This window comes from Streptomyces sp. NPDC033177, assembly GCF_055577715.1.
Genome location: NZ_JBVIPS010000008.1, coordinates 399,128 through 454,582, shown reverse-complemented (window position 1 = coordinate 454,582; position 55,455 = coordinate 399,128). Strand labels below are relative to the sequence as shown.

The following is a 55,455-nucleotide window of genomic DNA, read 5'->3' as shown; positions in this document are numbered from 1 at the left end:
TGCTCGGCAGCGACCAGAAGGTGACTGCCACCAAGTCCGGCGACGGCTTCGACCTGAGGCCGTCGGGCGCGGCGACCAATGACACCGCCACGGTGATCGAGCTGAAGGTGGACCCGGGCCCGACCGCCCGCCCCGGCAAGGGCAAGGGCCTGAAGCAGGAGATCTTCGACAACGCCGAGCTGAGCGGCGCCCCGAAGATCACCCGCACCGACCGCTCGATCAACCACGCCTGGAAGTACGAGGGCTCACCCGCGGCAAGCATCCCCTCGGACAGGTTCGGCGTCCGCTGGACCGGCACGCTGGAGCCGCGCCGCTCGGAGACGTACACACTGACGACCGTCTCGGACGACATGGCGCGGGTATGGGTCGACGGCAAGCTCGTCATCGACTCGTGGACACCGCACGAGCCGAGGATCGACAAGGCGCAGGTCGCCCTCACTGCGGGCAAGCGGCACTCGGTCAAGGTCGAGTACGCGGAGCAGACCGGCGAGGCCCACATGAAGCTGCTCTGGTCCAGCCCCGGACAGGAACAGCAGATCGTGCCGGCGTCGCAGTTGTACGCGCGCTGAGCGAGTCGGGCCCCAAGTCCCTCGGAGTCAGGACTTGGGGCCCGGACGCAGAGGACCAACGGCAGGCACCTTCCGCTCCTCGAAATGGGCAGTGTGGATCGACGCCCGACTGGGCAGACGTCCGTTCGTCGATCCCTGACCTCCCAGGTCAGGCGGTCGATGACAGCTATTGCCGAACGAGAGTGACTGCACCGTGAGCGCGCCCGAAGCCCCCGAAATACCGGCACCGCCCGCTCCGGAGGCCCTTGCCCGGCACCGCGCGCTCTTCCGCGCGATCCACCGCCGCAAGAACCCGCGGCTGCGTCAGTCGGACATCACGGTCACCGAAGAGGCTCAGGTCAGGCGGGCGGTGAAGGCCACCGCGCTCGGCAACGCCATGGAGTGGTACGACTTCGGCGTCTACGCCTACCTCGCGGTGATCATCGGCAAGGAGTTCTTCCCCTCCGGCAACGACACCGCGCAGACCCTCTCCTCCCTGGCCACGTTCGCCGCCGCCTTCCTGGTGCGCCCCATCGGCGGCATGGTGTTCGGGCCGCTGGGCGACAAGGTCGGCCGCAAGAAGATCCTCGCGCTGACCATGATCATGATGTCCACGGCGACCCTGGCGATCGGCCTGATCCCGTCCTACGCCACCATCGGCGTCTGGGCCCCGGTCCTGCTCGTCCTCTGCCGCATGGTGCAGGGCTTCTCCACGGGCGGTGAGTACGGCGGCGCCGCGACCTTCATCGCGGAGTACGCGCCGGACAAGCGCCGCGGATTCTGGGGCTCCTTCCTGGAGTTCGGCACCCTGATCGGCTACACGGTCGCGGCGGTCCTGGTGACCGCCCTGACCATGGGGCTCAGCGACGACACCATGCAGTCCTGGGGCTGGCGCATCCCGTTCCTGGTGGCGGCGCCCCTCGGGCTCATAGGCCTCTACCTGCGGCTGAAGCTCGACGAGTCGCCCGCCTTCCAGAAGATGGCGGAGGCGGAGAGCGGACCGGCCGCCGAGCGCCAGAAGAAGTCCCTCAAGGACTCCTTCTTCGGCCAGTGGAGGGCCATGCTGCTCTGCATCGCGCTGGTGGCCGCGTTCAACATCACCGACTACATGCTGCTGTCGTACATGCCGACGTACCTGACGCAGCTCGGCTTCGGCGAGACCGGCGGCCTGATGTCCATCGTGGTCGTCATGCTGATCCTGATGGCGCTCATCAACTCCGTCGGCCGCCTCTCCGACCGCATCGGTCGCAAGCCGGTCCTGATGGCGGGCTCGGTCGGCTTCTTCGTCCTCGCCTTGCCGGCCTTCCTCCTCATCAAGCAGGGCGGCACCGTCGCGGTCTTCACGGGTCTGCTCATCCTCGGACTCGCCCTGGTCTGCTACCTGGGCGCCATGTCCTCCTCGCTCCCGGCCCTGTTCCCGACGGACGTGCGCTACGGCTCCCTCTCCATCGGCTTCAACATCTCGGTCTCGCTCTTCGGCGGTACGACCCCGCTGGTGGTCGCGGCGCTGATCGGCGCTACCGGCAACGACCTGATGCCCGCCTTCTACACGATGCTCGCCGGCCTGGTCGGCATCATCGCCGTGGCCGCGATGAAGGAGACGGCCCGCAAGCCCCTGGAGGGTTCGCCGCCGTCGGTCGCGACGCCCGAGGAAGCCCGGGAACTGGTGGCGTCCCAACGCCTCTGACCGTCACGCACCGTCAGCGGCGCCCGCCCTCCAGGGCGCCGATGGCCTCGGCCAGCCACTTCTTCTCCTCCGTGCCGGTGGCGCGCGCGATCCGGAGCATGCCCTGCCGGAAGAGGTCGGGTGTCTCCTCCGCCGCCACCGGCTTTCCGTCGCGGTAGAAGAAGCTCGCCGGTGTCTCCAGGAAGGCCTGGCGACGGCGGAGCACGGCGGCCTGCTCGGCCCGGTCGGGGAGGTGGCGCAGGAACGCGAGCAGAGTGAAGAAGCGCTGCCCGTCGGTGATTTCGGCGTCCTTGGGGGCCCGGAGCCTGGCGAGGAGTTCGTCTCGTCCCGCCTCGGTGAGGGAGAGGATGCGGCGCGGCGCCGCGCTCTTGCCCGGTTCGGTGCGCTGCTCGACGAGGCCCGCCTTGACCAGGCGGGTGATCGCCGGATAGAGCGCGCCGTCGCTCACCGGGCGGATGTGGCCGCTGAGGCCCTGGATGCGGGACTTGAGGTCGTAGCCGTGCAGGGCCTCCTCGTGGAGAAACCCCAGGATCGACAGCTCCAGCATTGAGTTGAGCCCTTTCCGCGTACGAGCCCGTCGTCGGGCGCGCTCTTGTCCGGCCGTGCGGTTGATGCTATCTCTTTCCGTTGTACCTCGAATCGCGGTACAACGGAAAGAGGGGGATGGGTCATGGCGGGCACGGCGTCACCACCGACGGACCACCGGCGCAGGCTGGTCGCCCTCGCGTACCCGGTCTACTTCGAGCTGCTCGCCGGGGTCACGGCCGGGATCATCAACATGGTCTGGGTGGCCCGGCTCGGCGGAGCCGCGGTCGCCGCGGTGGCCGTCGCCACGAACGTCGAGAACCTGCTGCTCGGCGTCATCCTCATGGCCGGGTCCGGTACGACGGTCCTGGTCGCGCGGGCCAGGGGAGCGCGGGACCCGGCCGCGGTACGGTCCGCGGTGCGCGGCGGCTGGGCGCTGTGGGCACTGATCACACCGGTCGTGGCCGTCGGCGGTTACCTGTGCCGGGAGCCGCTGGCCCGGCTGGTGCTCGGCGGAGGCGGCGGGGAGGCGCTCGCCCAGACGACCGGCTACTTCGCCATCGCGCTGCCGGGCATGGCGGTCTACTTCGCCATGAATGTCGTCGACGGAATCCTCAAGGGCGCGGGCGACACCCGCACCCCGATGCGCCTCGCCCTGCTGGCCAACGGCCTCATCCTCGTCCTGGACCCGCTGTTCATCCTCGGGTTCGGGCTCGGGGTGCGCGGGGCGGCGATCGCCACGGTCATCGGCCGGGCGGCAGCTCTGATCTGCGGTTTCGTGGCCCTGCGCCGGCGGATGCGCGGGGAACCGCGCGATCAGTCACAGTCTGCCCGCGGTCGCCCGACCGTTCTGAGCCGCGCGAGGCGCCTGGCCGCCGACGCGCGCGACACGGCGGCGACGGGGCTTCCGATGTCCGCCGACTTCGTGCTCCGTATGACGGGCGCCCTCGCCCTGATCGCGGTCGTGGCCAGGATCGGCGTCGGCGAAGTGGCCGCGTACGGCATCGCGACCAAGGCGATGTATCTGGCGACGATGGCCTTCTACTCCGTGCGCCAGGCCGCGGCCATCCACACCGCCCATCTGCTGGGCACCGGCAGTGACGAACGCCGGGCCGTCGGACGCCAAGCGCTGCTCGTTGCTGGGGTGTTGGGTGTCGTCGCCGCGCTGCTGCTGCTCACCGCCGGGCCATGGATCATGCGGGCCTTCGGAGCCGAGGGTGCGGTGGCCGACGCGGGGGCGCTCTATCTGCGCTGTCTGGGGCCGTACTTGGTGCTGCTTGCCTGCTTCATCGCGCTGGGCGGGGTGTTCGAGGGCAGCGGCGGGAGTCCGGCCCTCGCCCGCATCACGGGATGCGGGGTGGTGGCACAACTGGGCCTCGCTTACGCCCTGTCGGGTCTGGGGCTGCCGGGCGTCTGCCTGGCCATGGCGGTGTCCATGGCCTTGCAGTGCGCGGCGGTCGGGCGGCTCTACCGGCGTGCGGGGCGTACGGCTCCGGAACGCCCCGTACGGTGCGAGCCGCGGGCGGGTGGTGCCGGAGTCAGTCGCAGAGGTGGCGCGTGGTGAGGGAGCCGCCCGCGTTCTCGTCGTCCGTGCCGAGGGCCGCGAGGTCGGAGCCGGGGACGCACTGCAGCGCCTCGATCTTGTAGCCCTCGAAGGTGTCCAGGAGCTCTGGCGACTCGGAGACCGACAGCCTCACCCCGCCGTCGCGGGTGACGGTCAGCTTGCCCGCGTCGCTCACGGCGGAGTCGAACGGGCCGTCGTCACCGGCGTCGGACGCCGAACTGACCAGGAGACGGCCCGACTTGGTCACCTCGATGTCCGACGCGTGGCGCACCCCCTCCCCCTTCGGGTACGGCGCACGGAGCGTCGCCTTCTGCACCTCGCCGAACTCGGAGTCACCGTAGGAGCTGATCGAGAACGGGGCCGCGTACAGCGTCGCGGGGCGGTCGTCGCCCTCGCCCCGGTCCGCCCAGACCGCCGCCATCTTCCCGTGCCGTGCGGTCAGGGTGAAGCTCTCGAAATTGTCGCCGGCGCCGATCGCGGGCAGCGGGGTGATGTCGAGGACCTTCGCGGCCTCCCCGGCGTCGGTCAGCTTTACGTGGTAAGCGATCCCGCGGCTGGCGACGGCCACGAACTCGTCGGTCGTGCCCGGCACCGCGTCGACCGCCTCAAGGTCCACGGGCTCGATGCCGTCCTGCCAAGTGATCGCCGCGACGTCGGCGGGGCGGCCGACGCGATGGGTCACCTCCGCGATGCGGTTCTCGCCGGGCTGCTTGTTGTCACGTACGACGAGGGCGCGAAGATCATCACCCGAACGGTAGGTCACGGAGAGGCCGCTGATGCCGGACTTCACGTCGTCCCCGACCTGGTGCCATCTGCCCGCCTCCGGCTGCGCCGCGGACAGGCCGGAGCCGAAGACCACGGCAACTCCCGCGCCCAGTGCGGTCATTGCGGTCAGAAGGGTCTTACGCATGGTCAGGGACCTCTCGCTCGATGTGCGACGCGCGTAGATTTTTCACGGCTGGCCGGACCGTAATCGCCCGGCCGACCGTGAGGCAAGGGGAGTACCTGGATCGGTCTAACCCGCGGATGGGCTCACGCCGTCGTGGGTTCGCGGTGTTCCTGCCCCCGCTCGCGTCCGACGGCGTCGACGGCGGCCGTCGTCCCGTGTCCGGGGCGCAGCAGCGTCGCCGCCAGGGCGAGGCCCGCGGCCGCGATGCCCGTTGCCACCCAGAAGGCGAGACGGTAGCCGCCGGCCGTGGCCGCCACGGCCTGCCCGCCGTCCGCGAGCAGGCTCTCCGTGCGTCCGGCCGCCAGCGTGGTCAGTACGGCAAGGCCCAGTGAACCGCCCACCACCTGCGTGGTGTTGAAGAGCCCGGAGGCCAGCCCCGCGTCCTCCTCGCGCGCCCCGGACATCGCGAGCCCCGTCACGGCGGGCATCGCCGCCGCGAACCCGGCGCCGAGCAGCAGCATCGCGGGGAGCACGTCGACGACGTACGAACCAGCGGCGGGCAGGCGGCCGAGAAGGGCGAGGCCGGCCGTGATGAGGACGAGCCCGGCGAGCAGCGAGCGGTACGGTCCGAAGCGGCCGATCAGCCGGGCGGACAGGCCCACCATCAGGACACCGATGACGACGGGCGCGGGCAGGAAAGCGAAGCCGGTCTGCAACTCCCCGTAGCCCAGCACGCGTTGGAAGTAGAGCGCACCGATGTACTGGAAGCCGTACATGCCCGCGATCATCAGGATCTGCACGGCGTTGGCGCCGGTCAGGGTGCGCGAGCGGAAGACACGCAGGCGCAGCAGAGGGCGGGCCGCGTGCTGCTGCCGCACGGCGAACGCGGCGTACAGGGCGAGGGACAGGGCGGCGAACGCGAGCGTGGCGGGTGTCCCGTGCTCCGCGGAGCCGACGATGGTGTAGACGGTGAGCATCAGGGCGCCGGTGACGAGCGCCGCGCCCGGATAGTCGGCGCCCCCGGAGAGTCCTGTGCCGCGGTCGGCCGGCAGGACGCGTACCGCGGCGACGAGTGCGATGACCCCGACCGGCAGGTTGATGAGGAAGATCCAGTGCCAGTTGAGGGTCTCGGTGAGCGCGCCGCCCAGAAACGTGCCGAGCGCGCCGCCCGCGGCGCCGACCGCGCTGAACACCGCGATGGCCCTGGCTTGTTCGCGCGGCTCGGGGAAGAGCGCCACCAGCATGCCGAGCACGACCGCCGAGGTCATCGCCCCGCCGACCCCCTGCACGGCGCGCGCCGCGATGAGCAGACCCTGGTCGGTGGCGACCCCGCACAGCACGGACGCCGCGGTGAACACGGCGAGACCCGAGACGAACATCCGCTTGCGGCCGATGAGATCGCCGAGCCGTCCGGCGAGCAGGAGCAGACCGCCGAAGGCGATGAGGTAGGCGTTCACGACCCAGGCGAGGCCCGGTGCCGAGAAGCCGAGATCGCTCTGGATGGCCGGCATCGCGACGGTGACGATGTTGCCGTCGATGATCGTCATCAAGAGCCCCGAGGACAGCACGGCGAGCGACGCCCGGCGGGAGCGTGATGGGATGGATGGGCCCTGAGCCCTGGCCTCGGACACGATGAAAACCTCCATGAGCTGCATAGGTGCACGACTTGTAACGGGGCTCATCGTGCGTGACCATGGAGGCCGGGAGAAGGAGGAACTTCAATGTCCCAAGGGAACACCGGTGTTACGGCGCAGGTCGTGAACGCGCAGGCGTGCCCGCTGCGCGAAGTTCTTGACAGGGTGGTGGGGAAATGGAGCATCCCGATTCTGGTCGCGGCGGCCCACGGCCCCATTCGCTTCACGGAACTGGAGCGCAGCATCGAGGGCATCAGCCGCCGCATGCTGACGCTGACCCTGCGGAATCTGGAGCGCGACGGCCTGCTCACGCGCACGGTGCATCCGACGGTCCCGCCGAAGGTCGAGTATGAACTGACGCCGGTTGCCGAGGAGTTGCACGGCACGCTGCTGACCCTGACGGGCTGGGCCGAGCGGCACCGGGTGACGATCGCGCGGTCGCGGGCGGACTACGACGAGAAGCGGGGGTTGGTGGAGGCCTGACCCCGAGGTGCGCCCCCGAGGCCTGACCCCCGCCTCTGAAGGCCGCGGGGGAGGCTAAGGCTTGCGGCCCACCGCGCCGTACGCGTCGACCGGGGTCGTGTCCTCGGATTCGGGGCGCCAACGGGTGACCTGCACCACTCCGGGTTCCACCAGCTCCAGGCCGTCGAAGAAGCCGGCGATCTCCTCGACGCCGCGCACGTGGTAGGGGATCGCGCCGCTCCTGTTGTACGCGTTCGACGCCGCGATCATGCCGTCGCTGGTGGCGGTGCTGTCACTGATGACGAGACAGCTGCCGGACGGCAGACCCGCCATGAGCCGGGACACCAGCTCGCGCGCCTGTGCGTGATCACCCACATGGCCAAGGGTGTTGAGGATCATCAGGGCGACCGGCCGGGAGAGGTCGAGCGTCGCGCGCGCACTCTCCAGGATGGCCTCGGGGGCATACAGGTCGGCGTCGATGTACGCGGTCTCGCCCTCGGGCGTGCTGGTGAGCAGCGCGCGGGCGTGGGCCAGGACGAGCGGGTCGTTGTCCACGTACACGATCCGGGAGTCGGGGGCCACGCGCTGGGCGACCTCGTGCGTGTTGTCGGCGGTCGGCAGGCCCGTGCCGATGTCGAGGAACTGGCGGATGCCCCGCTCCGTCGCCAGATGCCGGACCACGCGGCCGAGGAAGAGCCTGCTCAGGCGCGCCACGTCGACGAGACCGGGGTGGATCTGCTTGATGTGGTCGCCCAGTTCGCGGTCCTTCTCGTAGTTGTCCTTGCCGCCCACGAAGTAGTTCCAGAAGCGCGCGGAGTGCGGGGTGCTGGTGTCGATGCGCGCGCGTATGTCCGCGGCGGCGTCGGCTTGGGGGTCGCTGTCCGGCACGGGGGCCTCCGGTGAGTGATCGGGGTCGGTTGCTACTTGAATGAACGATCACCGGCCCGTCCAGTTCCCGCCACCCGTACGGAGGCCCCAACTCCCTTGCTGCAGAGGGCCGGTCAGAGGCCGATCACGCCCGGTTCGTCAGCCAGCGCCCTGAAGTACTCGCGCGGATCGGACACCATCCGCCGTTCGTTCAGGTCCAGGAGGCCACCGACGGCCCGCACCTCGGCGGCCTCGGTGCCGTCCGCCTTGCGGACGTGCTGCTCGATGCGGAACGTCTTGCGCTCGCCCCAGATGAACTCGCAGGTCACCGCCACCTCGTCGCCCGCGCGCAGCTCGCTGAAGTAACGGATGGTGTTCTCCAGGGCGACGGGGCCCACCCCCTTGGCGAGCAGATCGGCCTGCTCGATCCCGGCCGCGCGCAGCACGGACCAGCGGGCGTGCTCGGCGTACTGCAGGAAGACGGCTTGGTTCAGGTGGCCCTGCGCGTCCGTCTCGTACCCACGGACGCTGATGCTCACGGAAAACGGCTCCGACACGACATTCCCTTCGATGGTTCATCACGGTCACTTCGATGCCCGGCCTCTTCGGGGCGAGGCGAGGAGATAGCGCGCGCCACCGGCCCGCTCGGCGTGTTCACTGACCTGCCAGCCTGCCGCCTCCAGCGCGCTCGCGCAGGCCCGCAAACCCTCCGGCGACGCCTCGCGCACGGCGACGGCCTCGGGCTGCGGCGTCGCGCCCACCCGATAGCCGTCGGGCCCCGGCCGACGGCCCGCCGCCTCCAGGGCAAGGGCGGCGGCCTGCACCAGATGCGTCCGCTCCCAGGCGCAGGGGCGGTCCCGCGCGCCGTCCGGGTTGGTCATGCGGCGCATCTCCAGGAGCCCTTCCCAGGCGCTGCGTACGTCGCGTGCGCGGGCCGCCGGTCTTTCGGCGTCCGGTGGCGGCGGGGGCTCGGCGCCGGTGCGGGCGGCGAAGAGGCCGGACGGAGCGGGAGCGGCCGGGGGAGGGGCGGTGGCCTCGGCGACGGCAGGGGCCCCCGCGCCTTCGCGCAGGCGATGGCCCGTGGGCGTCAGGAAATAGGCGTGCGGCGGACGGGGGTGCCGGAATGCGAGGCGGTGGCGCACGAGTCCCGCCAGCTGTGCCTCGCTCCCCGTCAGCCGTCCCGTCGCCGGGTCGGCGGCCTCGATGATGCGCCGCTGAGCGGCTGTCGGAGGCTTCGTCATGCGCCCACCTCTTCCCCAGGTCCTGCTGCCTGGTTCCGATAGTGCCTCGCGCCACTGACAACGGCCGCCGAACACCGGCTGTCCGCGGCCTGCCGACTCAGCGAAGGGTGCCCGTCGCGGGGTCGACCACCTTCTCCACGACCAGTTCGAGCGTGCGCCGGTCGTCGTCGGCGGTGCCGCGCTCGTCGGGCGTGCCCGGGTACGTGTCGAGCAGCACGTCCGTGGCGCCGAGCTCGGCCAGCGTCTCCAGGTCGGCGCGGAGCTGGTCGAGGCTGCCGTGCCCGAGGGGGCGGTCGGCCGTGTCCGGCTGCGCGGTGAGCTTGAGCTGGAGGCGGGGCACGAGGTCGGGCGTGGGGCGCCCGGCGGCCTCGGCCTCCGCCGCGATGCGGGGCAGCGCCGTCCGCAGGACGTCGAGGCTCGGCATGAACGGGTGCCAGCCCTCGCCGAGGCGGGCGGCGCGCCGCTGTGCGGCGGGGGAGTTGCCGCCGACCCAGACGGGCAGGTGTGTCGCCGGGGCGGGGGCGTTGCGGATCTCCTCGTAGGCGACGTACCGGCCCCGGAAGGAGGTCGTCTCCTCGGCCCACGCGGCGCGTATCGCGGTGAGGTACTCGTCGGTGATGGCGCCGCGCTCATCGAAGGGGACGCCGAGTGCCTCGTACTCGGCGCGGGACCAGCCGACACCAGCGCCGAGGATGAAGCCCGCTTCGTTGAGCTGGTCGATGTTGGCGGCGAGACGGGCGGTCTGGAGCGGGTGGCGGTAGGGGATGACGGTGATCGTCGTGCCAAGTCGCAGCCCGGGTACGCGGCCCGCGAGATGCGCGGCGAGCACGAACTGGTCGTAGAAGGGGGCCGGGTAGACCGAGTGCACGTCGGGGGTGACCGTGATGTGGTCGGAGATCATCGCGAGGCCGAACCCGAGGTCACGGGCGTCGGTCGCCTGGCGGACCAGGGAGTCGGGGGTGGTGCCGGAGCCGAAGTTGAGGAGATTCACGCCGTATCGCATGGCCGCAAGTCTTGATGATCTTCGGGGGGTGTGTCGAACCGAGGCGTGGCCCCGACCGGCTGCGGCACGGCCCCGTCCGGGCCGGCCGCGGAAACCGGCCGGCCCGGACCTCTGTCGCTCCCGCTACTTGCTCATGGCGAAGCGCATCAGGGCCTGCTCGTCGCCCTGCTTGATCTTGCCGGTCTCGTTGATGACCTGGAGCTTCCAGGCACCACCCTCCCGGATCGCCTTGGCCACGGCGCAGCCGTTGTCGTTCGTGAGCAGGCTCGGCCAGATGTCGGCGACCTGCTGGGTGCTGCCGCCCGTGGCGTCGTACACCTTGAAGCTGATGTTGCGCGCGTTCTGGAAGGCGCTGCGCTTCTTGTACGCGGCGGCGACGAACACGATGGCCGTGATGTTGTCCGGCACGCGCTCGAACTCGACGGTCACCGTCTCGTCGTCGCCGTCACCCTTGCCGGTCTGGTTGTCGCCGCTGTGCACCAGCGAGCCGTTGCCCAGCGGGTCGAGCGAGTCGAGGCCCGCGAGCCGCACCGGGTCCGCGCCCGCCATCGCGATGGCGATCAGGTCGAGGTCGGTGCCGGCCTTCTGCCGGAGCTTGCCCAGCACTCCACCGCTGCTGCCGACGGTGGGGTCCCACGACACACCTATGGACAGACGGGTCACGCCGCCCAGATCCGCCGGTCCGTCTTCCTTCTTGAGCGTGATCATTCGCGATCCTTCTTGGTGGTGAGAGAGCTATATGGGACAGAGTGTGCCTGGTTTTACGGACGAATGTTCCAGCTCGCCACCACTGGGCGGCCGTGCTCCGTGCTGAGGCGGCAGACCGTCCCCGTCGCCAACTGGAACAACGCCCCGCCCGACACCGGCAGTCCGAGGCGCCGCGCCGTCAGCACGCGCAGGAAGTGGGAGTGCGCGAAGAGGACCACGCTGCTCTCGTAGTTGGCCAGCGCCGCGTCGACCTTGGCCAGCATCCGGTCGGCCCGCTCACCGACCTCCTCCGGCGTCTCACCGGGGTGCTCGGCGGGGCCCGGGGCAACTCCGTCCGTGAACAGATACCAGTCGGGGCGGCTGCGGTGGATCTCCACCGTGGTGACCCCCTCGTACGCCCCGTAGTCCCACTCGCCCAGGTCGGGGTCCACCCGGGCGTCCGGGAACCCCGCAAGCTCCGCCGTGTCCCTGGCTCGCTTACGGGGGCTCGTGAACGCCGCCCCGATCCGGAACCGCCCCACCAGCGGCGCGATCCCCCGCGCCTGGTCCCTGCCGTTCTCGGTGAGCGGGATGTCCGTCCAGCTGGTGTGCCGGCCGTTCATCGACCACTCGGTCTCGCCGTGCCGGACGAGGAGCAGGTCACCCATGGTGCGGAACTTCCTGTCTGTCGGGGGTCTGTCGGGGGTCTGTCGGTGGTGGCCGGCCCGGGACTTACGCCGGTCAGGCCACCACCGAGACTAGATCCCCGCAGGTACGCGCGCCGGGCGGCCCGACCCGCGCGTCAGGCAGTAGCCCCCGATGCCCGCCAGGGCACCGAGCACGCCGCCGCCCGCGGTCCACAGCCAGCGCGACGACCACCAGGCCGACGCCCAGCCGTCCTCCGGTTCACTGGACTCCGCCGCCATGTCGGTGCCGATCCCCGGCACCAACGGCTTCGCCAGCGAGCCGTCCACGGCCTGCGCACCGCCCGCGTCGCTCGACGTCACCAACGCCCCGGCCCGCATCGGAAGACCCAGGTCATTTGCCTTGAGGCCGGTGACCGTCAGTCGCGCGTAGTACGTGCCGGGCAGCGGGTCGTTGGCCCACGGCTCGGCCGACGCGCGCACGGTGCGCAGCGTGCAGGACAGCTCGACCGTGGCGGCGTCCTGCGCGGCCGCCTTCGTCTGCGCGCCGAACCGGCACGCCTGGCGTCGCCGCAGCCCGTCGTACACGTCGACCTGCCAGGTGGAATCGCCGTGCCTCGCGGCGTCATCGGGCAGCTTCACCGTGGCGTGCACGGTGGGGCGCTGTCCGATGTCAGCGGGGAACGACCAGTACAGGTAGTCGCCGGTGGAAGCCTCCGCCGTCGCCTCCTGGTCCAGCTGGATCGCCGTCGCCGTACGGAAGGACGTACCGGCCTCGGTGGGCGCGGCGGCCTTGTCGTCACCGTCGTCGGCGCCATCGGCGAACGCCGCTCCGGCCGTCCCGGCCAGGGCGATCAGCGCGGCACCGGACAGCACGCCAGCTCGGCTCAACACACTTGTCGTACGCATCAGTTGGTCCTCCAGACCGCGAAGCGCCAGCGCGAGAGCCAGCCCCAGACCAGACCGGCGACGAAGCCGGTGAGGATCAGCACGCCGAGCAGCCACCAGCCGTTGCCCAGGCCGAAGGACGCCACGTCCGAGGCCTCGTCGGGCGCATCCACCAGATCGACGGCCAGCTCTACGGGGAGTCCCGGGGTCGTCTTCACGGAGGAGGGCGCCGAGTAGGAGTTGCTGACCTGGAGACACACGGTCTCGGCGGCGGCCTCGCTCCCGTCCGCCGCCTCGTCGTCGGCGTCGTCGTCCTCCGGCTTCGGATAGCGCAGGCCGGTCGAGATCACGTCCGTACGTCCGTCGCCCGCCTCGGAACCCCGCACGATCTCGCGGCCGTGCACGGTCGAGGCCCGCAGCAGCACCCCGTAGTCCTTGTTCACCGCGCGGTCGGCGCCGACGCTGACGGAGGCGCGAAGCTCCTGGCCGGGCCTGACGTCGACGCGGTACCAGCGGTGCTCGCCGAACTTCTCGCGGTCGGTGTAGACGCCCGCCTTCAGCTGGGGGGCGTCGGAGCACTGGGCGGCGCCCTCGGTCGCCACCGGAGTGGCGACGGGGTCCGCGGCGCGGTCCACCAACTGCTTGACCCGACCCGAGAGTTCGTCGGTGTGCCGAACCGACGTGTACGTGCCGCCGGTGGCTTCCGCGATGCAGCTCAGCTGGTCGCGGGTCTTGGCGTCGGGCACCAGGCCGAGCGTGTCGACCGTGAGGTGGATGCCCTCGGCGGCGATCTTGCGGGCCACCTCGCAGGGGTCGAGCGGCTGACAGGTGTCCTCGCCGTCGGAGATGAGGACGATCCGGCGGCTGCGCTCGGTGTTGTCGTCCTTGAGGTCGTCGGCTGCCTTCAGGAGCGTGGGGCCGATCGGCGTCCAGCCGGTGGGCGCGAGCGTGGCCACCGCGGTCTTCGCGTCGGTGCGCCCCGCACGGTCGAGCTCCGCGACCGGGTAGAGGAGCTCGGTGTCCTTGCACCCCGTCTTGCGGTCGTCACCGTGGTAGTTGGCGCCCAACGTCCGTATGCCGAGCTGTACTTCGTCCGGCGTGGCGTCGAGCACCTCGTTGAACGCCTGCTTCGCCGCTGCCATCCGGGACTTGCCGTCGATGTCGCGGGCCCGCATCGAACCGCTGACGTCGAGGACGAGCTCGACCTTGGGTGAGGGCTGCGCGGGTTCGTCGTCACCGGCGGGGGAGGCGGCGGCCGGGCCCGCCGTGCCGAGCCCGGCGGTCAAGGCGGCGAGCAGGGCGAAGGCCCCGGCCGCCGACCGATGTCTTGTGATCATCGCCGGATCTTATTGATCTTGGCGTGCATACCCAAACCGGCGGATGGGTATGACCCTTCACCGCCTCGGTCCGGACCGCGGCTCGCTGCCCGCGACTCCCCGGGCTCACCGCCTCAGCCCGCGGCCTCCGAACGCCCCGCCGCCGTCGGCCTGCTTCCACCACGTCTCCAGGGCCGTCTGGTCCATCGTGTGCCACGCCGGTGTCTCCTCGACGAGCGCGCGGCCGAGGCGCCGTCCCAGATCGACCATCGCGGCACCGGCGACACCGCGGTCGGTGTCGTAGGTGTCGAGTGCGTCCGCCCAGGTCGTGGCCGTGGCGAAGGCGGACTCCAGGACCGTCGCGTCTTGCAGGGCCTTGACCGCGCCCGCCCCGGTGTGCGGCCGGGCGACGGTGGCCGCGTCGCCCGTCAGGAGCACGCGGCCCCTGGTGTAGCGGGGCGCCGTGTAGTCGTACATCGGCTGAAGGAAGAGCTCGTCGGGGGTGGTCGTGCGGACGAGGTCGCCCCAGTAGGGCGGCAGCAACTCGTCGCACACGTCCGTGAGATGCGAGGTGAGGGCCTGCGTGAGCCCGCCGGGCGGCAGGCTGGTGGGAGCCGTGAGCCGCAGGTCGAGGCCGAGCCCGAGGTCGAGGGATGGCGGCGGTGTCGTGTAGAGGACCCAGTTGACGCGGTGGCCGCCGACTCCGTCGGGGATGCGGTAGACGATGACATGGCCGCCGGGGAAGACGACGTACGCGCAGTCCTCCTTAGCCCACAGCCCCGGGTCCGGCAGCCGGTCGGCCGGGAAGGCGCCGCGCCAGGCGAGATAACCGGCGTACGCGGGACGCACCCCGGCGAACACCCCCGCACGGACCACGGAGCGGTAGCCGTCGGCGCCGATCACGAGATCGAAGCGCTCGGTGCCGTCGGCGGTGACCACCTCGGCACCCGCTGAGCCCTCGGCCGCTCCCGGTCGCACCTCGTCCACCACCACGCCCGCGCGGAAGTCCACGGAATCGGGCACGCGGCCCCGCAACTCACGCCACAGAGGGCCCCAGTTGTACGTGCGGAACGTGAACGGCATCGCCCCGATCTCGTGCCCGAGCGGCCCGGCCGCCGACCCGCCCCGCACATACCAGCGGCGCCTCTCCAGCTGCACCCATGGCATGTCCGCGTCCAGATACCCTGCGGAATCCAGCTCCGCGTAACGGGAGTTGTGCACCGCGAGCCCGACCCCGCGGTCCGCGAGGCGCCCTGCCGCCCGTTCGTACACGGTGATCTCCGCGGCGCCACCGCGGTACGCGGCGAGTGCGGCGGCGCATCCGGCGATGCTCCCGCCCACGACGGCGACCCTGCCTCCACGCATCATCGCGCCATCCTGGCAGCAAGGGTGACCCTGTGTCAGTGCAGCGACACCCCGCGTCCGGCGAAGAACGGCTCGAAGTCCGAAAGCGAGATGTCCGCCGTCCGCGTCCCGGCGTCGATCCCGGACGGGTTGTGCAGATGCAGACCGCCGTCCGCGGAACGCCCCGTGACCAGCACCAGGTGACCGCCCCGGCCGGGCGAGGGCCGGTGCGGGCGGCGGATCTCGAAGTGCACCGAGACCATGACCGAGCGCCCCTCGTCGAGCAGGCTGGTGATCTCGTCCACCGTGAGGTGCCGGTGGACCGTGGCGTTGACGCCGTGCACGTCGCGTACGTACTCCGCGAACGGCGCATAGATCAGCCCGCGGATCGCGCCTGCCGCGCCCTCTGCGGACTCCGTGTACGCGCCGTACTTCAGCGCGCCGTCCCGCAGCTCGAAGAGCGGGGGCGCCGACGGGCCGAGCGCCATCCGCAGGCAGGTCAGGCCGCACAGATGGCCGCACCAGCGCGCGTAGTCGTCGAGGGTGGTGGCGCCCGACTCCGCCCAGGCGGGGTCGGCCGCGCGGTCGAACCCGTCGTACACGATGGGTCCGACGAGGTCGGGCGACGCGAACTGGGTCAGGGAAGGGACCCGGCAGGCTGAACAGAGAGACACACGACCCCCGTCGTCCGGTGGCATCACCGGTCACATCACTGGCGGTAGCCGCTGAGGAAGCGGCCGATGCGGCTGATCGCCGCGTCGAGGTCGTCAGCGTAAGGGAGCGTCAGGATGCGGAAGTGGTCGGGGCGCGGCCAGTTGAAGCCTGTGCCCTGGACGACCTGGATCTTCTCCTGGAGCAGCAGGTCGAGGACGAACTTCTCGTCGTCGTGGATGGGGTGGACCTTGGGGTCGAGACGCGCGAAGGCATAAAGGGCGCCCTTGGGCTTCACGCACGAGACGCCGGGGATCTCGTTCAGCTTCCGCCACGCCATGTCGCGCTGCTCGTACAGCCTGCCGCCCGGCACGGTGAGCTCGCGGATGGACTGCCGGCCGCCGAGCGCGGCCTGGATGGCGTACTGGGCGGGGGCGTTCGGGCACAGGCGCATGGAGGCGAGCATCGTCAGGCCCTCCAGGTAGCTCTTCGCGTGCTGCTGCGGGCCGGTGACGACCAGCCAGCCCGAGCGGAAGCCCGCCACGCGGTAGGTCTTGGAGAGCCCGCAGAAGGTCAGCACGACGAGGTCGGGGGCGAGCGCGGCGACGCTGTGGTGCACGGCGTCGTCGTACAGGATCTGGTCGTAGATCTCGTCGGCGAACACCATCAGGCCGTGGCGGCGCGCGAGGTCGAGGATGCCCTCCAGGATCTCCTTGGGATACACGGCGCCCGTGGGGTTGTTCGGATTGATGATCACGACGGCCTTGGTCCGGTCGGTGATCTTCGACGCCATGTCGTCCAGGTCGGGGTACCAGTCCGCGGACTCGTCGCACGTGTAGTGGACGGCCTTGCCCCCGGAGAGGGTCGTCACGGCGGTCCACAGCGGGAAGTCCGGGGCGGGGATGAGGACTTCGTCGCCGTCCTCCAGGAGGGCCTGCACGGCCATCGTGACCAGCTCGGATACGCCGTTGCCGAGGAAGACGTCGTCCACGGAGACCTCGTCGAGGCCGAGCGCCTGGTAGCGCTGGGCGACGGCGCGGCGGGCCGAGAGGATGCCGCGCGAGTCCGTGTAGCCGTGCGCCTGGGGCAGCATCCGGATCATGTCCTGGACGATCTCCTCGGGCGCCTCGAAGCCGAAGAGCGCGGGGTTGCCGGTGTTCAGGCGCAGGACGCTGTGGCCCGCCTCCTCCAGGGCGTTGGCGTGCTCGATGACCGGACCCCGGATCTCGTAACAGACCTCGCTGAGCTTGCTGGACTGCCGGAACTCCATGCGCTGTGCCTCCCGTGACGTGAGTTACTTGGTTTTACCAAGCTGGAGCTTGGAAAGTCCAACAACTTGCATAGACTGTGCCGCATGGGTCACACGCCACCTGCCGCCAGGTCCCGCCGAAGCTACGACCAGTTCTGCGCCGCCGCCCGTGCCCTCGACGCCGTGGGTGACCGCTGGACCCTGCTGATCGTCCGGGAGCTCCTGGCCGGACCGCGCCGCTACACCGATCTGCACGCCGACCTGCCGGGCGTGAGCACGGACGTCCTGGCGTCCCGGCTCAAGGACATGGAGCGCGAGGGCCTGACGACGCGCCGCCGCCTTCCCCCGCCATCGGCCGCGTACGTCTATGAACTGACCGAGCGGGGACGCGCGTTGCTGCCGGTCCTCCAGGCGCTCGCCACCTGGGGTACGCCCGCCCTCCAGGAGCGCGCGCCGACGGACGCGGTCCGCGCCCACTGGTTCGCGCTGCCGCTGCTCCGGGTCCTGGCGGGGCTCGGGGCGGAGGGAGTGGTCCAGGTCCGCCTGGACGAGGGGGAGTTCCACGTACGGGTTGGGGGTGGGGGAGACGCGTACGGCGACGGCCCGGCGCCCGCGGAACCGGACGCCCGGATCGTCATGGACGCCGGGACGTGCGTGTCGGTGAGCGGGGGCACCCTGACGGTGGGGGAGGGCGTGCGTGCGGGCCGCATCGAACTCACGGGCGAGGGAGTGCTCGCGAAGGCGCTGCGGGCGTCCTGAGCGTGTCACCCGGGGTACATCGGGAGCTGTACGGACTCTCCGTGCAGCCGGAGCAGCCGGTGCAGCCGTGGCGGCCATGCGGCGGCATTCCGGCTCTCGCGCCGCTCGCGTGCCGTGCCCGCCGCGTACGGCCGGTAAATAATGCTGTCCATGAGCGACCCCACGCACCCCGGCAGCACCGACAGAGGCAAGCCGGCGCACCGCCGGTTGCCCATGACGGGCCGTGACCCGCACGAGCACGGACGTACCTCCACCCCGCTGGAACTCCTCTTCGACCTCACCTTCGTGGTCGCCGTCGGCACCGCGGCCTCCCACTTCGCCGAGATGGTGGCCGAGGGGCATCCGGGGCAGGCCGTCACCGCGTTCGTGCTGGCGATGTTCGCGATCAGCGTCGCCTGGATCAGCTTCAGCTGGTTCGCCTCCGCCTTCGGTACCGACGACTGGCTCTACCGGGTCCTGACGATGGTGCAGATGATCGGCGTCGTCGTCTTCTCGCTCGGCCTGCCGGCCATGTTCCACTCCGTCGAGGAGGGCGGGCACCTCGAACTGCGGGTCATGGTGATCGGCTACGTCGTGATGCGCGTCGCGATGCTTCTGCAGTGGTGGCGCGCGGCCCGGGAATCGCCCGCGTTCCATGGCGTCGGCATGGCTAACATCCGCTGGACCGCGATCGCCCAGATCGGCTGGATCGTGGTCGCCTTCACACATCCGCCGCTCGCCGTCGCCTTCGTCGCCTTCGTCGTGCTCGGAGCCCTGGAACTGGCACTTCCGGTGCTCACCCAAGGCTCCGCGGGCGGGACGCCGTGGCATCCCCACCACGTCGCGGAGCGCTACGGCCTGTTCGCGATCATCGTTCTCGGCGAAGGCGTCGTCGGTACCGTCGCCTCCTCGGGCGAGCTGCTCGGCGGCGCGGACGGAACGCACTGGAGCGGGAACGCCGTCGCGGTGGTCATCGCCGGCGTCGGACTGACCTTCGGCATGTGGTGGGTCTACTTCGCCACCCCCTTCGGCGACGTCCTCGTGCACCGCCGCAGCCGCGGATACCTCTTCGGGTACGGGCACATCCCCCTGTTCATCGCGATCGCGGGCGCCGGCGCCGGACTGCACGTGGCCGGCCTGTACCTGGAACACCACTCCGAGCTCAGCGCCGTCGCCGTCGTCCTGTCCCTCGCCATCCCCGTGGGCCTCTACCTGCTGATGGTCTATCTGCTGCACACGTTGCTGCTGTCCGCCGCGGACCGCTTCCACCTGATCCTGATCTCCTGCACCCTCGCCGTCCTGCTCGCGGCCGCTCTGCTGGCCGCCGCCGGGGTCGCCGTCGCGGTGTGCCTGCTCGTCGTCATGCTGGCCCCCGTCGTCACCGTGATCGGCTACGAGACAGTCGGCCACCGCCATCAGCAACAGATGCTGGAGAACCTCGGGGCGCGGGACGGCTGACCGTGGCGCCCGGTCGATGTGCCCACCCCATACGCTCGCTTCATGACAGAGGAACGAAAGCGGGGAGTGGGGCCCTTGAAGGTGTTGAGGCAGGTCGTCGCGACCCGCTACGTCGAGCCGCTGCGGACCGGGGGCTCCGTGCCCGGCGTCGTCGAGACCGACGACCTGGGGACGTACGTCGTCAAGTTCACCGGTTCGGCGCAGGGCCGCAAGGCGCTGGTCGCCGAGATCATCGTCGGGGAGCTGGCCCGCCGCCTCGGCCTGCGCTTCCCCGAGCTGGTCCTGGTCCACTTCGACCCGGCGGTCGCGTCGGAGGAGCCGCACCAGGAGGTGCAGGACCTGCTGCACGCCAGCGCGGGCCTCAACCTCGGCATGGACCTCCTGCCGGGCGCCGTGGACTTCACCCCCGAGGCGCTGGACGTGGACCCGCTGGAGGCGGGCAAGGTGGTGTGGCTCGACGCGCTCACCGCGAACGTCGACCGCACGGTGCACAGCTCGAACCTGATGATCTGGCCCACGTCCGGTCTTCAGCGGCCGAGGCTCTGGCTCATCGACCACGGCGCGGCCCTGGTCTTCCACCACCGCTGGGGCGCGTCGGCGCCGGACAAGGTGTACGACTTCCGCCATCACGCGCTGGGCGGGTACGGGCCGGACACGCGGGCCGCCGACGTGGAGCTCGCGCCGCTGGTCACGGAGTCCGCGCTCCGCGAGATCGTCTCCCTGGTCCCCGACGCCTGGCTCGCCGAGGAGCCGGGGTTCTCGTCCCCGGACGAGGTGCGGGATGCGTATGTCGACTTCCTGCTGGCCCGCGCGCGGGCCTCGGCGGAGTGGCTGCCGGTGGACTTTCCCAGTCGGGGTGAGCTCGACGCCGCCGATGCTCGGCGCGCTGCCGCTACCGAGAAGGGGCGGCCTGCCTGGCTGAAGCGGGTCCCTGATCTGCATGGGAAGCCCCCGGCGGAGCAGGACTGGTCGCGGCACATCGGTTAGCCGCGGGCCGGTTGCGGCTGGTCGCGCCCACGCGGCGGAGCCGCACATGTCGCAGCCCCGCGCCCCTAAAAGCAAGGCCCCCGGCGCTGTGCGGTGCCGGGGGCCTTGCGATGTCTGCGGTCGGGTCAGCGCAGCTGCTCGTACGCCGGGAGGGTCAGGAAGTCCGCGTAGTCCGCGTCCAGGGAGACCTGGAGGAGGAGGTCGTGGGCCTGCTGCCACTTGCCGGCCGCGAAGGCCTCCTCGCCGATCTCGGCGCGGATGGCGGCCAGTTCGGCGGCGGCGACCTCGCGGGCGAGATCGGCGGTGGCGGTCTTGCCGTTCTCGAAGACGACGCCCGCGTTGATCCACTGCCAGATCTGCGAGCGCGAGATCTCGGCGGTGGCCGCGTCCTCCATGAGGTTGAAGATGGCGACGGCGCCGAGGCCGCGCAGCCACGCCTCGATGTAGCGGATGCCGACCTGGACGGCGTTGACGAGGCCGTCGTACGTGGGCTTCGCGTCGAGGGAGTCGATGGCGATGAGGTCACCGGGGGCGACGCTCACGTCCTCGCGCAGACGGTCCTTCTGGTTGGGCTTCTCGCCGAGCACCGCGTCGAACGACTTCATCGCGATCGGGACCAGGTCCGGGTGCGCGACCCAGGAGCCGTCGAAGCCGTCGCCCGCCTCGCGGTCCTTGTCGTTCTTGACCTTCTCGAACGCGACCTTGTTGACCTCTGCGTCCTTGCGGGACGGGATGAACGCGGCCATGCCGCCGATCGCGTGCGCGCCGCGCTTGTGGCAGGTGCGGACGAGGAGTTCGGTGTACGCCCGCATGAAGGGGGCGGTCATCGTCACGAGGTTGCGGTCCGGCAGGACGAACTTCGAGCCGCCGTCGCGGAAGTTCTTGACGATGGAGAAGAGGTAGTCCCAGCGGCCCGCGTTCAGGCCAGAGGCGTGGTCGCGGAGCTCGTAGAGGATCTCCTCCATCTCGTACGCGGCCGTGATCGTCTCGATGAGGACCGTGGCGCGGACGGTGCCCTGCGGGACGCCGACGTAGTCCTGCGCGAAGACGAAGATGTCGTTCCAGAGGCGGGCCTCCAGGTACGACTCCGTCTTCGGGAGGTAGAAGTACGGGCCCTTGCCGAGCTCGATGAGGCGCTTGGCGTTGTGGAAGAAGTACAGGCCGAAGTCGACGAGCGCGCCGGGGATCGGGGTGCCCTCGAACTGCAGGTGGCGCTCGTCCAGATGCCAGCCGCGCGGGCGCATGACGACGGTGGCGAGCTCGTCGGCGTCCTTGAGGGCGTACGACTTGCCGGTGCGGTCGTCCGTGAAGTCGACGCGGCGCTCGTAGGCGTCGGTGAGATTGAGCTGGCCCAGGATCACGTTCTCCCAGGTGGGCGCCGACGCGTCCTCGAAGTCCGCGAGCCAGACCTTGGCGCCCGAGTTCAGGGCGTTGATGGTCATCTTGCGGTCGGTCGGCCCGGTGATCTCGACGCGGCGGTCGTTCAGGGCGGCCGGGGCCGGCGCCACCTTCCAGGAGTCGTCCGCGCGGATCGCGGCGGTCTCGGGAAGGAAGTCGAGCGTGGAGGTGCGGGCGATCTCGGCGCGGCGCTCGGAGCGGCGGGTGAGGAGCTCGTCACGGCGGGGCGTGAAGAGCCGGTGCAGCTCGGCCACAAAGGCGAGGGCCGCGTCGGTGAGGACCTCCTCCTGCCGCGGCAGAGGCTCCGCGTCGACGATGGCCAGCGGGGACTGCGCTGGTGCGGACATGAGCTGTCACTTCCTTCAGCGAGCTTCACAGGTGGTGCCGCGGCGACCGCCGGGCATTCGCAGTGACACTCAGTGCCACCGGAGCCGAGATACGGCCGTGGACCCCACATGAGGGAACGGGTGCTTCTGAACAGTGGATACTAGTTTCCTCATAGTGGAAGTTCAATCGTCTGTTGATGTCGAGATTCTCTTCATCGACAGAACGTGTCGCTGAGTGCCATGCCGGTCACTCAAGGTGGATCAGGTCGGCGGGCGTGTCGATGTCGTACGCCTGGGCCACGTCCCCGCACTCGACGCGTGTGATTTCCCCCGCGTGTTCCTTCAGATAGGCGCGTGCCCCGCGGTCGCCTGTCGCGCTCGCCGCGATGCCCGCCCAGTGGTCGGCGCCGAAGAGCACCGGGTGCCCGCGCTCGCCGTCGTACGCGGCTGCCGCGAGGGTGGCGTGGGAGCGGTAGGCGGCGTGCACGCGGGCCACGGCGGTGGGGCCGATGCCGGGCTGGTCCACGAGGGAGATGAGGGCGGCGTCGGTGCCGTCCCCGGCGTCGCGGAGGGAGGCGATCCCCGCCCGCAGCGACGAACCCATCCCCTCCTCCCAGGCCGGGTTGTCGATCAGTACGCAGCCGGGGAGCGAGGCCTTTGCGCGTACGACATCGGCGTCCGCGCCGAGCACCACGTGCACGCGCGTGCACCCGCCCTCGCGCAAGACGCGGACCGCGTGCTCCACGAGGGGCCGCCCCTGGTGCTCCAGAAGCGCTTTCGGCCGGCCGCCGAGGCGTCGCCCGCCGCCCGCGGCGAGGAGAAGCCCGGCGATCATCGGATTCGTCATGGCTCCTGCATACCGCACCCTGTCCGCACGGTCCCGGCGCCCGGGGGACTCCTGGAGATGGAGCCGGTGTGTTCCGGCCATAAAGTGGCGCGTCCTGCTTCTCGTGGCGTTTACTGGCCCGCGGCCCTCAGGCGTCTGACCAACGCCGTCCGGGGTCGGCAAGATCTGAACGAGTACGTGCGCACGACACCGTGCGAGGGGGAGAGCTGTGTTGCGGAGCGTGGGGCAGAGGCAAGTGACCGGCAGCGATGAGGATCCGCGAGTCGCGGAGTTGGGCACCGCGGTGTCGCGACTGCGCCGTGAGCTCGCCGCGCATCCGGCCGAGTTTCCCGACCGGGGCATCGCCGAGGACGAGCTCGCGGCGCTGGCCGCGATGGCCCGGAGCGGTGCGCCGGAGGCGCCTAGGCTGCGCCGCTCGCTGCTCCTGGTCGCGGGCGCGATCGGCTCGGTCAGCGCGCTGGCCTCGGGCCTCGCCGCGGTCAGGGGAGCGGTGGAGCTTTTCGGCGACGCAAGGTAGGCCGCCTGGCCTTGACCGGCGTGTGTCACCGGCTCCGCCGGGTTCGTCCTCAAGCGCCGGACGGGCTGAAGGTCTCCGCGCTGCCTCTGCTTGTGCCCGCGCCCGCCGGGGCGCAGACCTTCACCGGCTCCGCCGAGTTCGTCCTCGAACGCCGGACGGGCTGGAACCCTCATATCCCGGACGCGCTGGAAACCCCCACTCTCCCGTCCATCAGCTCCACCACCCGGTCCGCGACTGCCAGTCGTGCCCGGTCGTGTGTGACCAGGACCGTCGCCGTCTCCCACTCTCGTGTGAGCCGGCCCAGGAGGTCGAGCACCGCGGCACCCCGCTCGTGGTCCAGTGCGCTCGTCGGCTCGTCGACCAGGAGCACCGCGGGCTCGTTCATCAATGCTCGTGCGATGCCCACCCGTTGGCGCTGACCGCCCGACAGTTGGTGCGGGCGCCGGTGTGCGAGATCCGTGAGGCCCACGGTGTCCAGGAGCCCCCGTGCCCGCCGCCGGGCCTCTCCGGCGCCGGAACGCCCGCGTCCGTCCAGGCGTGCCATCAGTTCCACCTGCTCCAACGCCGTCAGCGACGCCAGGAGATTCGGCTGCTGGAAGACGATGCCCATCCTCCGGCGCCGCAGCTCCGCCCGTTCGGCCGCCGAGAGGGACGCCGTCTCCGTGCCGCCGACCACCACCCGGCCCCGGTCGGGGGTCACCAGCGTCGCCGCCACCGCGAGCAGGCTGGACTTTCCGGAGCCTGACGGGCCGACGACCGCCGTCAGGGTCCCGGCGGGGACGTCGAGGCTGACGCCGTCGAGTGCCGTGAGGCGTCCATCGCCGTCGGCGTACGTCAGCGTGATGTCTTCGAGGGACAGACTCATCGGGCACTCCCCAGCGCGGTCAGCGGGTCTACGGCGGTGATCCGCCGGACGGACAGGCCCGCGCCCAGCGCCCCGAGGGCGATCATCACGGCGGCGGGCCACAGCACGGTAGGTGGATCGAGCACGAAGGGGACGTCCCCGCCACTGATCGCGGAACCGACCACCGCCGCGATGCCCGTCCCCAGGGCCGTCCCGGCGGCCAGCATCAGCACGGCCTGTCCGAGCGCGTCCCTGAGCAGATACGGAGTCGACGCGCCCAGCGCCTTCAACACCGCGATGTCGCCCGCGCGTTGAATCGTCCACACCGTGAAGAACGCTCCTATGACGAGCGCGGAGATGACGAAGAGGAAGCCGCGCATGAGCTGCAGCGAACCGTTCTCCGCCTGGTAGGAGCCGATCGCGGTGAGCGCGCCGTCGAGCGTCTTCGTCTCCGTGCCCGCCGCCTTGTCGCCGGACGCCAGATCGAACCCACCGCCCGTCCGCAGCGCGATGACCGTGGCCTGCTCGTCCAGCGACGTACCCCGGTGGCCGAGTCCCTGCCAGTCGTCGAGCGCGGTCCATACGACGGGGGTGTGGCTGTACGAGGCGTCCGACGCGACTCGTGCGACCCGCTCCTCGACCCGGCTCCCGCCGAGACGCACCGTGTCCCCGGCGCCGACGCCGAGCTCCGCCGCTGCCTTCTCCGAGAGCACGGCCTCGCCCGGCGCGACACCGGCCGGTGCGATCCCGGAGTCCGGCTCGACGCCGAACGCGGACACGGCGGCCGAGCGGTCGCCCGCGGTGGCGTTGAGGGTGCTGATGCCGATCGGCTTGGCGGACCGTACGCCTGGCTGCGCCGCCCACTTCTCCCAGGCGCGCTGATCCAGCTGGGAGCTGGTGAAGGAGGCGGACTGACCGGGTGGTGGCGCGGCGAAAGCGAGGTGGTCGGCCGGGAGGCCGGTGATCGCGGAGGTGTTCTCCCTGGCGAGCCCGGCGGTGAGCCCGGAAAGGAGCCCCACGAGCAGAGTGATGAGGACGACGACGGCTCCCATCAGGGCGAACCGCCCCTTGGCGAACCGAAGGTCTCTCCATGCGACGAACATGCCCCCACCCTCCGTCCGCGCGCACGCCCAGGGCATCGCGCCACAGCACGCTTCACCCGAATCGAAGGGGGGAGCCCACGATCAACCTTTCGGTTGACGGAAGCGGGGATGGCTGCGCCTACGCTGGACGGTCCGATGAACAACACCTCCGCCGAGCCTCCGCCCCCGCGCCGGCTCGACCCGTCGCCTCCACGGCGGGCCACGCTCCGGCCCCTGCCGAGGGCCCAGTCCCGGCCGACGCCGGGGTCTGAGACCCTCCGGCCGGGGCTCGACCTCCGGTCGGAGGCGCCGCACTGGGACCGGTCCGTAGGGCGCGTCGCGTCCTCGGATCCGTCTTCAGCCCTGACCCGACCGAGGCCCCGATGTTCTCCGCCGACTCCCTGACCGCTTCTCGGACCACCCCCGTGGCCCTGATCCTGCGCCTCTGCCTGCACGCGCTCCTCGCCGGGCTGCTCGCGCTCGCCGCGGTGCGGGCCGTGGCCGACGGGGTGCCGCAGGCCGGGGCCGTCGCGGGAGTCGCGCTGGGGACGGGGATCGTCTACGCGGCGGGGGCCCTCAGCCCGGCCGTCGCACGCTCGCAGCGCGCCGCGGCGGTGTGGCTCGCGGCGCTCGGCCTGTGCTGGGCGGCGCTGCTCGTCCTGTCGCCGGACGGGCTGTGGACGGCCTTCCCCCTGTACTTCCTGCAGCTGCACCTGCTGCCCGTGCGCTGGGCCCTGCCCGCCGTCGCGCTGACCGCCGCTGCCGCCATCGCCAGTTTCGTGGCGCACGGCTCGCCCCTGTCGCCCGGCAGCTTCATCGGACCGCTGCTCGGCGCCGCCGTGGCGGTCGCCACCGTCCTCGGGTACGAGGCGCTGTACCGGGAGAGCGAGCATCGCCGGAAGCTGATCGACGAGCTCGTGGCCACGCGGGCCGAGCTCGCCGCCGCCGAGCGGACCGCGGGCACCCTCGCCGAGCGCGAGCGCCTCGCCCGCGAGATCCACGACACGCTCGCGCAGGGCCTCTCCTCCATCCAGCTCCTGCTGCGCGCCGCGCAACGCGCGCTGCCCGCGGGGTCGCCCGCCGCGCCGCACATCGAGCAGGCCCGTGCCGCCGCGCAGGACAACCTCGCGGAGGCGCGGCGCTTCGTACGCGCCCTCAGCCCGCCCGACCTGGAGCACGGCTCGCTGGCCGGAGCCCTTGAACGGCTCTCCGCCACGCCCGGCTCGGACGTCCACGTCAAATTCACGGTGAGCGGCAAACCGGCCGAGCTGCCGACGCCGTACGAGGTCGCGCTGCTCCGTACCGCCCAGTCGGCCCTCGCCAACACGTTCCAGCACGCGGGCGCGGGGCGGGCCGAGATCACCCTGAGTTTCATGGACACGTCCGTGTCCCTGGACGTCGTGGACGACGGCCGCGGCTTCGACCCGGCATCGGCGCCCCGCGGGGACGGCGGCTTCGGGCTGCCCGCGATGCGGGCGCGGGCCCGGTCGCTCGGCGGGACGCTGAGCGTGGAGTCGGCCCCAGGGCAGGGGACGGCCGTCGCGGTCACCCTGCCGCTCCCAACGAGGGCCGAGCTGCCGCTTCCGACGGGGGCCGCGCTGTGAGCGCCGGGGTGCCGGAGCCCATTCGGCTGCTCCTCGCGGACGATCACCCCGTCGTACGGGCCGGGCTGCGTGCGGTGCTGGACACCGAGCCCGATTTCACCGTCGCGGGGGAGACGGCGACGGCCGAGGAAGCGGTGACGCTCGCCGCGACCGGCGGCTTCGACGTCGTCCTGATGGACCTTCAGTTCGGGGCGGGCATGCACGGGGCGCAGGCCACGGCCGCGATCGCCGCCGAGCCGGGTGCGCCGCGGGTGCTCGTCCTGACGACGTACGACACGGACGCCGACATCCTCGCCGCGGTGGAGGCGGGGGCCGCCGGATACCTCCTGAAGGACGCGCCGCCGGAGGAACTGGCCGCCGCGGTGCGGACCGCGGCCGCGGGACAGTCCGCGCTCGCTCCCGCGATCGCGCATCGGCTGATGGACCGGATGCGGTCGCCCGGGGAGGCGCTGACCGGGCGGGAGTTGGAGGTGCTTAGGCTGGTGCGGGAGGGATTGTCCAACCTGCAGATCAGCAAGCGGCTCTTCCTCAGCCAGGCCACCGTCAAGTCCCATCTGGTGCACATCTACGCGAAGTTGGGCGTCGACTCGCGTACGGCAGCCGTGGCGGTGGCGACGGGGCGCGGGCTGATCCGGGGCGGCGCCGGTCAGTAGCCGGACATCACCCCCCACGCCCCCGGGGATTACGCCGCAGGGCCCGAACTGGCCAGCGCGGCGGACAGTTCCACCGCCACCTCCTGCAGCACCGGCACGATCTTCTCCACCGCGGCCTCGGTCACGCGGCCCGCCGGGCCGGAGATCGAGATGGCGGCCGCCGTGGGGGAGTTGGGGACCGACACCGCGAGGCAGCGCACCCCGATCTCCTGTTCGTTGTCGTCGACCGCGTAGCCGGCGCCGCGGACCACTTCGAGCGCGTCGAGGAAGCCCTCGGGCGTGGTGATCGTCTTCTCCGTGGCGGCGGGCATCCCGGTGCGGGCCAGGAGCGCGCGCACCTCGTCCGGCGGGGTGTGGGCGAGGAGGGCCTTGCCGACGCCCGTGGAGTGGGGGAGGACCCGGCGGCCCACCTCGGTGAACATGCGCATCGAGTGCTTGGACGGCACCTGGGCGACGTACACGATCTCGTCGCCGTCGAGCAGCGCCATGTTCGCGGTCTCGCCGGTCTCCTCGACCAGGCGCGCGAGGTAGGGGCGCGCCCAGGTGCCGAGGAGGCGCGACGCCGACTCGCCGAGGCGGATCAGACGCGGGCCGAGGGAGTAGCGGCGGTTGGGCTGCTGGCGTACGTAACCGCAGGCGACCAGGGTGCGCATCAGGCGGTGGATCGTGGGCAGCGGGAGGCCGCTGCTCGCGGAGAGCTCGCTCAGCCCGACCTCGCCGCCGGCGTCCGCCATCCGTTCGAGGAGGTCGAAGGCGCGCTCGAGGGACTGGACACCACCGCTGGCAGCGGGCGGCTTGGAGGCGGCGACTTCGGTGGAGGCGTCGCTTGCGCTTGACGTCGGCACGGCGCAGTCCTTTCGGGGCTGACGGGCAAGGCAGCAGCCTACCGGGCGGTTCTTCGCGGAGTCCCTCTGCGGCCTTGGCGTCATCGCCGGTCAGGGCCGTTCAGGGACCGGTCGGGGCGCCTTTGTCCGCTTCTCCGCCGTCACGCCCGGTGATCGTCCGGCGGCCGGGTTGTGCGTAGCTACGTTCTGTCCTGTGGAGTTCTAATTCCACTTTGTGGAAACGTCCAGTGTGCTCGGGATGGCCTCTTGACGGTTCGGGGTCGGCCGTGAAGACTCATTCAACAGAACGTTGAATTCCGTTTAGCGGAAACGAATGGTCTGTGTAGCGGAAAAGAACGAACAGAAGAACGCACAGCCAAGCAACAGCGAAGAAGCGAAGAGAGGGCGTTGAGGACGTGGACGTAGAACTGGTGCTGCGCTCGACCCGCGTGATCACCCCGCAGGGAACCCGCGCCGCGTCGGTCACGGTCTCCGGGGGGAAGATCGCGGCCGTACTGGCACACGACGCCGACGTACCGGCGGGGGCCAGGGTCGAGGACTTCGGGGACGACGTCCTGCTGCCCGGCCTCGTCGACACGCACGTCCATGTGAACGACCCGGGCCGCACGGAGTGGGAGGGCTTCTGGACCGCCACCCGTGCCGCGGCCGCCGGTGGCATCACCACCCTCGTCGACATGCCGCTCAACTCCCTGCCGCCGACCACCACCGTCGACAACCTGCGCACGAAGCAGGACGTGGCCCGCACCAAGGCGCACATCGACGTCGGCTTCTGGGGCGGCGCCCTGCCCGACAACGTCGGCGACCTCAAGCCCCTGCACGACGCCGGTGTCTACGGCTTCAAGTGCTTCCTCTCGCCGTCCGGCGTGGACGAGTTCCCGCACCTGGACCAGGACCGCCTCGCCACCTCCATGGCGGAGATCGCCGGGTTCGGCGGGCTGCTCATCGTGCACGCCGAGGACCCGCACGAGCTGGACGCCGCCCCGCACAAGAGCGGCCCCAAGTACACGGACTACCTGGAGACCCGGCCGCGCGTCTCCGAGGACGTCGCGATCGAGGGCCTCATCGGCCTCGCCAAGCGGCTCGGCGCCCGCGTCCACGTACTGCACCTGTCGTCGTCGGACGCGCTGCCCCTGATCGCCGCCGCCAGGCGCGAGGGCGTCAAGCTCACCGTCGAGACCTGCCCGCACTACCTCACGCTCACCGCGGAGGAAGTCCCGGACGGCGCCAGCGAGTTCAAGTGCTGCCCGCCCATCCGCGAGGCCGCCAACCAGGACCTGCTCTGGGACGCGCTCGCCGAGGGCACCATCGACTGCATCGTGACGGACCACTCGCCGTCCACCGCCGACCTCAAGACCGACGACTTCGCGACCGCGTGGGGCGGCATCTCCGGCCTCCAGCTGAGCCTTCCCGCGGTCTGGACCGAGGCCCGCAAGCGCGGCCACAGCCTCGAGGACGTGGTGCGCTGGATGTCGACGCGCACCTCCGAACTGGTCGGACTCGACCAGAAGGGCGCCATCGAAGCCGGCCGTGACGCCGACTTCGCGGTCCTCGCGCCCGACGAGACCTTCACCGTGGACCCCGCGGCGCTGCAGCACCGGAACCGAGTTACGGCGTACGCGGGCAAGACCCTCAGCGGCGTCGTGAAGTCCACCTGGCTGCGCGGCGAACGCATCCTGCACGGCGGCGAGTTCAGCGAACCCGCAGGCCGACTTCTGGAAAGGAAGAACTGATCACCGTGACGGCGATACCCACCTTCACCGGCGACGCCAGCCCCTACGGCGGCGGCGACCCCTACGCGGACTACCGCACCGCGGACTTCCCCTTCACGCAGTACGCCAACCTTGCCGACCGGCAGCTCGGCGCCGGTGTGATCGCCGCCAACGACGAGTTCTTCGCGATGCGCGAGAACCTCCTCCTCGCGCACCCGGCCGTGTTCGACCCCGAGCACTTCGGCCACAAGGGCAAGGTCATGGACGGCTGGGAGACCCGCCGCCGCCGTGGTGTCTCCGGCGAGCACCCGTGGCCCACCGCCGACGACCACGACTGGGCGCTCGTACGCCTCGGCGCCCCCGGTGTCGTACGCGGCATCGTCATCGACACCGCCCACTTCCGCGGCAACTACCCGCAGGCCGTGTCCGTCGAGGGCACGAGCGTCGACGGTTCGCCGACCCCCGAGGAACTCCTCTCGGACGACGTGAAGTGGACGACTCTCGTACCCCGCACGGCAGTCGGCGGCCACGCGGCCAACGGCTTCGCCGTCGATGTCGAGCAGCGCTTCACGCACCTGCGCGTCAACCAGCACCCGGACGGCGGCGTCGCGCGCCTCCGTGTCTACGGCGAGGTCGTCGCCGACCCCAAGTGGCTCGCGGCGCTCGGCACGTTCGACGTCGTGGCCCTGGAGAACGGCGGCCAGGTCGAGGACGCGTCCGACCGCTTCTACTCCCCGGCCACCAACACCATCCAGCCGGGCCGCTCCCGCAAGATGGACGACGGCTGGGAGACCCGGCGCCGCCGCGACAACGGCAACGACTGGATCCGCTACCAGCTGGTCGCCCAGTCCGAGATCCGCTCCGTCGAGATCGACACGGCCTACCTCAAGGGCAACTCCGCCGGCTGGGCGGCCCTTTCGGTCCGCGACGGTGAGGACGGCGAGTGGGTCGAGGCGCTGCCCCGCACCCGACTGCAGCCCGACACCAACCACCGCTTCGTCCTGGACGCCCCGGTCGTCGGAACGCATGTGCGCATCGACATCTTCCCGGACGGCGGCATCTCGCGCCTGCACCTCTTCGGTTCGCTGACCGAGGCGGGACAGAGCCGCCTGACGGCACGTCACCAGGAGCTGGGCGGCTGAACCGGAGCCGCTGAGGCCCGCTGAAGAACGTGGGGCGCACCGGGTGGAAAGCCCCGGTGCGCCCCATCACCATGCCCGCGTGCGGTTACGCGGAGTGCCCGCCGTCGACCACGAGCTCCGTGCCCGTGATGAACGAGGCGTCCTCACCGGCGAGATAGGCCACGAGCGAGGCCACCTCGTCGGCGGAGCCGAACCGGCCAAGGGCGGCCGCCGCCTTCTGCGGCTCGGCGAACGGCCCGTCGGCCGGGTTCATGTCCGTGTCGATCGCTCCCGGGTGGATCACGTTCACGGTGATCCCCCGCCCGGCGAGCTCCCGCGCAAGGGGCTTGGTCATGCCGGTGAGCGCCGCCTTGCTCATCGCGTAGAGCGTGCCGCCGCCCCCGCCGGAGTACTGGGTGAGCGCCGAACCGGTGGAGATGATCCGGCCCCCGTCGGCCAGCCTGCCGGCCGCCGCCTGCGAGGCCAGGAAGACCGCGCGTACGTTGATGTCGAGCACCCGGTCGACGTCGGAGAGCGACAGGTCCCCGATGGGGCCGAGCACTCCGATGCCCGCGTTGTTCACCAGGATGTCCAGGCGGCCCAGGTCGTCGGCCGCGCGCTCCACCGCTCCCGCGGCGTCCCCGGGGTCCGCGGCATCGGCCTTGACGGCGAACCCGCGCCGTCCCGTCGACTCGATCTTGGCCACGACGTCGAGAGCGGCGGCCTCTTCCTTGACGTACGTGATCGCGACGTCGGCTCCCTCCTGGGCGAGCCGCAGCGCGATCGCCGCGCCCATGCCGCGGCTGCCACCGGTGACGAGAGCGGTCTTGCCGTGCAGAGAAGACATGTCCGTGAACCTCATTCGCGTGGTTTTGTTGCGTAATGCCTGAGAAGTGCTTGTGGGTTCAATGAAAGCGGGCGGCGTACGCCACCGCTGGCGGGAAATGGACACCGTTTTTCCGGCAGAGGGAATGCAGAGGGGATACGGTGATCGACCGCGTGAGAGCCGCTGAAGTCTCCACACCGCCGCATCCGTTGGAGACCGCGCCCGTGTCGACGCTCACCGTTCCCGCCGCGCCGCCCGCCGCGCGCCGCGCCTGGCTCACCGATCTGCCCGTCCTGCTCGTGGCCGTGGTCTGGGGTGCCAGCTATCTCGCGGCGAAGGGCATCACGACGACGCACACGGTCGTCGCCGTCCTGGTGCTGCGGTTCGCCGTCGTGCTGCCCGCGCTCGTGGTCGCCGGATGGCGCGGCCTGCGCACGCTGACGGCGCCGCAGTGGCGCGGGGCCGGAGCGCTCGGCCTCGTCCTGAGCGGGATCTTCCTCCTGGAGACGTACGGCGTCGTCCACACCTCGGCGACCAACGCGGGCCTCATCATCAGCCTCACCATGATCTTCACCCCGCTCGCCGAGGCCGCGGTGACGCGGAGGAGGCCGCCGCGCGCCTTCCTCGCCGCGGCCGGGCTCTCCGTGCTCGGCGTGGTCCTGCTGACCCAGGGCGGCGGCTTCACGCGGCCCTCGGTGGGCGACGGTCTGATCTTCCTGGCGGCACTCGCGCGTACGGTGCACGTCCTGGCGATGTCCCGGATCAAGGCGCTCCGGGACGTCGGTGACTCGGCTTCGCTCTCGCTCACCACCGTTCAACTGGGCACTGCTGTCGGCGTGTTCGCGGTGCTCGCCGCCGCGGGCACCGGCGCGACGCCCTGGTCGGTGGCCGCGGACTTCGGTGCGCGCGAGTGGGCCGGGCTGCTCTTCCTCTCCGTGTTCTGCACGTTCTTCGCCTTCTTCGTGCAGATGTGGGCGGTGCGACGGACGTCTCCCTCGCGGGTGAGCCTGCTGCTCGGCACGGAGCCGCTGTGGGCGGCCGCGGTCGGGATCGCGCTGGGCGGGGAGCGGCTGGGTGTGGTGGGTCTGGTGGGGGGTGTGCTGGTTCTGGTGGGGACCAGTTGGGGCCGTGGGGTGCGGTGGTAGCTTCCGGGGTCGATCAAACACAGGGAGCGATCGATCACTCAGGGGGAGCTCATGAACGAGTACTTCGAGCAGGATTTCACCGCGGCCGCGGAGAAGCGCCGCATCGGGGGCGCGGTGCTGTTCCTCGCCGCGGGTGTCATCTGGGCCGTGCTCGCCTGGCAGTTGATGGTGCCGTTCAGCGACGGGGACGACGACTCATCGAGCAGCCGCGAGTGCCAGTCGGTGCTCTTCTACGAGGGGGACGCCCCGACATGGCACGACTCCACGTGGGAGGACTGCCGCGCGCAGCGCCGGTGGCCCGAGATGCTGGGCTGGCTGGGGCTCTCGGTGCCGCTTTCGGTCGCCGGCGCGGTGCTCTACACCGGCGGGACCACCAGTCTGCGGATGCGGGAGTACATGGCGCAGCACCGCATCGCCGCCGCGAAGAGCGCCGCCAAGAGCGCAGCCGCCGCCGCGAAGAAGGACTGAGGAAGAGCCGGCGGCGCTCGGTTAACTCCCGGAAAATTCACCGCACTTGGCGTTGACACCACGACCTCTACGCGCGTCACACTGGTCGCATGCGAATCCCCCCACGAATCGTGAGCATCACCGCCCTCGCCGCCGCCCTGCTCGTCGGCGGCCCCGTCGCCGCCTCCGCGAGCGCGGTCCCGGACCACCACGCCCCCACCTCGACGGCGTACTCCATCACCGCCGTCGGCGACATCTGCTACTCCGCGCTGCCCGCCCAGGCGCACGACACCCTGGACCTGATCGAGGCGGGCGGCCCCTACCCGTACCCGCAGGACGGCACCGTCTTCCAGAACAGGGAAGGCATCCTGCCCTCCCAGGGCTCCGGCTACTACCACGAGTACACCGTGAAGACGCCGGGCTCACCGGACCGCGGCGCCCGCCGCGTCGTCACCGGTGTGGAGAACCAGGAGGACTACTACACCGCCGATCACTACGAATCCTTCGATCTGGTCGACTACGCCTGCTGAGCCCGCCCCGATCCGGCACGGTACTCACCGACCGGCCTTCCGGCTCTCCGCGACCGCGAACAGCGCGAGCGCCAGCACGATCAGCGTGACGCCCGCGTAGATCTCGTACCCGTCGAGGAACCCGATCCGCCGCACGATTCCCCAGCCGCGCAGTCGGCCGGTCAGCCCGTGCGCCAGGGCGACCACGCCCTGGACCAGGAGAAGGACGCCAAAGGCCTCAAGTACTCGCTTCATGCCGAAGAGCCTCGCCCCATGGACCCCCCACGCACATCGGCCACGGGGCGAGGCATCTTCCCCCGCCACCCTCCCAAAGTCTCCGCGTACGCGACTTTGGTAGACGATCACGCCCGGAGTGCAGCCCTTGCCCCCGGCAGTGCGTAGATTTGTCGACCATGAGCGGCAACCAGCCTCCGTCGGACCCCTCGGCCCCCTTGGCGAGGCGCCCATGGGCGCTGCCCTCGGCCGTGGCCGCCGAGTTCGACCCGGACCACACGGCACGCGAGGGCAAGCGCGGGCACCGGCGGACCGCGCGCGACTGGCTGGTCGACTTCGCCTGCTTCTTCGTGGCCGTCGTCATCGGCATGGTGGGCGCGGACGCGGTCAGCAGCAACCCGAACGTCTCGCACGGCGTGGCCGAGGCCGACCAGCTGATCGGCGCTCTGGCCTGCGCCGCCGTCTGGCTGCGCAGACGCTGGCCGGTCGGCCTCGCCGCCGCCCTGGTCCTGGTCAGCCTCGCCTCGGACACCGCGGGCGGCGCGGGCGCCGTGTCACTGTTCAGCCTCGCGGTGCACCGGCCCTTCCGGTACGTCGGCTGGATCGGCGGGGTCTCGATCTGCCTGATGCCGTTCATCTACTGGATGCGGCCCGACGCCGACCTGCCCTGGCTGGCCGCCGTCGTCATCGGCATGCTGATCAACGCCTCCGTCATCGGCTGGGGCATGTTCGTGCGCTCGCGCCGCCAGCTCCTGCTGAGCCTGCGCGACCGCGCGATCCGCGCCGAGAACGAGGCCGCGCTCCGGGCCGAACAGGCCCAGCGCCTGGCCCGCGAGTCCATCGCCCGCGAGATGCACGACGTGTTGGCCCACCGGCTCACCCTGCTCAGCGTGCACGCGGGCGCCCTGGAGTTCCGCCCGGACGCGCCACGCGAGGAGATCGTCCGCGCCGCCGGTGTCATCCGGGAGAGCTCGCACGAGGCGCTGCAGGATCTGCGCGAGGTGATCGGCGTCCTGCGCGGCGGCGGCGACGGCGAGGCGTCGGGCCGGCCGCAGCCCACCCTCACCGCCCTGGAGACCCTGGTCGCCGAGTCACGCGACGCGGGCATGAAGGTCGCACTCGACCAGGGCGTCACCGACCCGGCCGCCGTGCCCGCCGCCGTGGGCCGCACCGCCTACCGCATCGCCCAGGAGGGCCTGACCAACGCCCGCAAGCACGCCCCCGGCGCCGAGGTGACCGTCTCGGTGTCCGGCGCCCCCGGCGAAGGCCTCACCCTCTCGGTGCGCAACCCGCCGCCACCCGGCGATGTGCCGAACGTCCCCGGTTCCGGCCAGGGACTGATCGGCCTCACGGAACGGGCCACGCTGGCGGGCGGCCGCATCGAGCACGGGCCCGCGGGGGACGGCGGCTTCCGCGTCGACGCCTGGCTGCCGTGGGACTCGCCCTCCGCTCGCGCCGGCGAGCTGTGAGACGCAGCGGGGCAGTGACGTCCGGGGATCTCGTTACTGTGGGCCCATGAACCCGATCCGCGTGCTTCTCGTCGACGACGACCCGCTGGTCCGTGCCGGTCTGTCCTTCATGATGGGCGGCGCGGAGGACATCGAGATCGTCGGCGAGGCCGCGGACGGCTCACAGGTGGCCCCGCTGGTCGGCGAACTCCGCCCCGACGTCGTCCTGATGGACATCCGGATGCCCACGATGGACGGTCTGGCGGCGACGGAGGCCCTGCGCAAGCGCCCCGACGCACCCGAGGTCATCGTCCTCACCACCTTCCACGCCGACGAACAGGTGCTGCGGGCCCTGCGGGCGGGAGCGGCCGGGTTCGTCCTCAAGGACACTCCGCCCGCCGAGATCGTCGCGGCGGTACGTGCGGTCGCGGCGGGGGAGCCGGTGCTCTCCCCCACGGTGACGCAGCAGCTGATCACCCGGGTGACGGGCGTGGACCCGCAACAGGGCCGCCGCGAGCGGGCGTTGAACCGCCTCGAACTGCTGGGGGAGCGGGAGAGGGAGGTCGCGGTCGCCGTGGGCCGGGGCGCGTCGAACGCGGACATCGCGGCGGAACTCTTCCTGAGCGTGGCCACGGTCAAGGCCCACGTCTCCCGCATCCTGACGAAGCTGGACCTCAACAACCGCGTACAGATCGCGTTGCTGGCGCATGACGCGGGGCTGTTGGACGAGGTGGAGTAGCACCCGCGCCGTCCCAGGGGCCGGCGGGCGGTCAGAACCCTTCGATCTCCGCCATCAGCACCAACCGCCCCTCCCTGCGCGACAGTTCGCACGCCTCGGCGACCCGCAGTGCCTCCAGGGCCTCCCGTCCGTCGCAGGGGTTGGCCCGCTCGCCCCGTACGACATCCACGAACGCCGCGAGCTCCGCCTCGTACGCGGGGGTGAAGCGTTCGAGGAAACCGGGCCACGGCTTCTCGGGGGGCGGCGGGCCCGAGGGTTCCACGGACGACAGGGGAGTGCGGTCGTCGAAGCCGACCGCGATCTGGCCCTCCTCCCCGGCCAGTTCCATCCGTACGTCATAGCCCGCGCCGTTGCACCGCGTGGCCGTAGCCGTCGCGAGTGTGCCGTCGTTCAGGGTGAGGACCGCCGCCGCCGTGTCGACGTCGCCCGCGTCGCGGAACATCGAGGGACCGGCGTCCGACCCGGTCGCGTACACCTCCGTCACCTCGCGGCCCGTGACCCACCGCAGCATGTCGAAGTCATGGACCAGGCAGTCGCGGTAGAGCCCGCCGGAGAGCGGGAGATACGCGGCCGGCGGCGGCGCCGGATCGGAGGTCATCGCCCGGACCGTGTGCAGCCGCCCGAGCCGCCCCGACCGCACGGCCTCACGCGCCGCCGCGTACCCCGCGTCGAACCGCCGCTGGAAGCCCAGTTGCAGCACCGTGCCCGCGGCCTCGACCTCCCGGAGCGCGGCGAGCGTGCCGGGCAGATCGAGGGCGATGGGCTTCTCGCAGAAGACCGGAAGGCCCGCACGCGCCGCCTTGCCGATCAGCTCGGCGTGCGCGGAGGTCGCCGCGGTGATCACCACGGCGTCCACGGCGCCCGTCCGGCTGCTGCCCGTGAAGACGTCGTCCACCGAAGGCACGGAGGCCGCGCCGATCCGTGCGGCGAGCCCGGCAGCGCGCCCGACGTCGGCATCGGCGACGACCAGTGCGTCCACCTCCGGATGCCGCTGCAGAGCGGCAGAGTGAAATGTCCCGATACGGCCCGTTCCGATCAATCCGATGCGCATGGACCAACCCTCGCGACGCCCCGCGATCCTGTCAATCCTTTGTCCGGACAACAGAACTTCAGAACTTCCCGTCATCATTCCCTGCGACTACGCTCGCCACGTGCCCAAATCTGCCGACAAACCAGCCGTGGACCCGACCGTCTCGCTTCAGCTCGGCGTCGACCGCAGCAGCCCGGTCCCGCTGTACTTCCAGCTCTCCCAGCAGCTGGAGGGGGCGATCGAGCGCGGCGCCCTGACCCCGGGCACCCTGCTCGGCAACGAGATAGAACTGGCCGGGCGCCTCGGGCTCTCCCGCCCGACCGTCCGTCAGGCCATCCAGTCCCTCGTCGACAAAGGGCTGCTCGTGCGCCGCAGGGGCGTGGGAACCCAGGTGGTGCACAGCCAGGTCAAGCGCCCGCTGGAGCTCAGCAGCCTCTACGACGACCTGGAGGCGGCGGGCCAGCGCCCCGAGACCCGCGTCCTGCGCAACACCGTCGAGCCCGCGTCCGCCGAGGTTGCGGCCAGGCTCGGCATCGCGGAAGGAGACGACGTCCACCTCGTCGAGCGGCTCCGCCTGGCCCACGGCGAGCCCATGGCGTGCCTGCGCAACCACATCCCGTACGGGCTGTTCGCCCTGGACACCGCACACCTGGAGGCGACCGGTCTCTACCGCCTGATGCGGGCCGCGGGCATCACCCTGCACAGCGCGCGCCAGTCCGTGGGGGCCCGCGCCGCCACCGCCGACGAGGGCGAGCGGCTCGGCGAACCCGTGGGGGCCCCGCTGCTCACGATGCAGCGCACGACCTTCGACGACACCGGCCGCGCGGTCGAGTTCGGCTCGCACATCTACCGGGCCTCGCGCTACTCCTTCGAGTTCCAGCTCCTCGTACGCCCATAAGGGCAGACCGGCCGGGCATACGTCGGCGGGGGGGGGGGGGGGAGGGGGGGGGGGGAGGGGGGGGGGGGGGGGGGGAGGGGGGGGGGGGGGGTGGGGGGGTGGGGGGGGGGGGGGGGGGTGGGGGTGGGGGGGGGGGGGGGGGTGGGTGTGGTGGGGGGGTGGTGTGGGGGTGGTTGTTTCCCCCCCCCCCCCCCCCCCCCCCACCCCACCTTCGTATGTGGGCCTCCGCACACTCTCCCGTCGCAGGTCAACGGCGAGTTGACGGGCCTTCGCGGGGCGTGGTGGACTGCCGGAGCCAATACGGCAGCAGGAGAGGAAGCCGGTGCGAATCCGGCGCGGTCCCGCCACTGTCACCGAGGAGCTGACTCCTCGGAAGCCAGGAACTCTCGCCGCCGATCACGTCGAACCAGGGCGCGGACACCCTGAGTGAGGACATATCGCCATGCGCGGCCGCCCGTTGCCGGACCAGTTCCCGAGCGTGAGCTCTCTTCTCGGCACGACGACCGGCTGAAGCCATGCGTGCCGATCGCGACTTCGCGTACGGCGCCGCCGCCGGCCTTCTCGGTGATCTGTTCCTCGGCGATCCCCGCCGCGGGCATCCGGTCGCCGCGTTCGGGCGGGCCGCCGGTGCCGTCGAGCGTGTCCTGTGGCGTGACCACCGCGGGTGGGGCGCCCTGCACGCCGTGGTGTGTGCCGGAGGCGCTGCCGGTGCCGCCGTCCTGGCCTCTTCTCTTGTACGTGACTCACGCGCCGCGTCCGTCGCGCTGACCGCCGCCACCACCTGGGCCGTGCTCGGCGGGACCTCGCTGGGGCGTGAGGCGCGGGCCGTGGGCGGGGCGCTCGCCGCCGGGGACATCGAGGTGGCGCGGGAGCGGCTGCCGCATCTGTGCGGCCGGGATCCGCAGGCCCTCGACGCCGACGGCATCGCGCGTGCCGTGGTCGAGTCCGTCGCCGAGAACACGTCCGACGCCGTGGTGGGGGCCCTCGTGTGGGGTGCCGTCGGCGGGGTGCCCGGCCTGGTCGCCTTCCGCGCCGTCAACACACTCGACGCCATGGTCGGGCACAAGTCCGTGAAGTACCGGCGCTACGGCTGGGCTTCCGCCCGTCTCGACGACGTACTGGGGTGGCCGGGCGCCCGGCTCACCGCCGTGCTCGCGGCTGCCGCCGGGGACTCTCCGCAGGGTGCCGTGCGCGCCTGGCGCCAGGACGCCGCCAAGCATCCGAGCCCCAACGCCGGGCCCGTAGAGGCCGCCTTCGCGGGGGCGTTGGGCGTACGCCTCGGGGGGACGCTCTCGTACGCGGGGCGTGTGGAGCACCGGCCGGTCCTGAACGGCGGCGGGCGGGGCGTGGAAGTCGCGGACATCGAGCGGGCCGTGAAGCTGTCGCGCCGGGTCGGGCTGCTTGCCCTGGGCGTCGCGGCCGCCGTCAGCACGCTACGGAAAGGCAGGGCCTCATGAGTGGTGGACTCCTCGTCGCGGGAACCACGTCCGACGCGGGCAAGAGCGTCGTCACCGCCGGGATCTGCCGGTGGCTGGCCCGCAAGGGGGTCTCCGTCGCGCCCTTCAAGGCGCAGAACATGTCCCTCAACTCCTTCGTCACCCGCGAGGGTGCCGAGATCGGACGCGCCCAGGCCATGCAGGCGCAGGCCGCCCGGGTCGAGCCGACCGCGCTGATGAATCCGGTCCTTCTCAAGCCGGGCAGCGACCGCAGCAGCCAGGTCGTCCTCATGGGCAAGCCGGTGGGCGAGATGAGCGCGCGCGGGTTCTTCGGGGGGTCTGGGGGGTCGTCCCCCGGGAAGGGGCTGCACGGTGGGCGGCAGGAAGCGTTGTTGTCGACCGTCGTGGGATGCCTGGAGGAACTTCGGGGCAGCTATGACGCCGTGATCTGCGAAGGGGCGGGCAGTCCCGCCGAGATCAATCTGCGGCGTACGGACATCGTGAACATGGGGATCGCGCGGGCCGCCCGCTTCCCTGTGGTCGTGGTGGGAGACATCGACCGCGGGGGTGTCTTCGCCTCCTTCTTCGGGACGACGGCGCTGCTGAGCGCGGAGGACCAGGAGCTGGTCGCCGGGTATCTCGTGAACAAGTTCCGGGGCGATGTCTCGCTGCTCGAACCCGGGCTCGACATGCTGCAACAGCTCACCGGGCGGCGCACGTTCGGTGTGCTGCCGTTCCAGCACGGTCTCGGCATCGACGAGGAGGACGGGCTTCGTGTCTCCCTGCGGGGCGCCGTGCGGGAGTCCGTGGTCGCTCCCCCGGTCGGTGAGGACGTGCTGCGGGTCGCCGTCTGCGCCGTACCGCTGATGTCGAACTTCACGGATGTGGACGCGCTGGCCGCCGAACCCGGCGTCGTCGTGCGGTTCGTGGACCGGGCCGAGGAACTCGTCGACGCCGATCTCGTGATCGTGCCGGGGACGCGCGGCACCGTCCGCGCCCTGGAGTGGCTGCGCGAGCGCGGTCTCGCCGAGGCGTTGGCGCGGCGCGCCGCCGAGGGGCGTCCCGTCCTCGGGATCTGCGGTGGCTTCCAGGTGCTCGGCGAGCACATCGAGGACGACGTCGAGTCGCGGGCGGGGGCCGTGGACGGGCTCGGCCTGCTGCCGGTGCGCGTGCGGTTCGAGCGGGAGAAGACCCTCGCGCGGCCGGTCGGCGAGGCGCTCGGCGAACCCGTCGAGGGGTACGAGATCCATCATGGCGTCGCTCAAGTCCTGGGCGGAGAGGCCTTCTTGGACGGCTGCCGCGTCGGCGAGGTGTGGGGCACCCACTGGCACGGATCGCTGGAGTCCGACGCGTTCCGGCGCCGCTTCCTCACCGAGGTGGCCCGCGCCTCCGGGCGCCGCTTCGTGCCCGCGCCCGACACCAGTTTCGGGGTCCTGCGCGAGGAGCAGCTCGACCTGCTCGGCGACCTGATCGAGGAACACGCGGACACGGACGCGCTGCTCAGCCTGATCGAGACCGGCGCACCCGCCGGTCTCCCCTTCATCGCACCGGGGGCACCCTCATGACCGTCCTGCTTCTGTCCACCGCCGACACGGATCTCCTTGCCGCCCGTGCCTCCGGCGCCCCCTACCGCATCGGTAACCCGACCCGGGTCGACGCGCAGGCCGAGCTGCCCGCCCTGATCGAGGGCGCGGACATCGCCGTCGTACGCCTGCTCGGCGGGAAGCGGGCGTGGGAGGACGGGCTCGCGGCGCTGAAGGCCGCCGGGATCCCGACGGTTCTGCTCGGCGGCGAGGCCGTGCCGGACGCGGAACTGATGGCCGAGTCCACCGTGCACGCGGGGTCCGTGGCGGAGGCGCTGCGGTACCTCGTCGAGGGCGGCACGGAGAACCTGCGTGAGCTGGCGCGGTTCCTCAAGGAGGACGTCCTCGCGGCGGGGCACGCCCGCTCCGGCGAGGCCCACGAGCGGCAGAGCGCCGAGCCGCGGAAGATGCCCGAGTACGGGGTGCACGGCTCGCGCGCGTACGTCGAGGGACGGCCGACGGTCGGCGTGCTCTTCTACCGCGCCCACCAGCTCTCCGGGAACACCGGCTTCGTCGACACGCTGTGCGACGCGATCGAGGCGCGAGGCGCCAACGCCCTTGCCGTGTACTGCGGTTCGCTGCGCGGCGCGGACGCCGGCCTGTACGAGATCCTCGGGAAGGCGGACGCCCTGGTCGCCACCGTCCTCGCGGCGGGTGGCGCCCACGCCTCGGGCGCGAGTGCGGGCGGCGACGAGGAGGCGTGGGACATCGGCGCCCTCGCCGACCTCAACATCCCTGTGCTGCAGGGACTTTGCCTGACCTCCTCACGCGCCACGTGGGACGCGTCGGACGCCGCGCTCTCTCCCATGGACGCCGCCATGCAGGTCGCGATCCCCGAGTTCGACGGCCGCCTCATCACCGTCCCGTTCTCCTTCAAGGAGCAGGGCCCCGACGACGTACCGGTGTACGTGGCCGACCCCGAACGCGCTGCCCGCGTGGCCGGAATCGCCCTGCGGCACGCCCAGTTGAAGCACAAGCCGAACGCCGAGAAGAAGCTGGCCCTGGTCTTCACCGCGTACCCGACGAAGCATTCGCGCGTCGGCAACGCGGTCGGCCTCGACACTCCCGTCTCGGCGGTGCGTGTGCTCGACTCCCTGCGGGACGCGGGGTACATCGTCGAGGGCCACCCCGACAACGGCGACGAGCTGATCCACCGGCTCATCAACGCCGGTGGCCACGACGTCGAGTGGCTCACCGAGGAGCAGCTGGCCGCCGCCCCCGCGCGCGTGCCGCTCGCCGACTACCGGGCGTGGTTCGACACGCTGGACCCGGAGCTGCGTGACGGCATGCTGGAGGCGTGGGGCGAGCCGCCCGGCAATCTGTACGTGGACGGCGACGACATCGTGCTCGCCTCCCTGCAGTTCGGGAACGTCGTCGTGATGATCCAGCCGCCGCGCGGCTTCGGCGAGAACCCCATCGCGATCTACCACGACCCCGACATGCCGCCCTCGCACCACTACATGGCGGCCTACCGCTGGCTTGAGATGTCCTTCGGCGCCGACGCGGTCGTCCACATGGGCAAGCACGGCACGATGGAGTGGCTGCCGGGCAAGGGCCTTGGCCTGAGCGGTGGTTGCGCGCCGGACGCGGTGCTCGGCGAGCTGCCGCTGATCTATCCGTTCATCGTGAACGACCCCGGTGAGGGCACCCAGGCCAAGCGGCGCGGGCACGCCACGGTGGTGGACCACCTGGTGCCGCCGATGGCGCGCGCGGACACGTACGGCGACCTGGCGAAGCTGGAGCAGCTCCTCGACGAGTACGCACTGGTCAGCGACCTGGACCCGACGAAGGCCCCCGCCGTCCGCGCGCAGATCTGGACGCTGGTGAAGGCCGCGGAGCTGCACCACGACCTGCACGTGGACGAGCAGCCCGACGACACCGCCTTCGACGAGTTCGTCATGCACATCGACGGCTATCTGTGCGAGATCAAGGACGTGCAGATCCGCGACGGCCTGCACATCCTCGGCGGCGGCCCGGAGGGTGAGGCGCGCGTCAATCTGGTCCTCGCCGTCCTGCGGGCCTCGCAGGTGTGGGGCGGTCAGGCCAACGCCCTGCCCGGACTGCGGGCCTGCCTCGCCGAGCACTTCGGGCTCAGCGAGAAGGAGCTGCTCGCCGAGCCGGGCGCCGCGGTGAAGGTCGCGGACGGCCTGACGGCGCTGGTCGACGGGCCAGCGCGGTCCGGCGCCGACGCCCTGGACCTCCTTGAGCAGCTGTGCCGCCGGCTCGCCGAGGGCATGGAGGAGCGCGGCTGGGAGCTCGGCGCCGTGCGAGGGCTCGTACGGGATGTGGTCGGCGTCGAACTGCCGTCCGCCGTTGCCGTGTTGGGGTTCGCGTGCGAAGAGGTCGTGCCCCGGCTCGCCAAGACCACGGACGAGATCGGGCACATCCTGCGGGCGCTCGACGGCGGTTATGTCCCGGCCGGTCCTTCCGGGTCGCCGACGCGCGGGCTCGTGAACGTGCTGCCGACCGGCCGCAACTTCTACTCCGTCGACCCCAAGGCGATTCCCTCGCGGCTGTCCTGGGAGGTCGGCCAGTCGCTCGCCGACTCGCTGATCGCCCGCTATCTGGCGGACACCGGCGACTACCCGAAGTCGGTCGGCCTGACCGTCTGGGGCACGTCGGCCATGCGCACGCAGGGCGACGACATAGCGGAGATCCTGGCGCTGCTCGGCTGCCGTCCCGTGTGGGACGACGCGTCGCGGCGCGTGACCGGGTTCGAGATCGTGCCGGTGGAGGAGCTCGGACGGCCCCGCATCGACGTGACGGTGCGGATCTCCGGCTTCTTCCGTGACGCGTTCCCCCATGTCATCGCCCTGATCGACGACGCGGTGCGGGCGGTGGCGGAACTGGACGAGGCCCCGGAGTCCAACTACGTACGGGCGCACTCCGACGAGGACACCGCCGAGCACGGCGACCGGCGCCGGGCCACCTCCCGGATCTTCGGCTCGAAGCCCGGGGCCTACGGCGCGGGCCTCCTTCCGCTGATCGACGCACGCAACTGGCGCAGCGACGCCGACCTCGCCGAGGTGTACGCGGTGTGGGGCGGTTACGCCTACGGGCGCGGGCTCGACGGGAAGGCCGCGCGCGGGGACATGGAGACCGCGTTCCGGCGGATCAACGTCGCGGCCAAGAACGTGGACACGCGGGAACACGACCTGGTCGACGCCGACGACTACTTCCAGTACCACGGCGGCATGGTCGCCATGGTGCGCCATCTGACGGGCGAGTCCCCCGAGGCGTACGTCGGCGACTCGGCAACGCCCGACCAGGTGAAGACGCGCACCCTGGGCGAGGAGACCCACCGCGTCTTCCGGGCCCGCGTGGTCAACCCCCGCTGGATGGCGGCCATGCGGCGCCACGGCTACAAGGGCGCCTTCGAGATGGCCGCCACCGTGGACTACCTCTTCGGGTACGACGCGACCGCGGGCGTGGTCGACGACTGGATGTACGAGAAGCTCTCCGCCGAGTACGTCTTCGACCCGGAGAACCGGGAGTTCATGCAGAAGTCCAACCCCTGGGCGCTGCGCGGGATTTCGGAGCGGCTGCTCGAAGCGGCCGAGCGTGGCCTGTGGGCCGAACCGGACGCGGGGACGCTGGAGCGGCTGCGGGCCACCTACCTGGAGCTTGAGGGCGAGCTGGAGGGCGACGGGTGAGGCCCGCCGTTCCCGTCCCCTGCCCCGCCCTGGAACACGCAATGGAGGCCTTGTGAGTACCCCCTATCCGTTCACCGCCCTGGTCGGCCAGGACGACCTGCGGCTCGCCCTGCTGCTCAACGCCGTGTCGCCCGCCGTCGGCGGTGTCCTCGTACGCGGCGAGAAGGGCACCGCCAAGTCCACCGCGGTGCGCGCCCTTTCGGCGCTCCTTCCGCAGGTGCCCGTCGTCGCCGGCTGCCGGTTCTCCTGCGACCCGGCCGCCCCCGACCCCGCGTGCCCCGACGGTCCGCACGAGGCGGGCGGGGCCGCCGTGCGGGACGCGCGCATGGTCGAGCTGCCCGTCGGCGCCTCCGAGGACCGCCTCGTCGGGGCGCTCGACATCGAGCGGGCGCTCGCCGAGGGCGTCAAGGCCTTCGAGCCCGGCCTGCTCGCCGATGCCCACCGCGGCATCCTCTACGTCGACGAAGTGAACCTGCTGCACGACCACTTGGTGGACCTGCTGCTCGACGCCGCCGCCATGGGCGCCTCGTACGTCGAGCGCGAGGGCGTCTCCGTACGCCATGCGGCGCGCTTCCTGCTCGTGGGCACCATGAACCCCGAAGAGGGCGAACTGCGCCCGCAGTTGCTCGACCGGTTCGGGCTCACCGTCGAGGTCGCCGCCTCGCGCGAGACCGACCAGCGGGTGGAGGTCGTCCGGCGGCGGCTCGCGTACGACGACGACGCGGAGGGGTTCGCCGCACGCTGGCACGACGAGGAGGCCGCGCTGCGCGACCGGATCGTCGCGGCCCGCGCACTGCTTCCCCAAGTGCGGCTCGGCGACGCCGCGTTGCGGCAGATCGCCGCCACCTGCGCGGCCTTCGAGGTCGACGGGATGCGGGCCGACATCGTGATGGCGCGTACGGCGACCGCGCTCGCCGCCTGGGCGGGGCGCGAGGACGTGCTCGCCGAGGACGTGCGCCAGGCCGCGCTCCTCGCGCTGCCGCACCGGCGCCGGCGCAATCCGTTCGACGCGCCGGGGCTCGACGAGGACAAGCTCGACGACACGCTGGAGCAGGCCTCCGACGGTACCCAGGGCGACGACGACCCAGACCCCGACGGCCCCGACGGCGGTGGCAAGCCCCCGGAGAGCGGGCCCGACACCCCCGACACCCCCGGCTCGCCCGAGTCGCAGAGCGATGCGGGGCAAGAGGACGAGGCGGGCCAGGAGGACGAGGCGTCACCCGCGCAGGCGCCCGCCGCCGGTGGCGGGGAGCAGCAGCCCGTGCGGGCCGCGGAGCCGTTCCGCACCAAGATGCTGAGCGTGCCCGGCCTGGGCGAGGGTGCCGCGGGGCGGCGTTCCCGGGCGCGGACCGAGCACGGGCGGACCACCGGGGCCCGGCGGCCCCAGGGGGCGCTCACCAAGCTGCACCTGGCGGCCACCGTGCAGGCGGCGGCCCCGCATCAGCGGGCGCGCGGGCGCTCGGGGCGGGGGCTCGTCGTACGGCGTGACGATCTGCGGCAGGCGACGCGGGAGGGGCGTGAGGGCAACCTCGTGCTCTTCGTCGTGGACGCTTCCGGGTCCATGGCCGCGCGGCAGCGGATGAGCGCCGTGAAGGGTGCGGTCCTCTCGCTGCTGCTCGACGCCTATCAGCGCCGGGACAAGGTCGGGCTCGTCACCTTCCGGGGCGCCGACGCCGAGGTGGCTCTGCCGCCCACGTCGTCCGTCGACGCGGCTGCCGCCCGCCTGGAGATGCTGCCCACGGGTGGGCGTACGCCGGTCGCGGCCGGGCTGCTCAAGGCGCACGAGGTGCTGCGGGTGGAGCGGCTGCGTGATCCTGCGCGGCGTCCGCTGGTGGTGGTCGTGACGGACGGCCGGGCCACGGGTGGCGTGGAGCCGGTGGCCCAGGCGGGGCGTGCGGCGCGGCTCTTCGGGGCCGCGGGGATCGCCTCTGTGGTCGTGGACTGCGAGTCGGGGCCCGTGCGGCTCGGGCTCGCCGGGCAGCTCGCGGGTGAGCTCGGCGGGACCGCCGTGACGCTCGACGAGCTGCGGGCGGAGTCCATCGCGGGGCTCGTCAAGGATGTACAGGGAACTCGTATGAGGAGCGTGGCCTGATGCCGCAGGGGCAGCCGAGTGTGGTGCCGGACGACGGGCTCACCACGCGTCAGCGGCGCAACCGTCCGCTGGTGGTCGTGCACACCGGGATCGGCAAGGGGAAGTCCACCGCCGCCTTCGGGCTCGCGCTGCGGGCCTGGAATCAGGGGTGGCCCATCGGGGTCTTCCAGTTCGTGAAGTCGGCGAAGTGGAAGGTCGGCGAGGAGAACGCCCTCAAGGTCCTCGGGGCCTCCGGTGAGGGCGGGTCCGTCGACTGGCACAAGATGGGCGAGGGCTGGTCGTGGATCCAGCGCGCGCCCGCCGAGGGCGAGCAGAGCAACGAGGAGAAGGCCCGCGAGGGCTGGGAGCAGGTCAAGCGCGACCTCGCCGCCGAGACGTACCAGCTGTACGTCCTCGACGAGTTCGCCTACCCCATGCACTGGGGGTGGATCGACGTGGACGACGTCATCGAGACGCTCCGGGCACGGCCGGGGCACCAGCATGTCGTCATCACGGGGCGCAACGCACCTGCCGAGCTGGTCGAGTTCGCCGATCTCGTCACCGACATGTCCAAGGTCAAGCATCCGATGGACGCCGGTCAGAAGGGCCAGAGGGGCATCGAGTGGTAGCTCGGCTTGTGGTGGCCGCGCCGTCTTCCGGAAGCGGGAAGACGACCGTCGCCACGGGGTTGATGGCCGCGTTCGCCGCGGCCGGGCTCGCCGTGTCCCCGCACAAGGTGGGGCCCGACTACATCGACCCCGGCTATCACGCGCTGGCCACGGGCCGTCCCGGGCGGAACCTCGACGCGTACATGTGCGGGCCGGAGTTGGTCGCGCCCTTGTTCGCCCACGGGGCGCGGGGGTGCGATCTCGCCGTGGTCGAGGGCGTCATGGGTCTCTACGACGGGGCCTCCGGGCAGGGTGAACTCGCCTCCACCGCGCAGGTGTCGAAGCTGCTGCGGGCGCCGGTGGTGCTTGTCGTGGATGCGTCGTCGCAGTCCCGGTCCGTGGCCGCCCTTGTGCATGGGTTCGCCTCATGGGATCCGGAGGTGCGGATCGGGGGCGTGATTCTGAACAAGGTGGGGTCTGCTCGGCATGAGGGGTTGCTGCGGGAGGCGCTTGATGAATCGGGGGTGCCTGTTCTGGGGGCGCTGGCCCGGGTGGGGGAGGTTCGTGCTCCCTCCCGGCATCTGGGGCTCGTTCCTGTTGCCGAGCGGCGGGCTGAGGCACTTGAGTCTGTTGCGGCTCTGGCTTCGCAAGTGCGGGAGGGCTGCGATCTGGACGCGCTGCTTGCCTTGGCCCGGAGCGCTCCCCCGGTGGGGGGTGACGCTTGGGATGCGGGTGCGGCTCTTGCCTGCGGCGCTTCTCTCCCCAATCCCGCCCCTTCCCGAAACTGGGGCTCCGCCCCAGACCCCGCTCCTCAAACGCCGGAGGGGCTGGATGTGCCACCGGGAGGGATGACGAACCCCGTCATCGCCATCGCCGGTGGCCCCGCCTTCTCGTTCTCCTACGCGGAGCATGCCGAGCTGCTCGCCGCCGCGGGAGCCGACGTCGTCACCTTTGATCCGTTGCGCGATGAAGAACTGCCGCCCGGCACCGCCGGGCTCGTCATCGGCGGGGGGTTCCCCGAGGTGTACGCGCCCGAGCTCTCCGCCAACGAGCCGCTTCGGAAAGCCGTTGCCGAGTTGGCGTTGAGCGGGGCGCCCGTCGCCGCCGAGTGTGCCGGACTGCTGTACCTGACCCGGGAGTTGGACGGGAAGCCGATGTGCGGGGTGCTTGACGCGCACGCGCGGATGTCCGAGCGGCTCACGCTCGGGTACCGCGACGCCGTGGCCGTGTCCGACAGTTCCCTCGCCGTCGCCGGGACCCGGATGCGCGGGCACGAGTTCCACCGCACCGTCGTCGAACCGGGCGCGGGGGCGGTCGCCGCCTGGGGGATGCACGTTCCCGAGCGACGCCTCGAAGGCTTCGTACAGCAAGGTGTGCACGCGAGTTACCTGCACACGCATTGGGCCGCCGAACCCGGTATCGCCCGTCGGTTCGTAGAGAGGTGCAGAGGATGGGCAGCAGCATGAGCAGCAAGCTGGTCGGTGTCGGCGTCGGGCCCGGCGACCCCGAACTCGTCACCGTCAAGGGCGTCAACGCGCTGCGTGCCGCCGCTGTCGTCGTCGTGCCCGTCATGGCCGCGCCCGACGGCACGGACGGCGGGGAGCGCGGGCGCGCGGAGTCGACCGTGCTGCACTACGTCCCCGAGGACAAGGTCGTACGCGTCGTGTTCGCGCTCAACGAGCGCAGTGACCGGCAGCGCCGCGAGGCCGCCTGGGACGCCGCCGGTGAGCGGGTCGCCCAACTCCTGCGCGAGCAGGGGTCCGTGGCCTTCGCGACGATCGGCGACCCCAATGTGTACTCCACGTTCACCTATCTCGCGCAGACCATCGCGGAGCTCGTGCCCGGCGTCGAGGTGGAGACCGTGCCCGGCATCACCGCCATGCAGGACCTCGCCGCGCGCAGCGGCGCCGTTCTCACCGAGGGCACCGAGCCGCTGACGCTGGTGCCGGTGACCGCGGGCGCCGCCGTGCTGAAGGACGCCCTTGCCGGGCCCGGCACGGTCGTCGCGTACAAGTTCGGGCGGCTCGCCCATGAGGTGGCCGCCGCGCTGCGGGAGACCGGGCGGACCGAGGACGCGGTGTGGGGCTCCGCCCTGGGGCTACCCGAGGAGTCCATCCAGGGAGCCGGCGAACTCGGCGACGCGCCGCTGCCGTACCTGTCCACCCTCATCGCTCCCGCACGGCGCGAGAGCGGCCGGGGCGGGAAACTGTGACACCCTCCGCGGGCGCCTCACTCCGCGATGCCCACCACCAGCCAGATGAACGCCGCCCCTGCCACCGTGCACAGCAGCGTCGGGCGGGCCGGGTGCTCGTGATGGGCCTCCGGCAGGATCTCCGCGGCGGCCAGGTAGAGCAGCGCTCCGCCGAAGAAGCCCAGATATCCGCCGAGCAGTTGCTCCGGGATGGTGAACAGGAGCGTCGAGGCGGCCCCCGCCACGGGGGCCACCGCGTCCGCGAAGAGCATCGCCAGGGCCTTGCGGCGGGCGTTCCCGTACAGGCTGGTGAGCGTGTACGTGTTGAAGCCGTCCGCGAAGTCATGGGCGATGACCGCGACGGCCACCGCGAGGCCCATGCCGCCGCCCACCTGGAAGGCCGCGCCGATCGCGATGCCGTCCATCGCGCTGTGGCCGACCATCGCGGCGGCCGCCGTCAGACCCACCTGAGGGACCCGGCCGTTGGTGTGCTCCTCCGCCCCGTGCGCGGCGTGCCGGCCCGCCAGGAGCCGCTCCACCAGGTGCGCGGCGAGGAAGCCCCCGACGAACAGGAGCAGCGCCGCCGGTACACCGAAGACCGGGGCGCCCGCGGCCTCCAGAGCCTCCGGCAGCAGATCCAGGCCGACCACGCCGAGCATCAGCCCGCCTGCCAGCCCCAGGACGAGGTGGCGCCGGTCAGTGACCCGCTGGGCCGTCCAGCCGCCCACCAGGGTCATCACAAAAGCGCCGAGCGCCACGAACACCGCCATGCGCCCTTGCTAGCCGATCGACCCCCCGCCCCGCACATCCGGCGCGGGGCGACACCCATTGTTTTTCTGTTTCGTACGAGAGGAACCCACCCATGGCCGACGCCGAAGCCACCACCGGCAAGGTGACCTTTGTCGGGGCAGGGCCCGGCGCCGCCGACCTGCTCACCTTCCGCGCCGCCCGTGCGATCGCGGACGCCGATGTCGTCATCTGGGCCGCCAGCCTCGTACAGGCCGAAGTCCTCGAACACGCGCGTGAAGGCGCAGAGATCCTCGACTCGGCGACGATGTCCCTCGAAGAGGTGGTCTCCGTCTACGAGCGGGCGGCCACCGAGGGCCTGAAGGTGGCCCGCATCCACTCCGGTGACCCGGCCCTGTGGGGCGGCACGCAGGAGCAGGTCGACCGGTGCGCCGACATCGGCGTGGAGACCGAGATCGTGCCCGGCGTCTCGTCGTTCTCGGCGGTGGCGGCCATCGCGCAGCGCGAGCTGACCATCCCCGAGGTCGCGCAGTCCGTGATCCTCACCCGGCTCGGCGGCGGCAAGACGCCGATGCCGCCCGGCGAGGAGGTGCGGGAGTTCGCCCGGCACGGCACGACGATGGCGCTGTTCCTCTCGACGGCACGCAGCGGCCAATTGGTGCGGGAACTCCTGGAGGGCGGCTACCCGACGACCACGCCCGTCGTCATCGCGTACCAGGTGACGTGGCCCGAGGAGCTCGTGCTGCACTGCACCATCGAGACCCTCGAGGAGACGGTCAAGGAGCACAAGCTCTGGAAGCACACCCTCTTCCTGGTCGGCCCCGCCCTCGCCGCGCACGGCACCCGCTCGCACCTGTACCACCCGGGCCACTTCCACGGCTTCCGCAAGGCCGACCCGCAGGCGCGGGCCGCGCTACGCGCCGAGAAAGCCACTTCATGATCACCGTCGTCGGTACGGGCACGGGGGCGCCGCTCGACGCGGCGGCCCTGGACGCCGTGCGCGCCGCGGGGCTCGTGGTGGGCGCCCGGCGGCACATCGACGCCGCCCAGGTGCCGCCGGGGACGGCCCGGGTGGTGATGGGGCCGCTCGCCCCCGCGCTCGACGCCATCGAGGAGCAGCTGGTCAAGGCGGAGAAAGCGGCGGGCGGCGGTGTCGTCGTGCTCGCCTCCGGGGACCCTGGGTTCTTCGGGATCGTGCGGGCGCTCGCGGAGCGGTTCGGGTCCGCCGCCCTTGACGTCAGGCCCGGCGTCTCGTCCGTCGCCACCGCCTTCGCGCGGGTCGGGCTCCCGTGGGACGACGCGGTGGTGGTGAGCGCGCACGGACGCGATCCGCGCACCGCGGTGAACGCCTGCCGCGCGCACCCCAAGGTGGCCGTCCTGACCGGCCCCGGCAGTGGCCCCGCCGAGCTCGGCGCCGAGCTGATGCGCCGCGCCGACACCCGCACCCTCGTCGTCGCGTCCTGCCTGGGCGACCCGGAGCGCGAGCGCATCGAGCGGGTCACCCCGGCCGAGGCCGCGGGCCGCGACTGGGGGGCCGCGGTGAGCGTCGTGCTGTGCCTGGACGAGGAGCGGGCCCTGGCACCCGTACGCACCGTCGCGGGCCCCCGCCTCTCCCCCACCCGATGGGCGCTGGAGGAGGACGAGTTCACGCACCGCGACTCGATGATCACCAAGTTCGAGGTGCGGGCGCTCGCCCTGGCCCGGCTCGGGCCGCGCACCGGTGACCTCGTGTGGGACATCGGCGCGGGTTCGGGTTCGGTCGCCGTCGAGTGTGCGCGGTTCGGCGCGGCCGTCGTCGCCGTGGAGAAGACCGCCGACGGGGTCGAGCGGGTGCGGGCCAACGCCGCCGCGCACGGTGTCGACGTACGCGCGGTGCACGGGTCGGCGCCCACCGTCCTCTCGGATCTCTCGGATCCGGACGCCGTGTTCATCGGGGGCGGCGGCCGTGAGCTGCCCGCCATAGTGACCGCGTGCGCGCGGCGGGCGCGGCGGACCGTCGTGGTCGCCATGGCGGCGATCGACCGGGTGCCCGCGGTCCGGGCCGCGCTGAGCGGTGCCGGGTACGACTGCGACGGCGTGCTGCTGCAGTCGTCGCGGCTCGCACCGCTGCCCGGTGAGGTGTCGCGTCTCGCCGCGGCCAACCCGGTCTTCCTGGTGTGGGGCACCCGCCCCTCATCTTCCATGTCTGATTCCTTGCCTGAAGGAGAAGTTCAGTGATCGGCCTGATCTCCGCCACGTCGGCGGGCGGCGCGGCACGCGACCGCGTCGCCGCGGCGTGGCCCGCGCGGACGCGGGTGTACGAGGGTCCCGTGCGGGAGGCCGTGGAGCTGGCCTTCTCGGAATGTGACCAGGTGGTGTGCTTCCTCGCCACCGGCGCGGTGGTGCGCCTTGCCGCGCCGCTCCTGCGGGGCAAGGACGTCGACCCGGGTGTCGTCTGCGTCGACGAGGCGGGGCGTTTCGCCGTCGCCCTGCTCGGCGGGCATGAGGGGGGCGCGAACTCCCTCGCCCACGAGGTGGCGGACGTCCTGGGGGCCACGCCTGTCGTGACGACGGCGACCGATGCCGTGGACGTGCCGGGGCTCGACACGCTCGGCCTGCCGGTCGAAGGGGATGTCGCCGGGGTCTCCCGCGCAGTCCTCGACGGCGAACCGGTCGCCCTGGACGGGGAGTTCACCTACCCGCTGCCGCCACTGCCGTCCAACGTCACGGCTCAGCAGGGGCAGCGGCTGCCGGGTCTGCCGGTCATCCGGGTGACGGACCGGGTGCTCGAACTCGGCCCGGGTGAGGTCGCGTTGCGGCCACCGTCCCTCACCGTGGGGGTGGGAGCCAGCAAGGGCGCGCCCGCCGAGGAAATCCTCGGGCTCATCGAGGACACCCTGCGCGACGCGGGGCTCTCCCCCGCATCCGTCGCCGCCCTCGCGACCGTCGACGCGAAGGCCGAGGAGCCCGGCATCGTCGAGGCGGCGGCGCGACTCGGGGTGCCGCTCGTGACGTACGCGGCCGGCGAACTGGCCACTGTCGACGTCCCGAACCCCTCCGACGCGCCGCTCGCCGCCGTCGGTACGCCCTCGGTGGCGGAAGCCGCCGCACTGCGCGGCGGCGGTGAACTCCTCGTGCCCAAACGGAAGTCGGCGCCCGATGGCCGTGCGCCCATGGCGACCTGCGCGGTCGTGCGCCGCACGACCCGCGGGCGACTGGCCGTGGTCGGGCTCGGCCCCGGCGCACGCGATCTGCTCACGCCGCGCGCCCGCGAGGAGCTGCGCAGGGCCTCGGTCCTGGTCGGCCTCGACCAGTACGTCAACCAGATCCGCGACCTGCTCAGGCCGGGCACCAAGCTCATCGAGTCGGGGCTCGGCGCCGAGGAGGAGAGGGCCCGTACCGCTGTCGCCGAGGCCCAGAAAGGGCAGGCGGTCGCGCTGATCGGCTCCGGTGACGCGGGCGTGTACGCGATGGCCTCGCCCGCGCTCGCCGAGGCGAGCGACGACATCGACGTCATCGGCGTACCCGGCGTGACGGCCGCGCTCGCCGCGGCGGCGATCCTGGGCGCGCCGCTCGGCCACGACCACGTGTCCATCAGCCTGTCCGACCTGCACACCCCGTGGGAGGTCATCGAGCGCCGGGTGCGCGCGGCGGCCGAGGCGGACATCATCGTCACCTTCTACAACCCGCGCAGCCGGGGCCGCGACTGGCAGCTCCCGAAGGCCCTGTCGATCCTCGCGGAGCACCGCGAGCCCACGACGCCCGTGGGTGTCGTACGCAACGCGTCCCGCCCGGACGAATCGGCGCGTCTGAGCACGATCGGTGAACTCGACCCGGCAGTCGTCGACATGATGACGGTCGTGACCGTCGGCAACACCGCGACCCGCGAGATCGCGGGCCGCATGGTGACCCCGCGCGGCTACCGCTGGCAGCAGGCCGACGAGTCGGAGGTGGCCAAGTGACCCGTGTCGTCCACCCCGTCGAGCAGGAGTCGTTCCGGCGGCTGCGGGCCAGTCCGGACACCTCGCACTCCGCGGCGCCGCACGCGGGCGCGCCGGTGGTCGCCGACGTGGAGATGCTCGCGGCGGGCATCACGAAGCAGCGGACGGTCGGCCGCCTCAAGGGCGCCAAGTCCCGTGCGGGGTTGACCCGTTCGCCCCGCACGATCTGCCTCGCGTACGAGGAAGTGGGCCCCGGAGCGCTCTGGGCGATCGGTCTGCCGGCCGGTTTCGCGGGAGCGGCCGAGTCCAAGGCGGCACTGAACGCGCTGCTGCACCACCCCGCTCCAGGTCGGCCGTCGCCTCGTACGAATGAAACAACCGAAGCAATCAAGGAGTCCCAGTGACCACCCCGCCCGCACTGCTCATCGCCGGACACGGCACCCGTGACGACGCCGGGGCGGCCGCCTTCCGGGACTTCGTGCAGGAGCTCGCCCGCCGCAACCCCGAACTCCCGGTCGCCGGCGGCTTCATCGAACTGTCCCCGCCGCCGCTGGGCGACGCGGTCACCGACCTCGTGGACCGGGGCGTCAAACGTTTCGCGGCGGTCCCGCTGATGCTGGTGTCCGCCGGGCACGCCAAGGG

At 71.8% G+C, this 55,455-nt stretch carries 54 protein-coding genes and 1 riboswitch (2 of these 55 only partly in view); of the genes, 30 read left to right on the top strand and 24 right to left on the bottom strand.

Translation table 11 applies throughout. The features are described from left to right. Both ACZ5U5_RS28415 and proP read left to right on the top strand, forming a co-directional pair. Positions 1–569, top strand: the 3' end of a protein-coding gene (locus ACZ5U5_RS28415; protein ID WP_469026983.1) for an alpha-L-fucosidase. It extends 1,300 nt beyond the left edge of the window; only the last 569 of its 1,869 coding nucleotides appear in the window; its start codon lies beyond the left edge, outside the window; it ends in the stop codon at positions 567–569. A 193-nt stretch (positions 570–762) separates the two neighbouring features. After that, entirely contained in the window at positions 763–2,235 is a 1,473-nt protein-coding gene (gene proP, locus ACZ5U5_RS28410; RefSeq protein ID WP_469026981.1) for a glycine betaine/L-proline transporter ProP, read from the top strand. Between the two features lie 13 nt (positions 2,236–2,248). Here proP and ACZ5U5_RS28405 read toward each other — a convergent pair whose 3' ends face one another. Then, entirely contained in the window at positions 2,249–2,782 is a 534-nt protein-coding gene (locus tag ACZ5U5_RS28405; protein ID WP_469026979.1) for a PadR family transcriptional regulator, read from the bottom strand. Positions 2,783–2,905: 123 nt separating this feature from the next. Here ACZ5U5_RS28405 and ACZ5U5_RS28400 point away from each other — a divergent pair, with 123 nt between their 5' ends. Continuing rightward, on the top strand, positions 2,906–4,324 hold the full coding sequence (locus tag ACZ5U5_RS28400) for an MATE family efflux transporter (RefSeq protein WP_469026976.1): 1,419 nt from the start codon (positions 2,906–2,908) through the stop codon (positions 4,322–4,324). Here ACZ5U5_RS28400 and ACZ5U5_RS28395 read toward each other — a convergent pair. Next, the gene (locus tag ACZ5U5_RS28395) at positions 4,299–5,234 is read right to left on the bottom strand and encodes a hypothetical protein (RefSeq protein ID WP_469026974.1); all 936 of its coding nucleotides are present in this window, start codon (positions 5,232–5,234) and stop codon (positions 4,299–4,301) included. The genes ACZ5U5_RS28400 and ACZ5U5_RS28395 overlap by 26 nt on opposite strands. Before the next feature lie 122 nt (positions 5,235–5,356). Further along, positions 5,357–6,760 (bottom strand): MFS transporter, encoded by a 1,404-nt coding sequence (locus tag ACZ5U5_RS28390; protein ID WP_469026972.1) that lies wholly within the window; start codon positions 6,758–6,760, stop codon positions 5,357–5,359. A gap of 174 nt (positions 6,761–6,934) precedes the next feature. Here ACZ5U5_RS28390 and ACZ5U5_RS28385 point away from each other — a divergent pair, with 174 nt between their 5' ends. Continuing rightward, entirely contained in the window at positions 6,935–7,330 is a 396-nt protein-coding gene (locus ACZ5U5_RS28385) for a winged helix-turn-helix transcriptional regulator (protein ID WP_469026969.1), read from the top strand. 54 nt (positions 7,331–7,384) lie between these two features. On the opposite strand, the gene ACZ5U5_RS28380 is transcribed toward ACZ5U5_RS28385, so the two are convergent. From ACZ5U5_RS28380 to ACZ5U5_RS28330, 11 genes are all read right to left on the bottom strand, one after another. Further along, positions 7,385–8,197, bottom strand: a complete 813-nt coding sequence (locus ACZ5U5_RS28380; protein WP_469026967.1) for an SAM-dependent methyltransferase — start codon at positions 8,195–8,197, stop codon at positions 7,385–7,387. Between the two features lie 113 nt (positions 8,198–8,310). Further along, a complete protein-coding gene (locus ACZ5U5_RS28375; protein WP_469026965.1) occupies positions 8,311–8,733 on the bottom strand; it encodes an acyl-CoA thioesterase in 423 nt (140 codons plus the stop codon). 27 nt (positions 8,734–8,760) lie between these two features. Continuing rightward, positions 8,761–9,417, bottom strand: a complete 657-nt coding sequence (locus ACZ5U5_RS28370) for a hypothetical protein (RefSeq protein ID WP_469026962.1) — start codon at positions 9,415–9,417, stop codon at positions 8,761–8,763. A 97-nt stretch (positions 9,418–9,514) separates the two neighbouring features. Then, positions 9,515–10,420, bottom strand: coding sequence for a TIGR03619 family F420-dependent LLM class oxidoreductase (locus ACZ5U5_RS28365; protein ID WP_469026960.1), 906 nt, complete (start codon positions 10,418–10,420; stop codon positions 9,515–9,517). 123 nt (positions 10,421–10,543) lie between these two features. Then, positions 10,544–11,128 (bottom strand): TerD family protein, encoded by a 585-nt coding sequence (locus ACZ5U5_RS28360; protein WP_469026957.1) that lies wholly within the window; start codon positions 11,126–11,128, stop codon positions 10,544–10,546. Between the two features lie 53 nt (positions 11,129–11,181). Beyond that, positions 11,182–11,775 carry a histidine phosphatase family protein gene (locus tag ACZ5U5_RS28355; RefSeq protein ID WP_469026955.1) on the bottom strand — a complete coding sequence of 198 codons (594 nt, stop codon included), beginning with the start codon at positions 11,773–11,775 and terminating at the stop codon, positions 11,182–11,184. 90 nt (positions 11,776–11,865) lie between these two features. After that, entirely contained in the window at positions 11,866–12,660 is a 795-nt protein-coding gene (locus tag ACZ5U5_RS28350) for a hypothetical protein (RefSeq protein ID WP_469026953.1), read from the bottom strand. After that, complete coding sequence (locus tag ACZ5U5_RS28345) at positions 12,660–13,976, bottom strand: VWA domain-containing protein (RefSeq protein ID WP_469026950.1); 1,317 nt, start codon at positions 13,974–13,976, stop codon at positions 12,660–12,662. The genes ACZ5U5_RS28350 and ACZ5U5_RS28345 overlap by 1 nt, the downstream gene beginning before the upstream one ends. 105 nt (positions 13,977–14,081) lie before the next feature. Beyond that, positions 14,082–15,320, bottom strand: coding sequence for an FAD-dependent monooxygenase (locus ACZ5U5_RS28340; protein WP_469026948.1), 1,239 nt, complete (start codon positions 15,318–15,320; stop codon positions 14,082–14,084). 35 nt (positions 15,321–15,355) lie between these two features. After that, a complete protein-coding gene (locus ACZ5U5_RS28335; RefSeq protein ID WP_469026946.1) occupies positions 15,356–15,973 on the bottom strand; it encodes a C39 family peptidase in 618 nt (205 codons plus the stop codon). Positions 15,974–16,008: 35 nt separating this feature from the next. After that, positions 16,009–17,220: a pyridoxal phosphate-dependent aminotransferase gene (locus tag ACZ5U5_RS28330; protein WP_469026943.1), complete on the bottom strand. Its 1,212-nt coding sequence runs from the start codon at positions 17,218–17,220 to the stop codon at positions 16,009–16,011. An 84-nt stretch (positions 17,221–17,304) separates the two neighbouring features. Here ACZ5U5_RS28330 and ACZ5U5_RS28325 point away from each other — a divergent pair, with 84 nt between their 5' ends. Then, entirely contained in the window at positions 17,305–17,958 is a 654-nt protein-coding gene (locus tag ACZ5U5_RS28325; RefSeq protein WP_469026941.1) for a winged helix-turn-helix transcriptional regulator, read from the top strand. Positions 17,959–17,963: 5 nt separating this feature from the next. Here the strand turns inward: ACZ5U5_RS28325 and ACZ5U5_RS28320 are convergent, their stop codons facing one another. After that, positions 17,964–18,110, bottom strand: a complete 147-nt coding sequence (locus ACZ5U5_RS28320) for a hypothetical protein (RefSeq protein WP_469026938.1) — start codon at positions 18,108–18,110, stop codon at positions 17,964–17,966. A gap of 61 nt (positions 18,111–18,171) precedes the next feature. Between ACZ5U5_RS28320 and ACZ5U5_RS28315 the strand changes: the two genes are divergently transcribed. After that, complete coding sequence (locus tag ACZ5U5_RS28315) at positions 18,172–19,395, top strand: low temperature requirement protein A (RefSeq protein WP_469027128.1); 1,224 nt, start codon at positions 18,172–18,174, stop codon at positions 19,393–19,395. Positions 19,396–19,476: 81 nt separating this feature from the next. After that, positions 19,477–20,382, top strand: coding sequence for a HipA family kinase (locus ACZ5U5_RS28310; protein ID WP_469027126.1), 906 nt, complete (start codon positions 19,477–19,479; stop codon positions 20,380–20,382). 125 nt (positions 20,383–20,507) lie between these two features. Here the strand turns inward: ACZ5U5_RS28310 and aceB are convergent, their stop codons facing one another. Together aceB and ACZ5U5_RS28300 are read right to left on the bottom strand one after the other, a co-directional pair. Continuing rightward, complete coding sequence (gene aceB / locus ACZ5U5_RS28305) at positions 20,508–22,127, bottom strand: malate synthase A (protein ID WP_469026935.1); 1,620 nt, start codon at positions 22,125–22,127, stop codon at positions 20,508–20,510. Positions 22,128–22,353: 226 nt separating this feature from the next. Beyond that, positions 22,354–22,953: a nucleotidyltransferase family protein gene (locus ACZ5U5_RS28300; RefSeq protein ID WP_469026933.1), complete on the bottom strand. Its 600-nt coding sequence runs from the start codon at positions 22,951–22,953 to the stop codon at positions 22,354–22,356. A gap of 208 nt (positions 22,954–23,161) precedes the next feature. Here ACZ5U5_RS28300 and ACZ5U5_RS28295 point away from each other — a divergent pair, with 208 nt between their 5' ends. Continuing rightward, positions 23,162–23,470: a DUF5955 family protein gene (locus tag ACZ5U5_RS28295; protein ID WP_469026931.1), complete on the top strand. Its 309-nt coding sequence runs from the start codon at positions 23,162–23,164 to the stop codon at positions 23,468–23,470. Between the two features lie 169 nt (positions 23,471–23,639). Here ACZ5U5_RS28295 and ACZ5U5_RS28290 read toward each other — a convergent pair whose 3' ends face one another. Together ACZ5U5_RS28290 and ACZ5U5_RS28285 are read right to left on the bottom strand one after the other, a co-directional pair. Then, the gene (locus ACZ5U5_RS28290; protein ID WP_469026928.1) at positions 23,640–24,335 is read right to left on the bottom strand and encodes an ABC transporter ATP-binding protein; all 696 of its coding nucleotides are present in this window, start codon (positions 24,333–24,335) and stop codon (positions 23,640–23,642) included. After that, entirely contained in the window at positions 24,332–25,417 is a 1,086-nt protein-coding gene (locus tag ACZ5U5_RS28285) for an FtsX-like permease family protein (protein ID WP_469026926.1), read from the bottom strand. The genes ACZ5U5_RS28290 and ACZ5U5_RS28285 overlap by 4 nt, the downstream gene beginning before the upstream one ends. Before the next feature lie 362 nt (positions 25,418–25,779). On the opposite strand from ACZ5U5_RS28285, the gene ACZ5U5_RS28280 reads away from it, so the two are divergent. Together ACZ5U5_RS28280 and ACZ5U5_RS28275 are read left to right on the top strand one after the other, a co-directional pair. Then, the gene (locus tag ACZ5U5_RS28280) at positions 25,780–27,000 is read left to right on the top strand and encodes a sensor histidine kinase (RefSeq protein ID WP_469026924.1); all 1,221 of its coding nucleotides are present in this window, start codon (positions 25,780–25,782) and stop codon (positions 26,998–27,000) included. An 8-nt stretch (positions 27,001–27,008) separates the two neighbouring features. Beyond that, the gene (locus tag ACZ5U5_RS28275; RefSeq protein WP_469026921.1) at positions 27,009–27,653 is read left to right on the top strand and encodes a response regulator; all 645 of its coding nucleotides are present in this window, start codon (positions 27,009–27,011) and stop codon (positions 27,651–27,653) included. Between the two features lie 29 nt (positions 27,654–27,682). Here ACZ5U5_RS28275 and ACZ5U5_RS28270 read toward each other — a convergent pair whose 3' ends face one another. Next, positions 27,683–28,498 (bottom strand): IclR family transcriptional regulator, encoded by an 816-nt coding sequence (locus ACZ5U5_RS28270; protein ID WP_363209632.1) that lies wholly within the window; start codon positions 28,496–28,498, stop codon positions 27,683–27,685. Between the two features lie 395 nt (positions 28,499–28,893). Between ACZ5U5_RS28270 and allB the strand changes: the two genes are divergently transcribed. Both allB and alc read left to right on the top strand, forming a co-directional pair. Further along, the gene (gene allB, locus ACZ5U5_RS28265; RefSeq protein ID WP_469026917.1) at positions 28,894–30,228 is read left to right on the top strand and encodes an allantoinase AllB; all 1,335 of its coding nucleotides are present in this window, start codon (positions 28,894–28,896) and stop codon (positions 30,226–30,228) included. 5 nt (positions 30,229–30,233) lie between these two features. After that, on the top strand, positions 30,234–31,349 hold the full coding sequence (gene alc, locus ACZ5U5_RS28260; protein ID WP_469026914.1) for an allantoicase: 1,116 nt from the start codon (positions 30,234–30,236) through the stop codon (positions 31,347–31,349). Between the two features lie 85 nt (positions 31,350–31,434). On the opposite strand, the gene ACZ5U5_RS28255 is transcribed toward alc, so the two are convergent. Beyond that, on the bottom strand, positions 31,435–32,175 hold the full coding sequence (locus tag ACZ5U5_RS28255; RefSeq protein ID WP_469026912.1) for an SDR family NAD(P)-dependent oxidoreductase: 741 nt from the start codon (positions 32,173–32,175) through the stop codon (positions 31,435–31,437). A gap of 203 nt (positions 32,176–32,378) precedes the next feature. On the opposite strand from ACZ5U5_RS28255, the gene ACZ5U5_RS28250 reads away from it, so the two are divergent. The 3 genes from ACZ5U5_RS28250 to ACZ5U5_RS28240 all read left to right on the top strand — a co-directional run bounded on the left by ACZ5U5_RS28250 (position 32,379) and on the right by ACZ5U5_RS28240 (position 34,276). After that, positions 32,379–33,299, top strand: coding sequence for a DMT family transporter (locus tag ACZ5U5_RS28250; protein ID WP_469027124.1), 921 nt, complete (start codon positions 32,379–32,381; stop codon positions 33,297–33,299). Between the two features lie 51 nt (positions 33,300–33,350). Next, the gene (locus tag ACZ5U5_RS28245; protein WP_469026909.1) at positions 33,351–33,767 is read left to right on the top strand and encodes a hypothetical protein; all 417 of its coding nucleotides are present in this window, start codon (positions 33,351–33,353) and stop codon (positions 33,765–33,767) included. An 89-nt stretch (positions 33,768–33,856) separates the two neighbouring features. Further along, the gene (locus ACZ5U5_RS28240) at positions 33,857–34,276 is read left to right on the top strand and encodes a guanyl-specific ribonuclease (RefSeq protein ID WP_469026906.1); all 420 of its coding nucleotides are present in this window, start codon (positions 33,857–33,859) and stop codon (positions 34,274–34,276) included. Positions 34,277–34,300: 24 nt separating this feature from the next. On the opposite strand, the gene ACZ5U5_RS28235 is transcribed toward ACZ5U5_RS28240, so the two are convergent. Continuing rightward, positions 34,301–34,510 (bottom strand): hypothetical protein, encoded by a 210-nt coding sequence (locus ACZ5U5_RS28235; protein WP_469026904.1) that lies wholly within the window; start codon positions 34,508–34,510, stop codon positions 34,301–34,303. Between the two features lie 158 nt (positions 34,511–34,668). Between ACZ5U5_RS28235 and ACZ5U5_RS28230 the strand changes: the two genes are divergently transcribed. Together ACZ5U5_RS28230 and ACZ5U5_RS28225 are read left to right on the top strand one after the other, a co-directional pair. Then, positions 34,669–35,958, top strand: coding sequence for a sensor histidine kinase (locus ACZ5U5_RS28230; protein ID WP_469026902.1), 1,290 nt, complete (start codon positions 34,669–34,671; stop codon positions 35,956–35,958). A gap of 46 nt (positions 35,959–36,004) precedes the next feature. Then, a complete protein-coding gene (locus ACZ5U5_RS28225) occupies positions 36,005–36,676 on the top strand; it encodes a response regulator (RefSeq protein WP_469026900.1) in 672 nt (223 codons plus the stop codon). 31 nt (positions 36,677–36,707) lie between these two features. Here the strand turns inward: ACZ5U5_RS28225 and ACZ5U5_RS28220 are convergent, their stop codons facing one another. Next, positions 36,708–37,727 carry a Gfo/Idh/MocA family protein gene (locus tag ACZ5U5_RS28220; RefSeq protein ID WP_469026897.1) on the bottom strand — a complete coding sequence of 340 codons (1,020 nt, stop codon included), beginning with the start codon at positions 37,725–37,727 and terminating at the stop codon, positions 36,708–36,710. A 127-nt stretch (positions 37,728–37,854) separates the two neighbouring features. Here ACZ5U5_RS28220 and ACZ5U5_RS28215 point away from each other — a divergent pair, with 127 nt between their 5' ends. The 8 genes from ACZ5U5_RS28215 to cobI all read left to right on the top strand — a co-directional run bounded on the left by ACZ5U5_RS28215 (position 37,855) and on the right by cobI (position 50,167). Further along, positions 37,855–38,604 carry a GntR family transcriptional regulator gene (locus ACZ5U5_RS28215; RefSeq protein ID WP_469027121.1) on the top strand — a complete coding sequence of 250 codons (750 nt, stop codon included), beginning with the start codon at positions 37,855–37,857 and terminating at the stop codon, positions 38,602–38,604. A gap of 265 nt (positions 38,605–38,869) precedes the next feature. Continuing rightward, a riboswitch (cobalamin riboswitch) is annotated at positions 38,870–39,012 on the top strand. Between the two features lie 107 nt (positions 39,013–39,119). Continuing rightward, a complete protein-coding gene (locus ACZ5U5_RS28210) occupies positions 39,120–40,061 on the top strand; it encodes a cobalamin biosynthesis protein (protein WP_469026896.1) in 942 nt (313 codons plus the stop codon). Continuing rightward, the gene (locus tag ACZ5U5_RS28205) at positions 40,058–41,605 is read left to right on the top strand and encodes a cobyric acid synthase (protein ID WP_469026894.1); all 1,548 of its coding nucleotides are present in this window, start codon (positions 40,058–40,060) and stop codon (positions 41,603–41,605) included. Before ACZ5U5_RS28210 ends, ACZ5U5_RS28205 begins: the two co-directional genes overlap by 4 nt. Further along, a complete protein-coding gene (cobN, locus tag ACZ5U5_RS28200; RefSeq protein ID WP_469026891.1) occupies positions 41,602–45,276 on the top strand; it encodes a cobaltochelatase subunit CobN in 3,675 nt (1,224 codons plus the stop codon). The genes ACZ5U5_RS28205 and cobN overlap by 4 nt, the downstream gene beginning before the upstream one ends. A 52-nt stretch (positions 45,277–45,328) precedes the next feature. Then, a complete protein-coding gene (locus tag ACZ5U5_RS28195) occupies positions 45,329–47,368 on the top strand; it encodes a putative cobaltochelatase (protein WP_469026889.1) in 2,040 nt (679 codons plus the stop codon). After that, positions 47,368–47,976: a cob(I)yrinic acid a,c-diamide adenosyltransferase gene (gene cobO / locus ACZ5U5_RS28190; protein WP_469026887.1), complete on the top strand. Its 609-nt coding sequence runs from the start codon at positions 47,368–47,370 to the stop codon at positions 47,974–47,976. Before ACZ5U5_RS28195 ends, cobO begins: the two co-directional genes overlap by 1 nt. Then, on the top strand, positions 47,970–49,421 hold the full coding sequence (locus ACZ5U5_RS28185; protein WP_469026884.1) for a cobyrinate a,c-diamide synthase: 1,452 nt from the start codon (positions 47,970–47,972) through the stop codon (positions 49,419–49,421). Before cobO ends, ACZ5U5_RS28185 begins: the two co-directional genes overlap by 7 nt. Continuing rightward, positions 49,418–50,167: a precorrin-2 C(20)-methyltransferase gene (cobI, locus tag ACZ5U5_RS28180; protein WP_469026882.1), complete on the top strand. Its 750-nt coding sequence runs from the start codon at positions 49,418–49,420 to the stop codon at positions 50,165–50,167. The genes ACZ5U5_RS28185 and cobI overlap by 4 nt, the downstream gene beginning before the upstream one ends. A 17-nt stretch (positions 50,168–50,184) precedes the next feature. Here the strand turns inward: cobI and ACZ5U5_RS28175 are convergent, their stop codons facing one another. Then, positions 50,185–50,916: a ZIP family metal transporter gene (locus ACZ5U5_RS28175; protein ID WP_469026879.1), complete on the bottom strand. Its 732-nt coding sequence runs from the start codon at positions 50,914–50,916 to the stop codon at positions 50,185–50,187. 92 nt (positions 50,917–51,008) lie between these two features. On the opposite strand from ACZ5U5_RS28175, the gene cobM reads away from it, so the two are divergent. The 5 genes in view from cobM to ACZ5U5_RS28150 are tightly spaced (each overlapping or abutting the next) and all read left to right on the top strand, a layout consistent with a single transcriptional unit that may run on beyond the window. Next, entirely contained in the window at positions 51,009–51,833 is an 825-nt protein-coding gene (cobM, locus tag ACZ5U5_RS28170; protein ID WP_469026877.1) for a precorrin-4 C(11)-methyltransferase, read from the top strand. Next, positions 51,830–53,110, top strand: coding sequence for a precorrin-6y C5,15-methyltransferase (decarboxylating) subunit CbiE (gene cbiE, locus ACZ5U5_RS28165; protein WP_469026875.1), 1,281 nt, complete (start codon positions 51,830–51,832; stop codon positions 53,108–53,110). Before cobM ends, cbiE begins: the two co-directional genes overlap by 4 nt. Beyond that, positions 53,107–54,834, top strand: coding sequence for a precorrin-3B C(17)-methyltransferase (gene cobJ, locus ACZ5U5_RS28160; RefSeq protein WP_469026872.1), 1,728 nt, complete (start codon positions 53,107–53,109; stop codon positions 54,832–54,834). The genes cbiE and cobJ overlap by 4 nt, the downstream gene beginning before the upstream one ends. Next, positions 54,831–55,217 (top strand): hypothetical protein, encoded by a 387-nt coding sequence (locus ACZ5U5_RS28155; RefSeq protein ID WP_469026870.1) that lies wholly within the window; start codon positions 54,831–54,833, stop codon positions 55,215–55,217. The genes cobJ and ACZ5U5_RS28155 overlap by 4 nt, the downstream gene beginning before the upstream one ends. Continuing rightward, positions 55,214–55,455, top strand: the start of a protein-coding gene (locus ACZ5U5_RS28150) for a sirohydrochlorin chelatase (RefSeq protein ID WP_469026867.1). Its footprint extends 703 nt past the window's final position; the window shows 242 of its 945 coding nt (coding positions 1–242); it begins with the start codon at positions 55,214–55,216; the stop codon falls past the right edge of the window. The genes ACZ5U5_RS28155 and ACZ5U5_RS28150 overlap by 4 nt, the downstream gene beginning before the upstream one ends.

Bases quoted from the DNA above. Each gene is read 5' to 3' on its own strand.
- ACZ5U5_RS28405 (WP_469026979.1), bottom strand. From the start codon at position 2,782: ATGCTGGAGCTGTCGATCCTGGGGTTTCTCCACGAGGAGGCCCTGCAC.
- ACZ5U5_RS28400 (WP_469026976.1), top strand. From the start codon at position 2,906: ATGGCGGGCACGGCGTCACCACCGACGGACCACCGGCGCAGGCTGGTC.
- ACZ5U5_RS28395 (WP_469026974.1), bottom strand. From the start codon at position 5,234: ATGCGTAAGACCCTTCTGACCGCAATGACCGCACTGGGCGCGGGAGTT.
- ACZ5U5_RS28390 (WP_469026972.1), bottom strand. From the start codon at position 6,760: ATGACGATCATCGACGGCAACATCGTCACCGTCGCGATGCCGGCCATC.
- ACZ5U5_RS28385 (WP_469026969.1), top strand. From the start codon at position 6,935: ATGTCCCAAGGGAACACCGGTGTTACGGCGCAGGTCGTGAACGCGCAG.
- ACZ5U5_RS28370 (WP_469026962.1), bottom strand. From the start codon at position 9,417: ATGACGAAGCCTCCGACAGCCGCTCAGCGGCGCATCATCGAGGCCGCC.
- ACZ5U5_RS28365 (WP_469026960.1), bottom strand. From the start codon at position 10,420: ATGCGATACGGCGTGAATCTCCTCAACTTCGGCTCCGGCACCACCCCC.
- ACZ5U5_RS28360 (WP_469026957.1), bottom strand. From the start codon at position 11,128: ATGATCACGCTCAAGAAGGAAGACGGACCGGCGGATCTGGGCGGCGTG.
- ACZ5U5_RS28355 (WP_469026955.1), bottom strand. From the start codon at position 11,775: ATGGGTGACCTGCTCCTCGTCCGGCACGGCGAGACCGAGTGGTCGATG.
- ACZ5U5_RS28350 (WP_469026953.1), bottom strand. From the start codon at position 12,660: ATGCGTACGACAAGTGTGTTGAGCCGAGCTGGCGTGCTGTCCGGTGCC.
- ACZ5U5_RS28345 (WP_469026950.1), bottom strand. From the start codon at position 13,976: ATGATCACAAGACATCGGTCGGCGGCCGGGGCCTTCGCCCTGCTCGCC.
- ACZ5U5_RS28340 (WP_469026948.1), bottom strand. From the start codon at position 15,320: ATGCGTGGAGGCAGGGTCGCCGTCGTGGGCGGGAGCATCGCCGGATGC.
- ACZ5U5_RS28330 (WP_469026943.1), bottom strand. From the start codon at position 17,220: ATGGAGTTCCGGCAGTCCAGCAAGCTCAGCGAGGTCTGTTACGAGATC.
- ACZ5U5_RS28325 (WP_469026941.1), top strand. From the start codon at position 17,305: ATGGGTCACACGCCACCTGCCGCCAGGTCCCGCCGAAGCTACGACCAG.
- ACZ5U5_RS28320 (WP_469026938.1), bottom strand. From the start codon at position 18,110: ATGGACAGCATTATTTACCGGCCGTACGCGGCGGGCACGGCACGCGAG.
- ACZ5U5_RS28315 (WP_469027128.1), top strand. From the start codon at position 18,172: ATGACGGGCCGTGACCCGCACGAGCACGGACGTACCTCCACCCCGCTG.
- aceB (WP_469026935.1), bottom strand. From the start codon at position 22,127: ATGTCCGCACCAGCGCAGTCCCCGCTGGCCATCGTCGACGCGGAGCCT.
- ACZ5U5_RS28300 (WP_469026933.1), bottom strand. From the start codon at position 22,953: ATGACGAATCCGATGATCGCCGGGCTTCTCCTCGCCGCGGGCGGCGGG.
- ACZ5U5_RS28290 (WP_469026928.1), bottom strand. From the start codon at position 24,335: ATGAGTCTGTCCCTCGAAGACATCACGCTGACGTACGCCGACGGCGAT.
- ACZ5U5_RS28285 (WP_469026926.1), bottom strand. From the start codon at position 25,417: ATGTTCGTCGCATGGAGAGACCTTCGGTTCGCCAAGGGGCGGTTCGCC.
- ACZ5U5_RS28280 (WP_469026924.1), top strand. From the start codon at position 25,780: ATGTTCTCCGCCGACTCCCTGACCGCTTCTCGGACCACCCCCGTGGCC.
- ACZ5U5_RS28255 (WP_469026912.1), bottom strand. From the start codon at position 32,175: ATGTCTTCTCTGCACGGCAAGACCGCTCTCGTCACCGGTGGCAGCCGC.
- ACZ5U5_RS28245 (WP_469026909.1), top strand. From the start codon at position 33,351: ATGAACGAGTACTTCGAGCAGGATTTCACCGCGGCCGCGGAGAAGCGC.
- ACZ5U5_RS28240 (WP_469026906.1), top strand. From the start codon at position 33,857: ATGCGAATCCCCCCACGAATCGTGAGCATCACCGCCCTCGCCGCCGCC.
- ACZ5U5_RS28235 (WP_469026904.1), bottom strand. From the start codon at position 34,510: ATGAAGCGAGTACTTGAGGCCTTTGGCGTCCTTCTCCTGGTCCAGGGC.
- ACZ5U5_RS28230 (WP_469026902.1), top strand. From the start codon at position 34,669: ATGAGCGGCAACCAGCCTCCGTCGGACCCCTCGGCCCCCTTGGCGAGG.
- ACZ5U5_RS28225 (WP_469026900.1), top strand. From the start codon at position 36,005: ATGAACCCGATCCGCGTGCTTCTCGTCGACGACGACCCGCTGGTCCGT.
- ACZ5U5_RS28220 (WP_469026897.1), bottom strand. From the start codon at position 37,727: ATGCGCATCGGATTGATCGGAACGGGCCGTATCGGGACATTTCACTCT.
- ACZ5U5_RS28210 (WP_469026896.1), top strand. From the start codon at position 39,120: ATGCGTGCCGATCGCGACTTCGCGTACGGCGCCGCCGCCGGCCTTCTC.
- ACZ5U5_RS28205 (WP_469026894.1), top strand. From the start codon at position 40,058: ATGAGTGGTGGACTCCTCGTCGCGGGAACCACGTCCGACGCGGGCAAG.
- cobN (WP_469026891.1), top strand. From the start codon at position 41,602: ATGACCGTCCTGCTTCTGTCCACCGCCGACACGGATCTCCTTGCCGCC.
- cobO (WP_469026887.1), top strand. From the start codon at position 47,368: ATGCCGCAGGGGCAGCCGAGTGTGGTGCCGGACGACGGGCTCACCACG.
- cobI (WP_469026882.1), top strand. From the start codon at position 49,418: ATGAGCAGCAAGCTGGTCGGTGTCGGCGTCGGGCCCGGCGACCCCGAA.
- ACZ5U5_RS28175 (WP_469026879.1), bottom strand. From the start codon at position 50,916: ATGGCGGTGTTCGTGGCGCTCGGCGCTTTTGTGATGACCCTGGTGGGC.
- cobM (WP_469026877.1), top strand. From the start codon at position 51,009: ATGGCCGACGCCGAAGCCACCACCGGCAAGGTGACCTTTGTCGGGGCA.
- cbiE (WP_469026875.1), top strand. From the start codon at position 51,830: ATGATCACCGTCGTCGGTACGGGCACGGGGGCGCCGCTCGACGCGGCG.